General features: G+C 58.2%; 54 protein-coding genes and 1 pseudogene (2 of these 55 only partly in view). 26 read left to right on the forward strand and 29 right to left on the reverse strand.

Annotation, left to right across the window (positions count from 1 at the left end):
- The 3 genes in view from AC13Q5_RS20640 to AC13Q5_RS20650 are tightly spaced (at most 12 nt apart) and all read left to right on the forward strand, a layout consistent with a single transcriptional unit that may run on beyond the window.
- Positions 1-473 carry the 3' portion of a cytochrome c oxidase subunit 3 gene (locus tag AC13Q5_RS20640; RefSeq protein WP_075857222.1) on the forward strand. The gene continues 232 nt to the left of window position 1, outside the view, so 473 of the gene's 705 nt are visible here — the last part of the coding sequence; its start codon lies beyond the left edge, outside the window; it ends in the stop codon at positions 471-473.
- Positions 474-485: 12 nt separating this feature from the next.
- Positions 486-1,208, forward strand: a complete 723-nt coding sequence (locus AC13Q5_RS20645) for a heme-copper oxidase subunit III family protein (RefSeq protein ID WP_488502980.1) — start codon at positions 486-488, stop codon at positions 1,206-1,208.
- Positions 1,209-1,218: 10 nt separating this feature from the next.
- Positions 1,219-1,551, forward strand: a complete 333-nt coding sequence (locus AC13Q5_RS20650) for a cytochrome C oxidase subunit IV family protein (protein ID WP_075857223.1) — start codon at positions 1,219-1,221, stop codon at positions 1,549-1,551.
- A 329-nt stretch (positions 1,552-1,880) separates the two neighbouring features.
- Here AC13Q5_RS20650 and AC13Q5_RS20655 read toward each other — a convergent pair whose 3' ends face one another.
- Both AC13Q5_RS20655 and AC13Q5_RS20660 read right to left on the reverse strand, forming a co-directional pair.
- Positions 1,881-2,240, reverse strand: coding sequence for an SPW repeat protein (locus AC13Q5_RS20655; protein WP_075857224.1), 360 nt, complete (start codon positions 2,238-2,240; stop codon positions 1,881-1,883).
- 292 nt (positions 2,241-2,532) lie between these two features.
- Positions 2,533-3,228 carry an IS5 family transposase gene (locus AC13Q5_RS20660; RefSeq protein WP_488503034.1) on the reverse strand — a complete coding sequence of 232 codons (696 nt, stop codon included), beginning with the start codon at positions 3,226-3,228 and terminating at the stop codon, positions 2,533-2,535.
- A 157-nt stretch (positions 3,229-3,385) separates the two neighbouring features.
- On the opposite strand from AC13Q5_RS20660, the gene AC13Q5_RS20665 reads away from it, so the two are divergent.
- Positions 3,386-3,796, forward strand: coding sequence for a hypothetical protein (locus AC13Q5_RS20665; protein ID WP_488502981.1), 411 nt, complete (start codon positions 3,386-3,388; stop codon positions 3,794-3,796).
- 407 nt (positions 3,797-4,203) lie between these two features.
- Here the strand turns inward: AC13Q5_RS20665 and AC13Q5_RS20670 are convergent, their stop codons facing one another.
- From AC13Q5_RS20670 to AC13Q5_RS20680, 3 genes are all read right to left on the reverse strand, one after another.
- On the reverse strand, positions 4,204-4,980 hold the full coding sequence (locus AC13Q5_RS20670; protein WP_488502982.1) for a molybdopterin-dependent oxidoreductase: 777 nt from the start codon (positions 4,978-4,980) through the stop codon (positions 4,204-4,206).
- Entirely contained in the window at positions 4,977-5,837 is an 861-nt protein-coding gene (locus AC13Q5_RS20675; RefSeq protein WP_488502983.1) for a cytochrome b/b6 domain-containing protein, read from the reverse strand. Before AC13Q5_RS20675 ends, AC13Q5_RS20670 begins: the two co-directional genes overlap by 4 nt.
- 126 nt (positions 5,838-5,963) lie before the next feature.
- On the reverse strand, positions 5,964-6,575 hold the full coding sequence (locus tag AC13Q5_RS20680; protein ID WP_488502984.1) for a hypothetical protein: 612 nt from the start codon (positions 6,573-6,575) through the stop codon (positions 5,964-5,966).
- A gap of 260 nt (positions 6,576-6,835) precedes the next feature.
- Here AC13Q5_RS20680 and AC13Q5_RS20685 point away from each other — a divergent pair, with 260 nt between their 5' ends.
- From AC13Q5_RS20685 to AC13Q5_RS20695, 3 genes are all read left to right on the forward strand, one after another.
- On the forward strand, positions 6,836-7,393 hold the full coding sequence (locus tag AC13Q5_RS20685; protein ID WP_457878210.1) for a sigma-70 family RNA polymerase sigma factor: 558 nt from the start codon (positions 6,836-6,838) through the stop codon (positions 7,391-7,393).
- Positions 7,380-8,021, forward strand: coding sequence for an NrsF family protein (locus AC13Q5_RS20690; RefSeq protein WP_488502985.1), 642 nt, complete (start codon positions 7,380-7,382; stop codon positions 8,019-8,021). The genes AC13Q5_RS20685 and AC13Q5_RS20690 overlap by 14 nt, the downstream gene beginning before the upstream one ends.
- Positions 8,022-8,188: 167 nt before the next feature.
- Positions 8,189-9,169, forward strand: coding sequence for an SDR family oxidoreductase (locus AC13Q5_RS20695; RefSeq protein ID WP_488502986.1), 981 nt, complete (start codon positions 8,189-8,191; stop codon positions 9,167-9,169).
- 302 nt (positions 9,170-9,471) lie between these two features.
- Here AC13Q5_RS20695 and AC13Q5_RS20700 read toward each other — a convergent pair whose 3' ends face one another.
- Positions 9,472-9,951: a hypothetical protein gene (locus AC13Q5_RS20700; protein ID WP_488502987.1), complete on the reverse strand. Its 480-nt coding sequence runs from the start codon at positions 9,949-9,951 to the stop codon at positions 9,472-9,474.
- 833 nt (positions 9,952-10,784) lie between these two features.
- On the opposite strand from AC13Q5_RS20700, the gene AC13Q5_RS20705 reads away from it, so the two are divergent.
- The 5 genes from AC13Q5_RS20705 (at position 10,785) to AC13Q5_RS20725 (ending at position 16,156) form a co-directional block, all read left to right on the forward strand.
- Positions 10,785-11,120, forward strand: a complete 336-nt coding sequence (locus tag AC13Q5_RS20705; RefSeq protein WP_488502988.1) for a hypothetical protein — start codon at positions 10,785-10,787, stop codon at positions 11,118-11,120.
- A gap of 289 nt (positions 11,121-11,409) precedes the next feature.
- Positions 11,410-11,829: a hypothetical protein gene (locus AC13Q5_RS20710; protein WP_488502989.1), complete on the forward strand. Its 420-nt coding sequence runs from the start codon at positions 11,410-11,412 to the stop codon at positions 11,827-11,829.
- Between the two features lie 150 nt (positions 11,830-11,979).
- On the forward strand, positions 11,980-14,100 hold the full coding sequence (locus AC13Q5_RS20715; RefSeq protein ID WP_488502990.1) for a multicopper oxidase family protein: 2,121 nt from the start codon (positions 11,980-11,982) through the stop codon (positions 14,098-14,100).
- 41 nt (positions 14,101-14,141) lie between these two features.
- On the forward strand, positions 14,142-15,668 hold the full coding sequence (locus AC13Q5_RS20720; RefSeq protein WP_488502991.1) for a tyrosinase family protein: 1,527 nt from the start codon (positions 14,142-14,144) through the stop codon (positions 15,666-15,668).
- 32 nt (positions 15,669-15,700) lie between these two features.
- Positions 15,701-16,156, forward strand: a complete 456-nt coding sequence (locus AC13Q5_RS20725; RefSeq protein ID WP_488502992.1) for a hypothetical protein — start codon at positions 15,701-15,703, stop codon at positions 16,154-16,156.
- A gap of 908 nt (positions 16,157-17,064) precedes the next feature.
- Here the strand turns inward: AC13Q5_RS20725 and AC13Q5_RS20730 are convergent.
- The 4 genes from AC13Q5_RS20730 to AC13Q5_RS20745 all read right to left on the reverse strand — a co-directional run bounded on the left by AC13Q5_RS20730 (position 17,065) and on the right by AC13Q5_RS20745 (position 21,557).
- Positions 17,065-17,502, reverse strand: a complete 438-nt coding sequence (locus tag AC13Q5_RS20730) for a TadE/TadG family type IV pilus assembly protein (protein ID WP_075853841.1) — start codon at positions 17,500-17,502, stop codon at positions 17,065-17,067.
- The gene (locus AC13Q5_RS20735) at positions 17,499-18,098 is read right to left on the reverse strand and encodes a TadE/TadG family type IV pilus assembly protein (RefSeq protein ID WP_457881640.1); all 600 of its coding nucleotides are present in this window, start codon (positions 18,096-18,098) and stop codon (positions 17,499-17,501) included. The genes AC13Q5_RS20730 and AC13Q5_RS20735 overlap by 4 nt, the downstream gene beginning before the upstream one ends.
- Positions 18,095-20,044 carry a pilus assembly protein TadG-related protein gene (locus tag AC13Q5_RS20740; protein ID WP_488502993.1) on the reverse strand — a complete coding sequence of 650 codons (1,950 nt, stop codon included), beginning with the start codon at positions 20,042-20,044 and terminating at the stop codon, positions 18,095-18,097. The genes AC13Q5_RS20735 and AC13Q5_RS20740 overlap by 4 nt, the downstream gene beginning before the upstream one ends.
- A 706-nt stretch (positions 20,045-20,750) precedes the next feature.
- Entirely contained in the window at positions 20,751-21,557 is an 807-nt protein-coding gene (locus tag AC13Q5_RS20745) for an ABC transporter substrate-binding protein (protein ID WP_075853843.1), read from the reverse strand.
- A 147-nt stretch (positions 21,558-21,704) separates the two neighbouring features.
- Between AC13Q5_RS20745 and AC13Q5_RS20750 the strand changes: the two genes are divergently transcribed.
- The 6 genes from AC13Q5_RS20750 to AC13Q5_RS20775 all read left to right on the forward strand — a co-directional run bounded on the left by AC13Q5_RS20750 (position 21,705) and on the right by AC13Q5_RS20775 (position 27,686).
- Positions 21,705-24,068 (forward strand): putative bifunctional diguanylate cyclase/phosphodiesterase, encoded by a 2,364-nt coding sequence (locus AC13Q5_RS20750; RefSeq protein ID WP_075854294.1) that lies wholly within the window; start codon positions 21,705-21,707, stop codon positions 24,066-24,068.
- A gap of 370 nt (positions 24,069-24,438) precedes the next feature.
- Entirely contained in the window at positions 24,439-24,915 is a 477-nt protein-coding gene (locus AC13Q5_RS20755) for a hypothetical protein (RefSeq protein WP_488502994.1), read from the forward strand.
- A gap of 299 nt (positions 24,916-25,214) precedes the next feature.
- Positions 25,215-26,507 carry a bifunctional sulfur transferase/dioxygenase Blh gene (gene blh / locus AC13Q5_RS20760; RefSeq protein WP_488502995.1) on the forward strand — a complete coding sequence of 431 codons (1,293 nt, stop codon included), beginning with the start codon at positions 25,215-25,217 and terminating at the stop codon, positions 26,505-26,507.
- A 5-nt stretch (positions 26,508-26,512) separates the two neighbouring features.
- Positions 26,513-26,851: a sulfite-sensing transcriptional repressor BigR gene (gene bigR, locus AC13Q5_RS20765; RefSeq protein ID WP_425298685.1), complete on the forward strand. Its 339-nt coding sequence runs from the start codon at positions 26,513-26,515 to the stop codon at positions 26,849-26,851.
- On the forward strand, positions 26,848-27,258 hold the full coding sequence (locus AC13Q5_RS20770; protein WP_488502996.1) for a YeeE/YedE family protein: 411 nt from the start codon (positions 26,848-26,850) through the stop codon (positions 27,256-27,258). The genes bigR and AC13Q5_RS20770 overlap by 4 nt, the downstream gene beginning before the upstream one ends.
- The gene (locus AC13Q5_RS20775) at positions 27,255-27,686 is read left to right on the forward strand and encodes a DUF6691 family protein (RefSeq protein ID WP_488502997.1); all 432 of its coding nucleotides are present in this window, start codon (positions 27,255-27,257) and stop codon (positions 27,684-27,686) included. Before AC13Q5_RS20770 ends, AC13Q5_RS20775 begins: the two co-directional genes overlap by 4 nt.
- Positions 27,687-27,898: 212 nt before the next feature.
- On the opposite strand, the gene AC13Q5_RS20780 is transcribed toward AC13Q5_RS20775, so the two are convergent.
- The 3 genes from AC13Q5_RS20780 to AC13Q5_RS20790 form a co-directional block, all read right to left on the reverse strand.
- Entirely contained in the window at positions 27,899-28,645 is a 747-nt protein-coding gene (locus tag AC13Q5_RS20780) for a carbohydrate ABC transporter permease (RefSeq protein ID WP_488502998.1), read from the reverse strand.
- 93 nt (positions 28,646-28,738) lie between these two features.
- Positions 28,739-29,668: a carbohydrate ABC transporter permease gene (locus AC13Q5_RS20785; RefSeq protein ID WP_488502999.1), complete on the reverse strand. Its 930-nt coding sequence runs from the start codon at positions 29,666-29,668 to the stop codon at positions 28,739-28,741.
- Positions 29,669-29,804: 136 nt separating this feature from the next.
- A complete protein-coding gene (locus AC13Q5_RS20790) occupies positions 29,805-30,611 on the reverse strand; it encodes an extracellular solute-binding protein (RefSeq protein ID WP_488503000.1) in 807 nt (268 codons plus the stop codon).
- A 53-nt stretch (positions 30,612-30,664) separates the two neighbouring features.
- On the opposite strand from AC13Q5_RS20790, the gene AC13Q5_RS20795 reads away from it, so the two are divergent.
- From AC13Q5_RS20795 to AC13Q5_RS20810, 4 genes and pseudogenes are all read left to right on the forward strand, one after another.
- Positions 30,665-31,102, forward strand: coding sequence for a hypothetical protein (locus tag AC13Q5_RS20795; protein WP_488503001.1), 438 nt, complete (start codon positions 30,665-30,667; stop codon positions 31,100-31,102).
- A 199-nt stretch (positions 31,103-31,301) separates the two neighbouring features.
- Positions 31,302-32,810 carry a hypothetical protein gene (locus AC13Q5_RS20800; protein ID WP_488503002.1) on the forward strand — a complete coding sequence of 503 codons (1,509 nt, stop codon included), beginning with the start codon at positions 31,302-31,304 and terminating at the stop codon, positions 32,808-32,810.
- 36 nt (positions 32,811-32,846) lie between these two features.
- On the forward strand, positions 32,847-33,866 hold the full coding sequence (locus tag AC13Q5_RS20805; RefSeq protein ID WP_457881621.1) for a LacI family DNA-binding transcriptional regulator: 1,020 nt from the start codon (positions 32,847-32,849) through the stop codon (positions 33,864-33,866).
- 198 nt (positions 33,867-34,064) lie between these two features.
- Positions 34,065-34,394, forward strand: a pseudogene (locus AC13Q5_RS20810) (sigma 54-dependent transcriptional regulator); the annotation flags it as partial.
- Here AC13Q5_RS20810 and AC13Q5_RS20815 read toward each other — a convergent pair.
- The 10 genes from AC13Q5_RS20815 to AC13Q5_RS20860 form a co-directional block, all read right to left on the reverse strand.
- Positions 34,331-34,822, reverse strand: a complete 492-nt coding sequence (locus tag AC13Q5_RS20815; protein ID WP_488503037.1) for a hypothetical protein — start codon at positions 34,820-34,822, stop codon at positions 34,331-34,333. The pseudogene AC13Q5_RS20810 and the gene AC13Q5_RS20815 overlap by 64 nt on opposite strands.
- Positions 34,812-35,792 carry an SGNH/GDSL hydrolase family protein gene (locus AC13Q5_RS20820; protein ID WP_488503003.1) on the reverse strand — a complete coding sequence of 327 codons (981 nt, stop codon included), beginning with the start codon at positions 35,790-35,792 and terminating at the stop codon, positions 34,812-34,814. The genes AC13Q5_RS20815 and AC13Q5_RS20820 overlap by 11 nt, the downstream gene beginning before the upstream one ends.
- Positions 35,793-36,075: 283 nt before the next feature.
- The gene (locus AC13Q5_RS20825) at positions 36,076-37,521 is read right to left on the reverse strand and encodes an aldehyde dehydrogenase (protein ID WP_075857024.1); all 1,446 of its coding nucleotides are present in this window, start codon (positions 37,519-37,521) and stop codon (positions 36,076-36,078) included.
- A gap of 27 nt (positions 37,522-37,548) precedes the next feature.
- Positions 37,549-38,334 (reverse strand): coniferyl-alcohol dehydrogenase, encoded by a 786-nt coding sequence (locus tag AC13Q5_RS20830; protein WP_488503004.1) that lies wholly within the window; start codon positions 38,332-38,334, stop codon positions 37,549-37,551.
- Positions 38,335-38,373: 39 nt separating this feature from the next.
- Positions 38,374-39,393: a branched-chain amino acid ABC transporter permease gene (locus AC13Q5_RS20835; protein WP_488503005.1), complete on the reverse strand. Its 1,020-nt coding sequence runs from the start codon at positions 39,391-39,393 to the stop codon at positions 38,374-38,376.
- A complete protein-coding gene (locus tag AC13Q5_RS20840; protein WP_488503006.1) occupies positions 39,390-40,286 on the reverse strand; it encodes a branched-chain amino acid ABC transporter permease in 897 nt (298 codons plus the stop codon). Before AC13Q5_RS20840 ends, AC13Q5_RS20835 begins: the two co-directional genes overlap by 4 nt.
- Positions 40,283-41,011, reverse strand: a complete 729-nt coding sequence (locus tag AC13Q5_RS20845; RefSeq protein ID WP_488503007.1) for an ABC transporter ATP-binding protein — start codon at positions 41,009-41,011, stop codon at positions 40,283-40,285. The genes AC13Q5_RS20840 and AC13Q5_RS20845 overlap by 4 nt, the downstream gene beginning before the upstream one ends.
- The gene (locus tag AC13Q5_RS20850) at positions 41,008-41,775 is read right to left on the reverse strand and encodes an ABC transporter ATP-binding protein (RefSeq protein ID WP_083961510.1); all 768 of its coding nucleotides are present in this window, start codon (positions 41,773-41,775) and stop codon (positions 41,008-41,010) included. Before AC13Q5_RS20850 ends, AC13Q5_RS20845 begins: the two co-directional genes overlap by 4 nt.
- A complete protein-coding gene (locus AC13Q5_RS20855) occupies positions 41,768-43,084 on the reverse strand; it encodes an ABC transporter substrate-binding protein (protein WP_075857019.1) in 1,317 nt (438 codons plus the stop codon). The genes AC13Q5_RS20850 and AC13Q5_RS20855 overlap by 8 nt, the downstream gene beginning before the upstream one ends.
- An 82-nt stretch (positions 43,085-43,166) precedes the next feature.
- A complete protein-coding gene (locus AC13Q5_RS20860; RefSeq protein ID WP_488503008.1) occupies positions 43,167-44,618 on the reverse strand; it encodes an aldehyde dehydrogenase in 1,452 nt (483 codons plus the stop codon).
- Between the two features lie 245 nt (positions 44,619-44,863).
- Between AC13Q5_RS20860 and AC13Q5_RS20865 the strand changes: the two genes are divergently transcribed.
- Positions 44,864-45,763 (forward strand): helix-turn-helix transcriptional regulator, encoded by a 900-nt coding sequence (locus AC13Q5_RS20865; RefSeq protein ID WP_488503009.1) that lies wholly within the window; start codon positions 44,864-44,866, stop codon positions 45,761-45,763.
- Between the two features lie 29 nt (positions 45,764-45,792).
- On the opposite strand, the gene AC13Q5_RS20870 is transcribed toward AC13Q5_RS20865, so the two are convergent.
- Positions 45,793-47,949: an acetate--CoA ligase family protein gene (locus tag AC13Q5_RS20870; protein WP_488503010.1), complete on the reverse strand. Its 2,157-nt coding sequence runs from the start codon at positions 47,947-47,949 to the stop codon at positions 45,793-45,795.
- A 13-nt stretch (positions 47,950-47,962) separates the two neighbouring features.
- Entirely contained in the window at positions 47,963-48,802 is an 840-nt protein-coding gene (locus tag AC13Q5_RS20875) for a p-hydroxycinnamoyl CoA hydratase/lyase (protein WP_488503011.1), read from the reverse strand.
- Positions 48,803-49,192: 390 nt separating this feature from the next.
- Here AC13Q5_RS20875 and AC13Q5_RS20880 point away from each other — a divergent pair, with 390 nt between their 5' ends.
- A complete protein-coding gene (locus tag AC13Q5_RS20880; protein WP_488503012.1) occupies positions 49,193-49,597 on the forward strand; it encodes a MarR family winged helix-turn-helix transcriptional regulator in 405 nt (134 codons plus the stop codon).
- A gap of 69 nt (positions 49,598-49,666) precedes the next feature.
- Here the strand turns inward: AC13Q5_RS20880 and AC13Q5_RS20885 are convergent, their stop codons facing one another.
- From AC13Q5_RS20885 to AC13Q5_RS20900, 4 genes are all read right to left on the reverse strand, one after another.
- The gene (locus AC13Q5_RS20885; RefSeq protein ID WP_488503013.1) at positions 49,667-50,653 is read right to left on the reverse strand and encodes a PDR/VanB family oxidoreductase; all 987 of its coding nucleotides are present in this window, start codon (positions 50,651-50,653) and stop codon (positions 49,667-49,669) included.
- A 79-nt stretch (positions 50,654-50,732) separates the two neighbouring features.
- Complete coding sequence (locus tag AC13Q5_RS20890; protein WP_488503014.1) at positions 50,733-51,476, reverse strand: GntR family transcriptional regulator; 744 nt, start codon at positions 51,474-51,476, stop codon at positions 50,733-50,735.
- Positions 51,477-51,479: 3 nt separating this feature from the next.
- A complete protein-coding gene (locus AC13Q5_RS20895; RefSeq protein ID WP_488503015.1) occupies positions 51,480-52,541 on the reverse strand; it encodes an aromatic ring-hydroxylating dioxygenase subunit alpha in 1,062 nt (353 codons plus the stop codon).
- A 124-nt stretch (positions 52,542-52,665) separates the two neighbouring features.
- Positions 52,666-54,453 carry a sigma 54-interacting transcriptional regulator gene (locus AC13Q5_RS20900; RefSeq protein ID WP_488503016.1) on the reverse strand — a complete coding sequence of 596 codons (1,788 nt, stop codon included), beginning with the start codon at positions 54,451-54,453 and terminating at the stop codon, positions 52,666-52,668.
- A gap of 321 nt (positions 54,454-54,774) precedes the next feature.
- Here AC13Q5_RS20900 and AC13Q5_RS20905 point away from each other — a divergent pair, with 321 nt between their 5' ends.
- Positions 54,775-56,247 (forward strand): benzaldehyde dehydrogenase, encoded by a 1,473-nt coding sequence (locus tag AC13Q5_RS20905; protein WP_075857010.1) that lies wholly within the window; start codon positions 54,775-54,777, stop codon positions 56,245-56,247.
- An 89-nt stretch (positions 56,248-56,336) separates the two neighbouring features.
- On the forward strand, positions 56,337-56,720 hold the start of the coding sequence (locus tag AC13Q5_RS20910) for a coniferyl-alcohol dehydrogenase (RefSeq protein ID WP_075857009.1). It continues 384 nt past the right edge of the window; only the first 384 of its 768 coding nucleotides appear in the window; it begins with the start codon at positions 56,337-56,339; its stop codon lies off the right edge, out of view.

Below are 56,720 nucleotides of genomic sequence, written 5' to 3' on the forward strand. Positions count from 1 at the left end.
CCGACTGGTGGAGTATTCCAATCCCCCGACTGCTTTGGGTGAATACCGCCGCCCTTGCCGCTAGCAGCGTCGCGTTGCAATGGGCGAAAACGGAAGCCTGTCTCGACCGCAGCCAGATGCTGAATACGGCTCTTGCCGTGGCCTTTGCACTGGCTGTTCTGTTTCTGGCCGGGCAGGTTCTGGCGTGGCGGCAACTGGTGTCGGCAGGTTATGTGCTTGCCGACAACCCATCCAACAGCTTCTTCTATATGATCACCGGATTGCATGGCCTGCACATATTGGGTGGGCTTTTCGTGCTCGGGCGAACAGCAATCCGCGCTCGTATCAGCCCTGTCCTCGCAAGAGTTCGCCTAAGCGTGGATCTCTGCGCCATCTATTGGCATTTCATGCTCGTTGTCTGGCTGATCCTTTTTGCGCTCTTTGCCGGCTGGGCAAATAGTTTCGTCGATCTCTGCCGTCAATTGGTCAGTTGAGGAGCTTCGATGATGACCGAATCCATAGAAAGACCGACAAGTAATCCACATCTGCGGCCCGTGGGACTACGCGGCGTCGCGGCTGACCTGTCGTCGGACCAGCGAGCGTTCAAGAACGTCTCCTGGGGCAAGGCGATGATGTGGATCTTCCTCCTGAGCGACACCTTCATCTTTGGCTGTTTTCTGCTGGCCTACATGACGGCGCGCATGTCGACCACCGTCGCCTGGCCCAATCCCAGCGAGGTTTTCGCCCTGACGATCGGGGGCAAGGAAATTCCGTTGATCCTGATTGCCATCATGACTTTCGTCCTCATCAGCAGCAGTGGCACGATGGCCATGGCGGTCAACTTCGGATACCGCCACGATCGCCGCAAGACGGCCGCGCTGATGTTGGCGACAGCGATCCTCGGTGCGACATTCGTCGGAATGCAGGCATTCGAATGGACCAAGCTGATCAGGGAAGGAGTCCGCCCCTGGGAAAACCCATGGGGTGCGGCTCAGTTCGGTTCGTCCTTTTTCATGATTACCGGTTTTCACGGTACCCACGTCTCGATCGGCGTTCTTTTTCTTCTGATCATGGCGCGCAAGGTATGGCGGGGAGACTTCGATCAGGAAAGGCGAGGTTTTTTCACCAGCCGCAAGGGTCACTATGAGATTGTCGAGATCACTGGGCTTTACTGGCATTTCGTGGATCTGGTCTGGGTATTCATCTTTGCATTCTTCTATCTATGGTGAGGATGGCATCATGGCACAAGGGCAGGCACATTCCGGACAACAGCATCCGATAAAGCTTTACATGTTGGTCTGGGGACTACTTTTCGTCCTCAGCACCTTTTCCTACCTCGTCGACTATCTCGGCATTCAGGGCTATCTCAGATGGTCCCTGATCCTTCTGTTCATGATCCTGAAGGCCGGGCTAATCGTAGCGATTTTCATGCACATGGCCTGGGAACGGCTGGCGCTAATCTATGCCATCCTGTTCCCCCCGGTCCTGATACTTGTCTTTGTCGCTCTGATGGTGTCGGAATCGCACTACACGGTCTTGACGCGGCTGGCTTTTTTTGGGGGTGGTCCGTAAGGTTTGGCACCATCCAGCCATCCCTGAAGCGGAGTATCAAGTGCTCGCAATATGGCTTAGCCTCAACGCAAGACAAGCATAGCATCTGCGGGGCAGACAAGAAGACCAAGATTCTCTGAACGGGATGGAACTGTGGCATGAGACGGGTCATCTACTCAGCTACAATGTAGCTACCCTCCAATTCCTCACGCTCCAGCGTGTCGGACCTAACAATCGCGAAAAGCACATCACTTGATGCCAGTCGTCAATTGATGGCGATGGTTCGAACAGTCACCACATACCCGCCGCTTTAGGCGGCGGGTCCAGTCAATATCGGCACGCGTCCACAGCTAAGCGTGGGCGTGAGGATGATGAACATCCCAGACCGCCCATAGCGATGCCGCAATGACGAACACGCCGAGAACGATGTCCGTCCACATGGCGTTTACGTTGGCGGTAAAACCGAGCAGCCAGGGAGATGCAACCAACCACAGGCCGAGCACCATATTGGCCCATTCCTCCCATTCGGCGAATACCGAAAGTGCGGCGGTCGCCAATACAGCCAGCAAGACGGCAACGATCCATGCGTTCCAGCTCGGCATTGCCTCGGCTGTGAAGCCGAATACCCACGGGGAGGCAAATAAACATGCAGCCAGCAGCAGATTTGCCCAATCCTGCTTCCTTTTTCCTTTCATCAAAGTGTTTGCCATGGCAACCTCCTCACCAAGAAGCCTAACAACAATTCATCCGGCGTGAACTTCACGCTTAAGTATATAAGTAATTACTGAATCTTCTGATTCAAGATAATACGCGAACGATACTTCCGGTATCACGTCTGAAATCTCAGCTGCGCTAAGCTCAAGCTCAGATGGTGTATTCGGCTTGAGCTTATCTGAGCCTGGAGGATGGGGCACGCTGCGTTCACGGTGGCGCACGAGCACAGCTCAATGGCACGGTCGAGATTGACCATTGCCATCTCTGTTGATCTCTATCGGAAAATGACTAGGCCATAGACTCGTAATGGCGGAGTGTGATGCGAATGCAAGCTAGCTTCGCCATCTCAAGAAACGTCATTCCCAGCTTGTCGTATCGGGTTGCGATCCATCGGTAGCATTTTAGCTTGTTGAAGAAACGCTCGATGAGATTGCGCTTCTTGTAGAGCCACCGGCTGAAGACGATCTGTCCCTTTCGGTTTGATTTTGGCGGAATGTTTGCCCATGAGCGTTTCGTTCTCAGCTTTGCGCGTAGCCAGTCTGCGTCGTAGGCCTGACCGGGTGTGATGGCGATTTTTACTGGCAGCCCTATGCCATCGGTTACAGCATGGATTTTGGTTATCAGGCCGCCCCGACTTCTCCCAAGACAACGATCTGGATGATCCACCCTCAATGTTGCTGGTGAGTGATGCACGCGAACTGGAGTGCCGTCGATCATCATGATCCCATCATCTGACGCGCTTGTGATCACGTCCATCAAACTGTCCCAGATTCCGGCTTTCATCCAGCGTCTGAAGCGATTGTAGCAGGTGGCATAGGGTCCATAACGCTGTGGCACATCACGCCAAAGAGCACCTGATCGCAGTACCCGGAAAATACCGTTCACGACACGCCGATCATCAACACGCGGCTTGCCTCGGCGCTTATTCGGCAACACTGGCTTAATTGCGCGCCATTCGAGGTCGGTGAGGCCATACAGGCTCATACCCAACTGAATCAGAATTAGACGCCAGATTATAGAGTTGCCTTGAACAGTGGCCTTGCGACGGCTCTGAAAGGAATTAAGTTTCGGCTTATGGCAGTTTGTTTGTGACCTTCTTCCGTCTTCAGCCGCGAGAATAGACGGAGTGATTGCGGCGCGCATGAGCCGCGAGCAACTCGATGGTATTGAACTAGCGTTTTCCCCATCGGCCGTTAGCGCGATTTTCGAACGCGTCTGCCTGTTGTTACCGGAAAAGCAATCTTGGTATCCTGATCTTAGAATCTGGGGTGACGAGAAAACCGACGACGTGCAGATCGGCGTTCGTGAAGCGCAAATTGAAGGTGTACAGTTTCGGCTGAACGTTGCCGACCTCCGCATGCCGTTAGTAGGAGGTATCTGCTTGCTGGCACGTGACTTCGAATGTGTCTTAGCGACGCGAGGAGGCGCTATTCTACGGCCGCACAGCGAGTCTGTTGTGCGAGCAATCATGCAATCAGACGCTGCTTGCTATGTACGAAATCCGGAGGGATACCTCAGCGAGGCTATTCAGCGGGACCCAGAAACCAAATGACCGTCCGCGCGCGTCACTCGTTCATCGTTTATGAGTTCACAACCTAGTTTCATGCCTTAAGAAGAGACCGCGGATCGGTGTGAGGTTGGCCCTCGGCACGATAGGATGTTTGGATATGGCACAAAATAGCTCTTGGATAAAACAAGCCTAGATATGCTCATATCTTCATGATCTGCAACCTAGGATTTTCGTAAGAAGCGGCCAAAGATATTTGGCACCGCCGGGCGTCCTTGAGCACACGTTATCTGATATCAATATATGTTTTCAAAGAGCTATCGTCTTAAAATAGCGGGTCAGAAGTTCTATCCGTTCAAGAACGACGCTAAATATTGCGTGTTTGAGGTACGCCTATGCCACGGATATCGTCTACGGTCGCCGCGCCCATTATTGACGCCTGGCATGACATCTCAAATGCCGGCATACCATTCGTAGCCACGATCCTCCCAGAACCCGCCATTGCCGCCCCAGAGATCATCAAACCGATCGCGGATTTCGATGCGCATGACGTATTTGGCGTGTTTGTAGCCAAGATGACGCTCGACCCGCAGGCGCAAGGGGGCGCCGTGTTCGACTTCCAGATCCTTGCCGTTGAGTGAGTAGGCGAGGATCGACTGCGGATGAAAGGCGTCGATCAGGTCAATACTCTCGTAGTAGCGGCCACTGCCATCGAGTGTCTGTTCCAGTTCATCGGCACAATAGAAGACGGCATAGCGAGCCCCTGGCTTCAAGCCGGCGGTCTGCAGGATCAGCCCAAGAGGAACGCCCTGCCATTTGCCGATGGCGCTCCAGCCTTCGACGCAGTCGTGACGGGTGATCTGGGTGCGAGAAGGCAGCTTCTTCAGGTCGGTCAACGAAAATTCCATCGGCCTATTGACCATGCCGTCGATCTTGAGACGCCAGTCGGCGAACTTGGTTTCGACCATCTGGACATATTCAGCGCTGTTAGGCTGAGTTGATCCATTCGGATGGAAGCTCGGTGAAATGTCCGCGTCGGTATATTCCTGGGCAAGCGTTTGGGGAGAAACGATGAGCCTTTGCGTGCCCATGGTTAGCCGCTCAGCCAGAGCGAGCACCTTCTGCACGTGTTGGTTATGAGAAATGTCATCGCATCCGGTCAGGCCCACGGCGCCAAGGCTGGCGGCCGAGCCGATGAGAAAACGGCGGCGGGTGAAAACGGAACTCATCGATTGGCCTCCTCGTTGATGATCGCATAGCGGCCGGTCACCATCGAACGCATGTTGTTCCAAAGACCGGAGAGAAGGACCATCGCGATATGAACGACGACGAAGGCCACTAAACTCCAGGCGGTGATGAAATGAATGGAGCGGGCCGATTGGCGACCACCGAAAATATCGAGCAGGAAGGGGTAACCAGCGTCTATTGCGGGTGACATGGTCAATCCCGAACCGATCATCAGCGGCAGCAGGATGAAGATAACGATGAGATAGGTCAGCTTCTGCAACGCATTGTAGCGCCGCGCTTTTTCGCCTTTCGGAAAGCGCAGGCGGGCGTGGTCCTTGATTTCATGCCAGATATTGCCGGGAGCGATCTCCTCACCCGTCGGCTTGAGATCGCGGCGGAAGTGACCGCCGATCAGGCCGTAGACGAGATAGACGAACCCGTTGATGACGAACAGCCAGGCAAAGAAGAAATGCCAGCGCCGGCCAGCCGCAAGATCCTGGTAGCTGGGTATCGTCGCCCAGGCCGGGAATGCGCGGGGCATCATTTCGCCGTCGGCCGTGGAAGCGCCGAGTATGCCGGTGGTGGTGATCGACAGACGGCCAATGCGCAACGTCCCGGTGATGTTGTCGCCATCCTGATTGCTGGCGATCTCGAACCAGGATGGATCTTCAACGGCGCCGTAATTGCCCCAATGCAATTGCGGGTCGGCGTTGAAGATCTGCATGCCGCTCATCAGCAGCAACGTCAGACACAGCACGTTGATCCAGTGGGTCATCCGCGTGAGGGCCGAATGCCGGCGGATGAAGATCTTGGCGGGGGGAGATGGCGGCGCGGTGCCGATCTGCTCGATGCTTGCCATGGATGGTTCTCCTGACTGTCGCCGGGAAGCGGCATCTGAAATTACATGCTGCGACGATGTCGCTGTCCGTGAGGTTGCCCGGATGCCATCGGCAACCGGGCAACCCATGATGTCGGCATGGATGCGTCACATTGGCGGAATGACGCCGTTTATGCCGACCAGAACACGGTCGGATTCAACCGTGTTGTCTCCAGCGGTCGTGCCGTTGATGATGACACCGGCGCCGGGTTTGATGTCGTCCTTCGTTGCTGTGCCGAAGGTGACGACCGGTGTGCCCGGCGGGATCGAGATCTTCTTCTCGCCGCCCTTGTAGGTGAGCGACAGGGTGGGTCCGTTGACCGAGGCGACGGCGCTGGCAACAGTCGCATTGGTCATCGAGCTCTTCGGCTTCAGATCCCAGCCGTAATCGCCCTCGCCGGTGCCCTTCATGGCGGCCGGGAAGATCAGCACTTCAAGCGCGCCGTTGACGCCGCTGTCGGTCGGAACGGAAGCGATGCCGACGAAATCCCCGGGCTTGATGTCCGTCACGGAGGCGTTGACGATGCCGTTGACGGCCCATCCGGACTTCAACTTGATCGTCACATCCTTGCCTTCGCGCGATTTGACCATCAGCGTATCGCCGCTGAGGCTTTCCACGACGCCGCGAACGCGCGCCTTGTCGGCAGCATGCGCGGATAGTGTGGTCATCGCGCCGAGCGCCAGCGCCATACCCATGATCTTCAACTTCGTGAGCGACATTCTGCTCTCCATATCTTCGATCTTCTCGACATGATCCCCATCCGGCTATCTGGAGCGGGTAGGGTGATCGCTTTGGAAACGGGGCAATCCGCAAATGGCGTCGTGTCGACGACACCGGATTGTCTCTTAATTCCGCCCCCTCATTCGACGCCTTCGCGAATGCGTTACAGAGATCACGCCGTTGTGATCGCAAGAAGGGGGACAAAAAATTCGGATGAGGATGTAACAAGTAGCGCCGATCAACGAATGACTGCCCGTGGATGACTAAATCAGTGTCGGAACAGGTCCTGAAAGGTTTGATGCTTCTATCGCTTGATGGCGATGAAGCTGCATACAGGCGCTTGCTCGTCATTCTGCGGGATCTGCTTTTGACGTTTTATCGGCGGCGGCTTGGGTCCAATGCCGATCGCGATGCCGAGGATCTGGTCCAGGAGGTGCTTTTGGCAGTGCATGGCCGGCGCATTACCTACGATCGGGATCGACCGTTTACCGCATGGTTCTTCCAGATCGCGAAATACAAGCTGATTGATCATTTCCGGGCAAATGGCCGCAAGAAGGGCGTCGAAATTGCGTTGGAAGACGAGATCGCGGCTGAATTTCGAGAGGAGGCGCTGTTTGCTCACCTCGACGTCGATCGCCTTCTCGATCAATTGCCCGCCAAGCAGAGGGAGCTTTTGCGGCAGGTGAAGATCGCCGGAAAGACCACCGCCGAAGCCGCGATCGAGACCGGGCAGTCTGAAGCAATGGTTCGTGTCAGCATTCATCGCGGGATGCGTGCGATTGGCCGCAAGCTGGGTTTTGCCAATGACGAAAAATGATGAGTTCATCGAAGCTCTGGTGAGCGACCTCACCCCGGTTCACCGTCATGCGTTGCGAATGCGGCTTGCAGTTGCGATCGTTGTCGGCGTCATCGGTGCGGCTGCTGCCCTGCTCATTTCGCTTCATTTTCGCCCGCATCTGCATCAGGTGACGGTCGCAGCGTTCTGGGTGAAGTTTTTGTATACCGTCATATTGATGAGCGCGACGATCGTCGCTCTTGAGCGGGTTGCGCGGCCCGACGGTTCGACTGGCAGCATGGTTCGGGTCTTGGCTGTGGCGTTCGCTATCGTCGTGCTGCTGGCGTTCGTTCAGCTCGCACTGTCGCCGGCTTCATCCTATCCCGGTCTCATCGTCGGATACTCGGCGTCCTTTTGCCCGTTCCTGATCGTGGCTTTCGGCATTCCGGCTTTTTGCGCCAACATGTGGTTTCTCAGGCGTGCCGCCCCCACGCGTCCGGTGCTTGCCGGCTTCGTGGCGGGTGCTTGCGCCGGGGGCGTCGGCGGCTGGGTATATTCCTGGGCCTGTGTCGAAAACGGTATCCCATTCATCGCCATATGGTACACGCTCGGCATCCTGCTGAGTGGGCTGTTCGGAAGCCTGGCCGGCAAAGTCAGCCTGCGCTGGTAGCTTCGTTTTCGCCAGCCGACTGGCCCACGCACGCTGCCGATCTGAAGCCGCACCGGTTTTCTGACGGTGATGGTCGTCGCAAGAGCGATCAAGGGGAGACGATAAGGCTTTTTCGCGTTATGAATGGTAGTCATTGATCCTACCAATTAGACGCCGAGATCCTTCACATGGCTTTGAACGTGCTTTTCATTGGCGGTACCGGCCAAATCTCATATCCCTGCGTCGAGCGTGCTGTTGGCGAGGGACATCGCGTCAGTGTCTACAACCGCGGCCTGAGGGGCGACCCGTTGCCTGCAGGTGTGATTTCAATCACCGGCGAACTCGGATCGGCTGCCTATGCCGATCTCGCCAGGGCCAACTATGACGTCATATGCCAGTTTATCGCGTTCACGCCGGATCAGATTGCGCGAGACATCGAGGTGTTTGCGGGCAATTGCGGCCAGTACATTTTCATCTCTTCGGCTTCGGTCTACGAGAAGCCGGCACGCCACTATGTCATCACCGAGAAGACGCCGGCGATCAATCCCTACTGGCCCTACAGTCAGGCCAAGATCGCCTGCGAGGAGCTGCTCATGGCGTCAAAGGGGCTGGCCTGGACGATCGTCCGTCCCAGTCACACCGTACGCACCGGCCTGCCCATCATGATGGGTGACAGCGACATAATGGCGAGGCGCATGCTGGATGGTGAGCCCACGATTGTCGCGGGTGATGGACACACGCCGTGGACACTGACGCGCTCGGTCGATTTCGCAGTGCCTTTCGTCGCGCTTTTCGGCAAGCAGGCAGCCCTCAATGAAATCTTCCACATCACCTCCGATCGCGCCCATATATGGGATGATATTCAGAAGGCGGTCGCCAGATTGCTGGGTGTCGAGGCGAAAATCGTCCACGTGCCGACGGATACGCTGATCAAGTATAATCCGGATTGGATAGGCCCCTTGGTCGGCGACAAGGCCTGGACCGCGATCTTTGATAATTCGAAGGTCAAGCGCGTTGCCGGCGACTTCACCTGCGCCGAGAACTTGGAAGAAATCCTCGCCGAACCGATCATGCATTTGAAGCGCCGCCTTTCCAAAAATCGTCCCCCAAAGGGTGAGCTCGATGCTCTGATCGACAGAATTTGCGCAGCGCAAGGCGCTTTGGGATAGGAGAGGCATCTTTCGAGTGCTGCTTAGGGCTCTGCCTGCTGATTACCAGCTGAGAATGATCCACTTGCGCATTTTACGACTACCTGCTGCGCGCTCATAATTTATTGAAAGAGTTGGTTTTGTTTGCTTCTGTAAGATCGGATTGAAATCCTCACATCCTGGCAGCAATTCGACCGCCTTCTGGAACGGCTCCCATGTCGTAACGGAATGATGCAACGGACATTCCCGGGCTGGTGACAACGAACTTGTCGATATTCTGGCGCGCAATGCGGCACGCTCTGTAATGACTCAGCCCGCGGCTCTCAGTCGCAGCGCTTCAGTGCCTCAAGCGTCTTCACCATCCTGTCAACCAACGGCCCGAACCGCTTCTGTTGCGCAGCGGGGTACTCGAATGTGAAGTTCCCCATTGCGTCATCGCAGAGCGCGATTTGCCGCATGTAGATGATCCGGTCGCCCTTGGTTCCCGAAAAGCTCGCCCATGATGAACCCCGTTTCTCGTAGGTGAACTTCCATCCGTCCTCGATCTCGAACTTCTTCCGAAGGTCACTCTCCTGGCTGAAGCCGCCTTCCGTCAGATAGTTGCCCCAGACCGATAGCTTCGCCGTTCCGTCGGCGCTGTGGAGACCAATTCCGTCGCCGTTGTCGGGCGTCTGAACCGTTTTGAAGTCTGCTGGAAGGTCGATCGCGTACTCGAAGCGGCCGTTTTCGTACAGTTTGAAGTCCGCGGCAACAACCGACGTGGCGAATACACATGCGGCCAAGATGATGGAGAAGCGATACATGGCAGCCCTCTGACGTGTCTCGTGTCAGAGGAAGTCACGAACACCGATCGGAGGTCAACAGATATCATGCCATCTCAAGGGCATTGTCCCGGAATCACACGAGATCTTCGTCGGCACGGACGAAGCAGCCTGGCGTAAACGAGCTGCATAGCTTCACTGGGATCCCGTGATCGAATATATCGGCCGTGATTTGCTGGGATGGGCAACAGTCTGTTATCGCGACGTTGAATGGCTACGGCGCGAACCGGAGCCAGTCTTGTATCGTGTCGTGAAGTAGATCTTGGCACTAAATATTGTAACAGGTATTTGATATAATTAGAGGATTTTGCTCAGAAGTCGATATGGCTGATTCGATCTTCGTGGGTGCTTATCTCTTCAAGAGCTTTATTCCTGGTGGCTTCAGCCCCGACATGTGTACGCCATTGCTTATGCGCCGTCACCAACACGCGTGATGACACAAGATCGTTTGCAATTGATGGTATTGTATTTGCTGTTAATGCACCTTTTGCATGCGCAACGCTAATGCAACGCGCGTCATTGATCGAAATATGCCAAGCTCACTTCATAAACCAATAAGACTGGGCTGGCTCGCGAGAAAAGCGAGCGTAGCCGATTTAGGCATGCGCCGTGAGGTGACCTCGATCATGCCTGCAAGGCAGCCGTTTATCGGTGTCGAGGACCCGTGTTGTTTCGCGCTGCCGAGCAGGCTGGCCCATGTTGCACCGCTATGGGTACAGTCAAGCAGCGGAAGTGCTTGGCTTGGGCGGCATATGGCAATCTCAGTCGTGGCAAGCCTACGTGGCGTTGTCGGCAGTCTCGCGATGGAACCGATCATGGAAAGATTGAAACGTCTCGCACAGAAAGGTTTGTCGCAGGACGAGCTCGAAGTCACCAAGCGGGTATTTGACCTAGCTACGGCGCAGAGCTGGTTCGATGATACTCAATACAGCCGAGACGGCTTTGCTGTCGCACTGGTCGGCCTGTTTCGATGCGGAATAACCAATCCGGCTCAGTTGGAAAGGATCGCCATGTTTTGGGCACTGAGCGACTTTTCCCGGAACATGTCAGGTGTTCAACGGGCTAAACTTCGATCACTCTACGGCCGATATGCGCCAAGTGATATGGATACGGCGCTGGCTGATCACTTTCCCGCTGACAAGCTTGTTTAAGCAGGTCTCTTATAGCCGTCGACAATTGGCGTTATCCGTCGGTGCTGGTGGAAAGGTGCTTGGAATTGGCTCGCTCCTGCTGCGCCTTCGGTTCATCGCGATGCAAATAAAGCATATTATTTTAATATGACGTATTGCTAATGTAGTCGCTTTTATATACCCTCTGAAATTGTAAGTTTCACACGCACTCTCCTTTATCGTGCTGCCTCATGGCAGCAGAAAGGACATGCGAGAGCGTGTCTTAATACAACTGGCGGGAACGTCATTAGAGGCTATTTGGGGGTGCGACATGTCTTTTTCGTTGCAGGGCCGCTGGACTTACAGAAGCTATCGAAACGATCCTGCGCTCATTGGGGACGATGCGCAGAAAGCGCTTCAAAATATCTTCGGCGAAGGCGTGTTCACGCTTGCTGTTTCGGGCGGCAATGTGACTGGCACGCTCGATATGGGTTCGGGCTACTTTCTTGACCTCACTGGAACCGTGGTGCCGGTCGAGGGCGGAGAGGCTCGAATCAAGATGGTGGGTGTCGGGCGATCGGGGACGCCAACCGCGGGCTGGCAATACGACTATCACGGCACCGATGCCTTTACCTGGCCGAACGGCGTGAACCAGGTTCCGGCCTTCGTCGGTTCGGTTATTCGCGCGAAGCCGCATAACGGCTCTCCGGCCGGTTATGTCGCTTCGTTCATCGCCGTCAGGCAGGCCTGATCGCGAAGCTATTTCATTTCAGCATTGAAGTTGCCGGCTCGTTCGCCGCGCTCTCTGCACCGAGAGGCCGAACGTGTGGGGTGAAGACGTTGTCGCGGCGACTTGATGCCGCGAATCTCGGGGATTCGGCCGATATAGGGGAGATATGCGATGTCGGTGAACAGGATGGCAATGGGGACTATCTGGCGAAATGGCTTAGCGATATCTGCGACCCTTGCGGCATGCGGCCTGTCGATGCCGGCTTTCGGGCAGCAGGCGGAACCGCTCTTTTCCAATCCACCGGTTCTGGAAGAAACCCATCCTGGTGCCGCACCGATGAGCCGGTTACCGACTAGCGGGTTGAAGAAGTCTCAGGCGGCGGTGACGACCTCAGGCCGCAGGCAGCTCGACCTGACGGTGAAATTCATCGAGAACGGCATCTACAATCCGGTGACCGGCCGCGTCGACAAGGTCAGGCTTCGTGGCTATACGGGTGCCGGCGTCAATCCAAATGCACCCTATGTCGCTCCGGTCATCGAGGCCGCGCCCGGCGAGAGGATCACGGTCGCGCTCCACAACGAGCTTCCCGATGACGGCACTTGCGCCGGGCATGGCGATGCCAATCAGCCGCATTGCTTCAACGGCACGAACCTGCATTCCCACGGTCTTTGGGTGAGCCCGACCGGCAACAGCGACAACGTCCTGATCTCGATCAATCCCGGCAAGAGCTTCACCTATTTCTACGATCTGCCGGACGAGCATCCCGCCGGCACCTTCTGGTATCACTCGCACCGGCACGGCTCGACCGCGCTTCAGGTATCCAGCGGCATGGCCGGCGCTTTGGTCGTGCGCGGCAATCGCCTGCCGACACAGAATGCCAATGGCGATCTCGATACCCTGCTGAAGAATGCCGACGGCAAGCCAATGCAAGAGCAGTTGCTCGTTTTCCAGCAGATCCAATATGCCTGCTTCGATGCGAAGGGCCAGATCAAGACGCGGGTGGTGGATGGCAAGGTCGTTGCCTGGGTCTGCGATCCCGGAGATGTGGGCGAGATCCGCAACTATGACCAGTTCGGACCTGGAACCTGGGGAGAATCGGGGCGCTATACGACCATCAACGGGCTGGTCCAGCCGCGCTTTCAGTCGAAGGCGGGCCAAGTCGAACGCTGGCGGATGATACATGGCGGCGTGCGTGAAACCATCACCGTTGCTTTCCGTCCGCGCCGTCAGGGCGCTCCCGAATATAGGGCGACTACGCCTGAAGCGGCAGCCGACTACATCAGACAGAACTGCGCCGGGGAGGCTATCCCATATCATATCGTCGCGGCGGACGGGCTGACGACCGCGGTTGCCCGTTCCACACAAACCGCAACGCTGCAGCCGGGTTATCGCTTCGACGCGCTCGTCATGTTCCCAACGACCGGCGACTACTGTGTGGTCAACGAGCCGTTGCCCGGCACTGCAAGCGTGACGCGCGCCGATCAGGACCGGCAATTGCTTGCTACCGTGTCGGTCGCGGCCGGAACGCCGGTCAGCAATATCGACACGGCGCTCACGGACACGCTCGTTGCGGCTGCGCAGCGGACAATGCCCACCGATGTCCGAGCCGCCGTCATCGCCGATCTCAGAAATGGCCTCAAGCTGACCCGCTTCGTGCCGCATCCTGATGTCACCGACGACGAAATCACCGGGACGCAGGAACTGGTCTTCTTCATCGACCTGAGCGGCAATGTCGCGAAGTTCGAGGTCGGCAACAAATCCTTCGACCCGAAGAACTTCGATCCGGCGACATTCAAGCCGCGTTCTTATGATCCCAATTATGTCGATCGTGCCCTGCCGCTGGGGGGCGTTGAGGAATGGACGTTGCAATCGGCTTTCGTCGGCCATCCGTTCCACATTCACGTCAATCCTTTCCAGATCGTGGAAATCCTCGACCCGAACGGCGTCGACGTCAGCGCGCCTGGAGCGATCGATCGGGGTGGTGGGGTCGTCGATCCGCAATATCCAGGCCTTAAGGGCGTCTGGAAGGATACGCTCTGGGTGAAGAGCCTGATCAGCAATCCCGCCGACTTTCCGGCCAAGCTCGCCACGTCGACCTACAAGATCAAGATCCGCACCCGATATGAACGCTTCATCGGCGAATACGTCCTGCATTGCCACATCCTCGATCATGAGGATCAGGGGATGATGCAGAATGTCTGCATCGACCTGCCGAACGGCGGCGGCGGAGCGAATTGTGCACGGCTGCTGCGCCCGGCCGACGGTCAGCAGCCGGCCACCATGCAGCACTGATCTCAGCCAGAAACAGCTTTTTGAACCCAAGGGAGAGTAAGATGAACATCACACGCAGATCTGTCATCGTTCAGGGCGGCGTTATCGGGGCGGGCCTGCTCGCCAGCGGATTGCCGGGCATGAAGGCATTCGCGCAGATACCGCCGGTTCCCTGGCGGCGTTCTCTTCAGGGATTGGCCTGGAACGATCCGATCGTTGCGACGTATCGTGACGCGGTGCGCATTCTCCAAGCGCTGCCCACCACCGAGAAATTCAACTGGGTTAATCTGTCGGAAATCCATGGAAGTGATGCCGGCGTCAAATATTGCCCGCATGGCAACTGGTATTTCCTGCCGTGGCACAGGGCCTATACGGCGATGTACGAGCGCATCGTCCGGCATGTGACCAAGAACAACGATTTCGCCATGCCATTCTGGGACTGGACCGCCAATCCGTACCTGCCCGAAGTATTCACCATGCAAAAGACGCCTGACGGCAAGGACAATCCCCTTTACGTATCGTCGCGCACCTGGCCGATCAAGCAACCGATGCCGGACAATATCGTCGGGCCGGGGGTTCTCAATACCATCCTGACGGCGACGCCATACGAGGTTTTCGGCACTACTCGCCCCGCCGGGCAGAACTCGCTCGATCCCTCCTGGGTTATCACCAGTACCGGCACGCAGGGGACGTTGGAATCCACTCCGCATAACCAGGTACACAACAACATAGGCGGCTTCATGCCGACATGGTCGTCGCCACGCGACCCGATCTTCTTCATGCATCACGGCAATATCGACCGCATCTGGGCGACCTGGAATCTGCGCCACATCAACAGTGCGGATCGGCTCTGGACCGACATGCAGTTCACCGACAATTTCTACAATGTCGACGGTCAGTTCTGGTCCCCGAAAGTCTCCGAACTCTATGTTCCGGAGGAACTCGGATACACCTATGGTTTCCGAAACTATTTCAAGGTGGCGGCGGCGAGCGCCAAGACCCTGGCTCTCAACGACAAGCTCACCTCCGTGATCGCGGCGACGGCAACCGATGCTGCAATCGCCGGCGTAACGACTGTCTCGACGGACAACAGCAAGGCGGCGACGGCAAGCGCACCGCTGTCGTTGCCGATCAAGATCCCGGCAGGCGCCTTGCAGGATATCGTCAGCCAGCCGCCTTTGCCCTCCGGCATGGACACGATGGATTTCGGCGCAGCCCAGGAGCAGGCGGCTTCCGCCCCCCGAGTCCTGGCGTTTCTTCGGGATGTCGAAATCACCAGCGCGAGCACGACAAGCGTTCATGTTTTTCTCGGCAAGAACGAACTGAAGGCCGATACGCCGGTCACCGATCCGCATTATGTCGGCTCTTTCGCCGTGCTTGGACACAAGGGCGATCATCACGGTGGCGGCCATCACCCGTTGCCATCCTTCGTCCTCGACCTCACGGACGCCATTCAGCGGGTCTATGGCGCAAGAGGGCAAACGGATGGCGAGGCCATCGATCTGCAACTGGTTCCCGTTGGAGCAGGGGCGGGCAAACCCGGCACCGTGAAGCCCGCGAAACTGGAAATAGCCATAGTGTCCGCTTAAAATTGGGATCAGGATCGATTATGGAGAGATCGATGCGCTATCATCGTTGGATGCTGATCGCTATTTGTGTGGTGGCGTTCACGATGCTGCGCATCGGTAGCCCGATCCAAGCCAGTGGGAGCGACATGCAGGCGACGGTCGACAAGCCGGTAACGATAGCCATCGATGGCGTGGCCGAGCGCGCACCGGGCAATGGCGGCAAACGGATTGTCGTAACAGTCAACGCATACGAACCGTCGAAATCGGGGTCCGTCACGATAGTTGTTTCTGTGCGCTGCGGCGAGGCGCTGCGGGAAATCGGCCGTTTTGGCATTTTTCCGAACGAAGCGTTTTCCGTGTCGCGCGGAAGCAACCCTCAGCGGTTCGGCTTTCCGCTGCCCGACGAGCCGAGTTGCCGGCAACCGCAAACAGTCGAGATTGGTCTCGAGCCTCAAACGGGCGACGGGACAGGTGCTAGTATCACGATCGGTAGCGCAGGCATCGAATAGCGGGGCTTGCTGCCACTCGGCGCTTGGTGGGGATCTTCCTCACTTTGAGTGGTTCCCTGATCACTAACGGTCAAGCTGCTATGGGTCGGCATGCGAACGAAATCGAATGATGAGACCATGGCAAGAAGCGGAGCCGTCACGATTGCAGTATTCCTGGGCTGGTGCGAGCCGTAGTAAGGCAGATGCAAATCATTGCGTAAAGTGGATATTCGGTTCGCAAGATGAACGTCTCATGCGTCCCGGCGCGAGCCACGCGCAAGGTCTGAACCATAGCTCAGGATCTATCTTCGCAATGTAGCGGATCGACCAAAAATGTTTAGAAGCCATGCTATTCGTACAGGTACATTTACGAACAGAGAGAGCATCGATCTCTGTCAGCGTGTCTTCTATCATGCCTGCGCCCAGAATCGAGTTATGACGAAGCAGGAACGCCAGGCTCTAGCCGTCTCCATTATTCACGACTTTTGCGAAGGCTTGACTGATGAGCTTGATCTGCGACGCGCATATGTCGATCTTCGCAGTAGGGACGTCGCTGCTTCCCTGATGGGTGACCAAGCGCTCCTGCGCGTATGAGCCCATTTTGCATCACGTTGGCTGATCACATTTTTGCCTGTCGCAAGTTATCCCGCATTCCTTCAACCAATATTCTATGAGCAAATTAAATGACGGAAGATCGGGACTATCTGCTTAAAGCGGCGGCAAACCTATCGAAGATAATGAATTTCCCGTTCACCGTATCGGACTGGAGTGTCAAGCCCTCCAGAAAGGCAGGCGGCATTCGGAACGGTACGGCCGCGAGATCAAGCAGCGCGTCAAACGTGGATGACAAGGCGGTGAAGCTTTCCGACCGATAATCTTAATGGATAAGGGCTGTCGCTATCTCAGGCAATTTGACGTGCCTCTTTTGCTCATTGATTTGCGTAGCATGCCTGGGTGGTCAAATCCGTACCTCCTGCCAGTGACGTTAAAAGCTCCGGCAGCAAGGTTGCAAACTTGTAGGTAAGCGTAACCTGCGAAAAACCATCCAGACCATAGCAGCTGGCGGCATTGTTCAAAGAAATCGACGTCTCATCAAGGGCGACCGCCCAACCAGCCGCCTTCGTCTGAGCGAAGGTAATCGTTTTGGAAGCGCTGTAGGCACTTCCATCCTCGCATTCGACTTGTGGAATACCCATGCAACGGGCTGTCGCAATTGCTGTTTCGTGAAGGGCATGGCTTGTCCAGAACAGCCGGCCGAATTCCATGATACCAAACAGCATCAGCAGGAACAGCGGCATGACCATGGCAAATTCCACGGCGCTGGCTCCCTCGTGTGAGCGCCAGAATTTTCTCAAGCGGCGGATCATTTGAGCTGCACCACAGCGCTTGCGTAAATATAGCCGTCGTTGACAATATTGTAGCCAGAAAACAATGGTGCATAGGTCTGCTTGGCAGAGATCACCAGATATTTGCCCGCGTTTGCTCCATCGGGGCATGACGAGCTACAGGTCTGCTGAGATCCCCAAACGAAAGAGGCCGCCGATCCGCTCGGGCAATAGCAGGCGCCCGTGGAAGCAGGAGTGCCATCGATCCTGATTGTGGCTCCGTCGAAATTGGCTTGCACGCCGTCATTGATTGCGATTGAGGCGCTGGCACCGGTCGATGGGTACTGTCCGGCGATCATCAGAGCGACGCTCTTGGCCAGCAGGCTGTCGTTTAGACCATCGACCTGATCAGCATGAACCAGTGCGTAGCTGGCAGTGTTCGAGATCGTGGCCTCCAACTGGAAGCGTGCGAAAATCAGGCTGCCCATGTCAAAACTGACTGCCATGATGAAGAGGAAGACCGGGGCAAGCACAGCGAATTCGACGGCTGCATTACCACGGTCATCCCGACCCAAGGCGTCGGCGTGGTGGGAAAGTGTTCGTTTGAATTTTCGAGGAGAAAATGGAAGCAATTTCATTGGACCAAGGCCACCTTTCCGCCGCCCGTCGACAGGGTGCATTCGGACATGGCCTGAGAACCGCCAGACAATGAAATACTAGCGCCAATCAGTTGAAGACATCCGCCCGGCGCGTTACTGAGCGAGCCGCCGCCTCCGAAATCGATCTTGCCGTACGGAAAATAGAAAGCTCCCGAGATGGTACCGATGCCACCGGACGTTATTTCTGCCCCGGCTGTATTGCCTGAAGATTGAGGGCCGATGACGGCGAGGTTCGCATTGCTTCCGGATTGCGGTGCGGTGAGGCTGATCGCGTTTCCGCCGGTCAGACAGAAGGCCTTTCCACCGCATTCCCAGTCGGATGGCGTGGCAACGCCGGAAACAACGAGCGTCACATCCTTTCCGGAAATCGCGATCGGATCGCCGCAGCTTGCGCCGCCCGTATTTGCGGAGAAATATCCGTCGACCGTATAGATGCCGGCTCCCAACCTTGCCCCGCCTGCAAGGTTGACATTGCCGGATATGTCATGCTGAGCGCTGGCGGGAATTGTGATGCAACTGCCGCCGCCACCGCCGTTGATGTTGCCGTTGACGCGGAAGCTACCCGTTCCAGTGGTTGCGTCCGCAAGATAGGTGATTGATCCCCCGTCGAGCCCGATGCCGTTGTTGCTGCTGGATTTACCGATCGTGTAGCTGTTGGATGTTCCGGCGCCTAGTTTCAAGGTCGCACCGGCGCCCGTATAAAAGCCAGCATTCAAGATAAACGTGCTGGGGCCGCCGATCAGAACTTTCCCGGAGCTGCATAGGCTGTAGCGGCCGTCGCCACAAACCTGGTCGCCCATTCCAAAATGGAATGTTCCGGCACCGAAGGTCAGGTCGGCTCCATAGACCCCCTTGGCAACCTTGAAGATGCCATTGCCGAAGACGAGTTTCGTGCCGAAGTCGTTCTGGACCTTGCCGGAGAAGCTGTAGACGATATTCTTGTTGCCGCCGATGTTGAAGTTGACTTGGACGTTACCGTGCACAAGCAGGGAGCCAATGCTGATCTTCGAGCCTGAACAGGTAATATCCCACTTGGTGGTCCAGTACTGATTATAGTTACCTGGATCATAGGTGCATCCTATCGCCTGAATGGCGGATGCGGTGTCTACCGGAGAGGAGTTGCCGCCAAATTCGACATCTGGGCTGTTGCCGACCATCGCCTTGCTCGGCCATGAAGCGCTACGGATGGTGTCGAAGCGACTGGTCAGTGCACCTATGCCGGCATTACCGCTTAAGGGATCGCTGGTATATTGCTGTGTGACAGGCGCCTGACTCCCGTCCGTGCGTACGATGTTGGCAGACCAAGGGCAGGGCTGGGAAGAGCCTTCGTCATATGTGGCGCTTTTGGCGGTGATCTTCGTTCCACAGGGAGCCACCAGATTACTGTTGGAGGCAACGTAACAGTTGCCGGCATTGACCTGAACGCCTCCGGATAGGGTTACGCCACCGGATGATTTATCGAGCGCTATAATGCAGCCGTTTTCGGCTGCGCCCAAAGAGGAATAGGCTTCAGCTGCGATGTCCAGCTTGGGGGAGGCGCCCAGAATAGGCGCCAGGAAAAGAGTGTTCGTTGTGGTAATTCCCACATGAACTGCCTGATTGCGCGCATCTTTCGGTGAAGTTGTCAGCGAGACCGTAGCGTTTGTCGTGTCGATGCCATTGAGCTTGACCACGCGAAGGGCCGCTTCTCTCATCTGATCTTCGGAATTCGTGCCGCTATAGGCAAGAGCTCCGGCATAGGAGGCAAGGTCTGCCGTTCGCTGATTTTCGTCCCGCACAAGCAGCCCGTATCCGTACTCGATAGACAGAGCGGCAAATCCCAGGACGAGGGGCAGGCAAAGGGCGCTCATGATGGCAATGCTGCCGCGCCGGTCCGTGCCGAGCGAACGCCCATGCCAGAGGGCCAATCGGATGAATTGGATCAAAGCTATTCCTCTAAAAATCAAATTTCAAATATTGCGCTTGTGGCTGAGACTTCTCTCATCGGTCGACATCGTCCGCGAAGGAGCCTCGCAAAGAGTATGGATTGATATCCATCCGCTCAGTTCCTTTGAGGACGTGCGATCGGTTTACGGAATCAGGCGTTTTGGAAGCCGGAAGCGAGGTCATCTCACGGACACGCAAAAAGGTCGCCAATGCCCACGCGAAATGAAGGGATGACCCTGCTGCGGCGCGAAGCTCATCTTCGCGCACGCAATAGGCTGGCGGGATCCTCAACGGATTCTTAATGCCTAAAAGTATGACTTATTATTGTGCTGGAATTGGATAGGCTCTACGAAATTCGGATAGAGACTATTTGAATAGCTGATCGTTTTAGAGTTGAGGCAGATAGCTCTGCTACGCCACGAAAACTAAATTTCGCCATGGGGCAACGCTTGTCGCGAAGGTGATTGTCGCTTCGCGGCACTTCTGCGCTGGCTTCCGGTTGGGCTGCGCGCGGCAGTGCCCTCACCAATCTGAGATGGCTGTTTGAAAATTGATTTTGAGGCCACCTGCGTCATCAGTCCGCCTGCCGCCGGGCACCCTTTGCCCTCGGATGATGCGCGCAAAAGCTTGCAGGTTCACGCTTCTGGTTACGTGGCTTTTGACAAAAGCGACAATGATAACAGTGGCTTGACTTTCCTTGCAGGACTACTCGATGCTGAATGGAAAATACTTTGCGTTGATCATGTCATAGGTCCCGTCCGCCTTGATGGACTTCAATGCTGCATTCAGGCGCGCAAGGCGTTCGCTGTCATCCAACCGCACCGCAATTCCGGAACCATCGCCAAAATATGTTGCGTCAACCAGATCCGGTCCTCGGAACTCGCAGCAGCTTCCCGCCTTTGTGTTCGCGATCCAGTCATAGATGGCAAGCTTATCTTCCAAAATGATGTCAACACTTCCGTCCGATAGTCCCTTGTACAATTCAGGTGAAGACCGAAAGACCGTCTCATGCGTCTGCGGATAGAGATGTTTGGCAAAGGATTGCTGCGCTGTCGAAGATGTCACTCCGAGGTTCTTGCCGGTAAGGGCGGCAGGGCTCACATCTTTGATCGGTGAATCTTTTCGGACGATGAACACCGACGGGCTATTGTAATAGCGTTCCGTGAAGGCGACCTTCTGGCGCCGCTCGTCGCTCATCGACATGGATGAGATGATCGCGTCATATTTCCTGGCGACGAGATCTGGAATCATATCATCCCACTTCTCGACGATGAACTGGCATTCAAACTCGCCGACCTTGCAGATCGCATTGGCGATATCAATATCAAAACCCTGCAGCTTGTTGTTTGCATCGAGGTAGTTAAACGGTGGAAATGCGCCCTCGACGGCAATTCTCATTGGCATATGCTCTTGCGCCGTTGTCGGAAATGGTAAGGTTGCAGCCAAAACGAAGCCGATACCAATACCTGCCGATGCCCTGCGCAATATTGTCTGAACAGATAGGTGCAGCATCGTGGAGTATCCTTAATAGGTAACCGATCCCGGTATAATGCGCAGTTGCTTTTAATTCTACGTGAACGCTTCTTTGTTACCACTCATGTAACCGTAGTTTTGTTTTGATGATGACATCCTAATACAGCGTTGTTCGGGGATCTGCGCTTGCACATTATCCGTTCTTCCAGTCCGAAGTCCTTTCAACAATCCTGGATAGCTTCGGGAAGAATTCTCTTCCTGATTGCGGCTAGTGCTCTGGGAGTAATTGGCCTTGTCGTGCTGTCTGCATTGTGGGCGGGAACTGAAAGTGACTCTGCGGCACTTGATAGACAGCGTCAGCTCGTAACCGCGCGCCTGAGAGAGCAAGTTGATCAAGTGGCGCGTGTCATTGGACAAGTCGGCAATGGTTATCTTGCTGCAAATGGAGCCTACCCGACCTCGGGCACATCCTCGATTTCGCCTGCCTTCAGCACGGTTTTGACGACAGCAGCCGGGAGTGCGATTAGCCAGGCTGCGACATCTGTCTTTGGCTATGATCAGGCATTTGTCGTAGACGAACATGGCGACCTGGTCATGATGGCGGACGGCCAGATGGAAAAGCGCTATCGTTGGATGAAGCCTCTTCTTTTGCCGCTCCTTCGAAAGGCGGGCATCGCCGTCCACCAGCGTGCTATGTTGACTGAGCACTTGTCCGGGTCATTGGATAATCCCGCTGGAAGCGCAGTTCTCGCTCATCGCGGGTTGGCCAGTTTGCTACGCCTGGAGGGTCGGCCGACGATTGTCGGCATCGCGGCTGTTAGGGAGCTGCGCGAAGGACAAGGGCAGCCGTCATGGCAATTTGTGATCGTCTTACGGTTCCTGGATGGAGCGGCGTTGGATGAATTGAGTCGGGAACAGGGGCTCAACGGCGCACGCTTCGCGCGCACTGCCGATGCTGGTGATGACGAAGTTGCATTTCAGATTGACGATACTACGAATGGTGAACCGATCGGATTCATCGTATGGCGGCCTGACCTTCCGGGATCAAGGGTCATCGGTCGATTGATGCCGGCGCTTTCGATCGCTGCCCTGATGATGGCGTTTCTCCTGACAATCTTACTTGTGCGGCTGCGAAAAAGCCTCGGCGAGTTGAAGAGAAGCGAGTTCCATGCAAGACAGCTTGCGCTCCACGATGTGCTGACAGATCTCCCCAATCGCGCATTGTTTGCGATGAGGTTTGACGAGTGCTTGGCCGAATTGGAAAACTCTACGAAGCGGTCGGCAATCGCGCTTCTTGACCTCGACCGGTTCAAGGCCGTGAACGATACCTTTGGCCACGCTGCCGGCGACGAACTCATCAGGTTGGCTGCCGATCGGGTCCGTTTACTTCTTCGGTCGCAAGATACGCTCGCTCGGCTCGGAGGAGACGAATTTGCCCTGCTTCTCCGTGATATCGAAGATCACGATCAAGCTCTGCCAGCAATCTGCGAAGCAATCGTCACGGAGCTTAGCATACCCTTCCCATTGTTGAATGGGGAAGCCGTAGCGCGTGTTGGCTGCTCGATCGGCGTTGCGCTTGTGCCTGATACGGGGCGAAATGCCGACGATATCATGCGTTATGCCGATGTCGCGCTCTACGAAGCAAAAGTAGGCGGCAGGGGTCGGTGGAGTGTCTATTCGCCGTCCATGGACGGAGGCAGGAATGCGCGCGATATCCTCAAAAACGAATTGCGGGAGGTCCTATCCAAAATCCGGGTTTCACCTGATGACGATGAGCGAGATGAGCCGGCTGCGGACAGGCCAGACTTCGGAGCGTTAGAAGTCTACTACCAGCCTGTACATCAAGCAGGGAAGGGATATTCCGTGACGGGAGCCGAGGCGCTCGTGCGGTGGCGGCATAGCCAGCGTGGACTGTTGATGCCAGCGAGCTTCATCCCCGCAGCGGAAGAAGGCGGCCTTATTGACGCACTAGGATTCTGGGTATTGCGTGAAGCCTGCACCGCGGCCTGCAACTGGCCCGAAAACACATTCATCGCGGTGAACGTGTCTCCCTCTCAACTGAGGAGGCCAAATTTTGTCGAAGAAGTGCGCGCGGTACTGCAGGAGACCCGGTTATCGCCGTCCCGGCTTGAGCTCGAACTCACCGAATCCTCGCTCATAGAGGATTATGCAGACATCTATTCGATACTGAAGTCGTTGCGCAGCGAGGGTATTCAAATTTCGCTGGATGATTTTGGAACCGGCTATTCGTGCCTCAGTCATTTAACGCGCTTCGATGTTGATCGGATCAAGATTGATCGATCATTCGTCTCGCTCCTCGGCACGAAAGCCAACGGTACTGCGATCGTCAGTGCTATTATCTCGTTGAGCAATAGTCTTGGTATTGCGACAACAGCCGAAGGGGTCGAAACTGAATATCAGCGTGACTTTCTCGCTGCGATGGGCTGCACTGATCTCCAGGGCTACTTCTTCTCCAAACCTGTTCCTCTCGACGAACTCGATTGCTTCCGCATTCCTCAGCGCATGGACAAACTGCTCAAGACCAGTTGAGAACCCAACATATGGTCCGGCAGCATTTGACGCCAAGGTAACAGACACACCGAATAATATTCGTCACAAAGGCAAGTGAGCATCTTCCGACCATAGCTACAAGTGGGGAGGGAACAGCAAACATTAGACGCAAGATCGGTCTTCAGCATCTCAGCTGAAAAAGCGGCTCGAGCCTTCTCATGCGACCATAGAACAAGTGCTACATCGAACCGGGAAAGTGGATCCGTCGGATGTCAGTGGAATTAGCCAAATGCGAAGTAGCGCATTGGTTGCATGTTATGGGCTTGTCATTGCAATGCATGATGGATTGTCGTACGCCCAGAGTTGAGACTGCCCGCTCGAGATTCTCGACATTATGGAGCATATGTGTATGACAAATTTTATTGAGAAGTGGTCTGCCAAGAAGGCTAATAAGCCGAAGGCCGGCACGCGAAATGCGATTGATTCCTTTCGTTTGAGGGTCGCAGAACAAAAGAATTATCTCGAAGAATACGAGCGTGACGCAGCGGGTTTCAAGAAATGGCGTTCGACGTGGTTTCAGCGCGTTCCGGGTGGGTTTGGCGTCAGCATTAGTCGTGACGCGATTAGTGCAGGGGAGGGGCTGACCTACGTTGTTGTCGAGACAGTCAAGGAAGTTGGCGAATTTCTTGATGATCTTGCCCTGCATGCGGAACGGGATACCGGCTTTCAAAAAGCACTCGAGGATAACCGCTCGCGCCGTGCTGCGCTACTGAGTGCAGCAAAATCGCGGCCTAATTCAATCAAGTCTGCTTCAGTAAAAGCCCCCACCAGGGCATCGCGGACAAAGCGGGTTGCAAAGGCTGGCAAGCCCCAAACAGAGAAGTAGGGCAAGGTCTGAAAATATCAGGCAATGAAACGCTGAGCCCGCTTCGTGCGGGCTTTGCGCGTTAGGGCGCTGGGTATATCGATTTCGATTTGCTTCAAGAACGGCGTTTCCGACAAGTGACCTGCGACTAACTTCTATCTGGCCGCTTTCGTATTGCCTGCGCGGTGGCTTCAAAAGTCACCGGCTCAGAGTGTTCCAGCTCCAAAGGCGTTGGTGGAGACAACAAGCAGACAGCTACTTGACACCGAACATTATACATTATTATATATTATATAATATAATTTTTTGGAGGGATTTCGATGGTCATCAAAGTCACCGACCGCATCTGGATCGGCCCACAGTTGGACTTAAGCGAATTTGACGAGCTCAAGCGAGATGGCTTCGATACGATCATCAACCTGCGACGTGACAATGAAGATGCTATGCAGCCGGGTAGCCAAGCGGAAGGGGAGGCGGCAAGGCGTGCGGGCCTCGACTATCACTTCATTCCTATCGGCATGGATACAATTACTGTGGCCGACGTCGAAGCCTTCGCCACCGCTACGACAAAGTCGGGCGGCAAAGTATTTGCCCATTGCAAGTCCGGCATTCGCGCGATGCTGCTCCACGCTCTTGCACTGGTCGGAGCAGGACAGATGCAGGCCTTCGAGCTGGCCGCCTTCGGCGCGAAATACGGTTATGATCTTTCTGCCGGCGAGGCGTGGCTTGCCCGGCACAATGCGCAGCGGCCGCAGGTAAAGGGCTTCTTCGATCCGCGCAGCTCGAGCGTGCAATATGTCGTCTCCGACCCTGCGACCCGCTACTGTGCGATCATCGATCCGGTTCTGGATTTCGATGAGAAATCCGGTGCGACCGCGACGACGAATGCCGATACCATCCTCAAATATATCGAGGACAACAAGCTGATCGTGGAATGGATACTCGATACCCACCCCCATGCAGATCATTTCTCTGGCGCGCATTATCTGAAATCAAAAACCGGTGCCCCAATAGCGATCGGCGAAAAGGTGGTCGACGTCCAAAACCTATGGAAGGGTATCTACAACTGGCCCGCGCTGCCGGCCGACGGCTCGCAATGGGATAGGCTTTTTGCCGACGGCGAGACGTTTTCTATCGGTTCGATCGAGGGTAAGGCGATGTTTTCGCCGGGTCATACGCTCGCCTCGGTCACCTATGTGATTGGTGATGCCGCCTTTATGCATGACACGCTCTTTCAGCCGGACAGCGGCACGGCGCGCGCTGATTTTCCAGGCGGCGATGCGCATATGCTGTGGCGCTCGATCCAGGCGATCCTGTCGCTGCCCGACGATGTCAGGCTGTTCACCGGCCATGATTATCAGCCAGGCGGCCGGGCGCCGAGATGGGAAAGCACAGTTGCCGAGCAGAAACGCCTCAATGCCCATGTCGTCGATACAGACGAGGAGAAATTCGTCGCGTTGCGCACCAGGCGTGATAGGACGCTGCCCATGCCAAAGCTGATCCTGCATGCGTTACAGGTCAATGTCCGCGGCGGGCGGTTACCGGAGCCCGAGGACAATGGCAAGCGCTATCTCAAGATCCCGCTCGATGCATTGGATGGCGCGACATGGTGAAGAGCATGGACATGCCGGATTTGGTACAGATTGACACTGATCCTGCGGCCTTGCACGAAAAGGCGGCCGAAGTTTCGGATCTCTTGAAAACGCTTGCACATCCGATACGGCTGATGCTCGTCTGTACGCTGGTCAAGGGCGAATATTCCGTGAGCGAGCTCGAGGAGACGCTCGATATCCACCAGCCCAGCCTGTCGCAGCAATTGAGCGTGCTGCGGGAGGCGCAGATCGTCGAGACCCGCCGTGACGGCAAGCAGATCTATTACCGCCTGACGGAGGAGAAGGCGGCCAAACTGGTCGGCGCCCTTTACACCATCTTTTGTGCCGAGGAAGAGGTGAAATGATTGCCTATCTTCCATCGCTGCTAGGCGGCCTGCTCATCGGGCTCTCGGCAACCATGCTATTGCTTCTCAACGGGCGGATTGCCGGCATCGCGGGCATTGTCGGGCGGCTCACGCAAGGCACCGGCGTGGCTACCAATGCGGCTTTCGTCGCTGGCCTCGTGCTTGGCCCGCTTGCCTATCGGGTCGCCGCCGGCCACCCGCCCGTCTCGACCATCACCGTGTCCTGGCCTCTGCTGGCGGTCGCAGGCCTGCTCGTCGGTTTCGGTGCACGCATGGGCTCGGGTTGCACCAGCGGTCACGGTATACTCGGTCTTGCGCGTCTGTCGCCGCGATCTGTAGTGGCTGTCGCCAGCTTTCTGGCGGCGGGCATCCTGACGGTAATGGTAATGCGATGGATCAGCGCATGAACCGGGAATTGCCAAGGGTGCTTGTCGCGCTCGCATCGGGCCTGATCTTTGGTTTCGGTCTGTCGCTGTCCGGCATGGTCGATCCGGTGCGCGTCCAGGGGTTCCTCGATCTTTTCGGCCATTGGGACCCGAGTCTGATCTTCGTGCTCGTAGGCGCGGTGATCGTCGCCTTCGTCGGTGTGAGCATCATGCGGCGGTGGCGACGACCTGTCTTCGACGCCGTGTTCCACCTTCCAGAAACAAAGCCCATCGACCGCCGGCTGATGATAGGTTCAGCCGTATTTGGTATCGGTTGGGGCATGGCCGGTCTGTGTCCAGGACCCGCGCTTGCCGCGCTCTCGCTTGGGCTGCCGCAGGTGCCGCTGTTCGTCGCCGCCATGCTCATCGGCATGGTTGCTCACGATCGCTGGGCGAAGAAGGTATCGTAGATGGAGGTGCAGCGGCCGTCGGTTCGGGCCTGGCGCTACCACTTTCAGAAATCCCTCGCCGAGCTGCCGCCAAGCGTTGGGCGGAGATGCAAGCTTGGGTGACGTGTATGCGGCTGCGAATTCGTTTGAATGCGCATAATGATTGGCCGCCCAGTCCAAACTTTCACCGTTTGGACGGAAGCTTAGCGGATGGCTTCAGAGCCGCTGTGCGCTCAGCCTTTGACGGCGCCCATGGTCATCACATTGGTAATTTGCTTGTGCAGCATCAGAACGAGAAGAAGTGGCGGCGCAAGATAAACCGTTGCCATCGCCATGACGCCACCCCATGCGACCCCGTCTTCATTGCTCATGGCAATAGCGATGATGACCGGCGCCGTACGCGCATCGTTCGAAGTGAATACCAGTGGGAACAAGTATTCGTTCCAGGAGCCAATCGCCACGACCAGCGACACCGCAGCGATTGCTGGCCTCAGGAGAGGCAAGGTGATCCGGGCAAAGGCGCCGGCGCGAGAGCACCCGTCAATCATGGCGGCTTCTTCCAATTCAACCGGAATGTCGTCGACGAATGTTTTGATCAGAAGCGTTGCCATACTGACGGCGAATGCTGCCCCACACAGAACGAGCGGAGTGATCGTATCGAGCCATCCGAGCTCGTTGAAAACCGGATATAGCGGGATGACGACGACGATCGACGGGAACATCCTGACGAAAATCATCAGGAATGCCGGTATTTTCAGCCATGGCTGCCGCAACCTGGAAAAGACGAATGCCGAGGTGATCGCCATCGTCAGCGTCAATACCGTCGCAAGTATCGTAACGATGATACTGTTGAAGAGGCTTCCCCAAAAACGCGGAAAGAGGTTGGCGATATTCTGGTAGTTGCTTACCGTCGGCTCGGCGATCAGTTTCGGCGGATAGGCCCAGATCAATCCACCAGGCTTGAACGAGCTGCTGATCATGAAGACGATTGGAAAAAAAGCCCAGATCACAGCAATGCAAAGCAACACAAAGAGAATTATACGACCGGCAATATTTCCATGTCCGCTCATTGGTCAGGCCTTGGCTCCGGGAAACATATCGCGATAAGCACGCCAGATGATCAGCGCTGCCATCAGCATGGTCAAAGCCAGCATGACCCAGCCGACGGATGCGCCCATACCGAACCGGAACGTGCCGAATGCCGTGCGATAAAGGTAGTGGGAAAGCAGTGATGTGGATGTACCCGGCCCACCACCTGTCATGGTCTGGATGGTATCAAATTCCCGGACGGCGAAGATGGTCTCGAACAGCGCCATGATCGACAATGCCGGCATGATGAACGGGAGACGGACATACCAGAATATCTGGAAAGCATTCGCACCGTCGATTTTGGCTGCCTCTTTTACCTCTATCGGAATTCCCCTCAGCGCTGCAAAGAGGATGATCGCGATGAAGGGAAATCCTCGCCATACGGCCACGATGACGACAGCAACCATGGATGTCCACGGATTTGACATCCATGGGATCGTAGGAAGTCCCAACGAGGAAATAATATAGTTGACGAGGCCATAGGATGGATCGAGCAGATTTTTCCAGATGACGACACCGACGACGGGACTGATTGCAAAGGGTGCAATCAGCAGCGCCATCCAGACACGGCGATACGGCAACTCATTGTCGAGCAAGAGCGCGATGCTAAGTGCGACGACCAGCTGCAGGCTGACAACCCCGATCACATAGGCAATATTTCTAAGAAGGATCGAATAGAACACGGAGCTGTTGAACAGCGTGACAAAATTCTTCCAGCCTATGAACTTGGTTGGAATGCCCGGCGAATAATCGGTGAACGCGGTCGCAAGAAGCACAATTGCAGGTATGGCAATGAACAGTAGAAGGAGGAGGAGCGGGGGCGCCACTGCGGTAATTGCCAGAATATCTTCCGACGTTCTGCTGCGCTTGCGTTGCCGAGGGGCATTTGCGGCGACTGTGCCATTCCTAACCATGCGGATCTTCCGATATTGACCTGGCGGATTGGAGAGCCAATCCGCCATAATACCCACCTGTGGGCAAAGACTGCACATGCCGCGAGCCGATTGGAAACTGCTCCAACCGAGGGCGCGGAGAGCCGGGTGCCGATCGCTACTCGTAGATCGACTTGAGATCATCGGCCAAGGTGTCCAGCGTCTCCTTGGCATGGGCGCCGTTCACCACGATATTCTGGACGGCAACGGCAATGGCATCGCTAGCCTCGCCAAGTCGCGGATTGCCCGGAAGCGGCGGCCGCGAGATCGCAAGCGTATCGATCCCGACCTTGTTCGCCGCGATCTTCTCACCAAGCTTTGCCAGCGGCTCGGCCCGACAAGGTTGATTGCCGTTGGACATCATCATCGCTTCGGGTTTGGATCCGGCCAGATACTTGATCAGCTCATAGGCCTGCTGTTTGTTCTGCGATCCCTTCAAAATGCCGGCACCCCAATAGAAGGACTGACTGCCGGCATAGTCGACACCGCTCTTTCGCAAGGCATCGAGGATCGGAACGTGGAAAGCAATCGTTCCGCCTGGTCCGAGAGCGTCCGGAGACTCGAAGCGCGATGTGAAATTATCGTTGCTGACGACCATGGAGAGCCGCCCGGAGGTAAACATCTGGTCGGCGTCCACGCTGGTCCAGTTTGGAGGCATTATGCCCTCTGCATACAGTCGACGGAGGAATTCAGCCGCCTGGATCATCGCAGGGCTGTTGACGACAACCTCGCCCTTCTCGTCGATGATCGACCCGCCAAACATTGCACCGATGGTGGCCAAGCCGGATGGGACCTGGTCGCTGATACCGCGCACCGCAAAACCATAGACTTTTTCGCCGCTCGGCTTGGTGAAGGTCGCGCTCTTGGCTGCATCGTACAGCTGCTCCGGCGTGCGCGGCGGCTCGGCGACGCCGTGGTCAGACATATACTTCTTGTTACCCAGAAGATCCAAACGCCGCAGCGCAGCGGCACGAGATAATGCTGATTATCGATCGTCCCTGCATCGACCGGTGCCTTGACCCAGTCCTGTGGGAAGCCGCCGATCGCATCGGCGCCCATGTATTTGTCGAGTGGCTCGAGGAATGCGGCGATACGCGGATTGGCCATCAGCTGCGAGACCATGATGATATCTTCGGCGGACTTGTTGAGTGTGCCGAGGCGCGGGAGGGCTTCAAGGATGCCGGGACCCGTCTCGACGTTGACAGCGACCTTCGTATCCTTCTCCTTCTCGAAATCCGCCAGAGCATCCACGCCTTTCGACACGCCGACACCACGCATCGAGGATTCGTGAATGTTCACGCCGACGACCGTCAGCTTCTTTTCTTGAGCAAGCGCCGTCGAAGACAGCGCCGTCAACATGGCCACTGCCAAAATTTGGATTTTACGCTTCACTGCACCCTCCCAGTTGCCGTCTGAAATCACTCCCCGATCGGCATCGAACCCCGCCGGACCGCAGCGACGAGCCGCAAGTTAGAGATTCACATTTAGACCGATCTAATTGCTTCAGAAAGTTGTTAGATCGGTCTAAATTTGTCAACTAGTTTCTCAAAACGGCATTTATTGACACTTAGATCGGTCTAAAATATGCAATGTAGCGTATTGAGGAGAAGCCGGAATGAACGCCATTGATGTGCCTGTGACGCTTCGAGCCGGTCGGCAGCTGCTGTTTGACGATTATCTTATCGCGACATCCGAGCTCCAGCGGATATTCCACCGTCCCAAGCTTCATCCGGCAACTCCGGTCCTCAAACCGGAAACGCCGATCGAGATGAATGGTGGCTATTGCCCGGTGGCCTGTACATTTCAGGACGGTGTTTTCTTCGATCCGGCCGACCAGCTGTTCAAGATGACCTATCATGCCGGCTGGTTTGCCGCGACGGCACTGGCAACAAGTCGGGATGGTATCCATTGGGAGCGCCCGCGCCTCGATGTGGACGGCGTCACCAATCGTATTCTGCCGATCGGCTATCCACGGATGCGCGATGGGGCGGGATTCTGGCTCGATACGTTTGCCACGGACCCTGCCGAACGCTTCAAGATGATGGTCTATTATCGCCGCGGCTCCCATCCGAGCATGCCCTATGTGGACTATGATTTTGATGGCGTGAAGGAACAATACGCTGAGATTTATACATCGCCGGACGCCATTCATTGGACGGCGCGCGGCCGGACCGGAGAATGCGGCGATAACAGCAATTTCTACTACAACCCCTTTGATCGCAAATGGTATTACTCACTGCGCGTTCATGCCGAGCGCGGGCGCCAACGCAGCTATGTGGCCCACCCCGATTTCGTCGAAGGCAGGAACTGGACCAGGGAAGACCGAAAGCCGCTGGTCGTTCCCGATGACATCGATCATGCCAACCTAACCGGCGAAGTTCCCTCGGAAATCTATAATTTCGATGCCGTCGCCTATGAAAGCGTGATGCTCGGGATCTATGGCATGTTCCGTGGCCCGCAAAATCCGGACAGCTTCTATCGCGGTCTTCCCAAAATTACGGATCTGGAAATAGGGTTCAGCCGCGACGGGCTGGACTGGATCCGCCCGAACCGGCAAGAGCCTTTCCTTGCTCCGTCCCAAATTCCGGGCCAGTGGGACAGAGGCTATCTGCATGCGACGGGTGGGGTTTGCCTGGTGGTCGGGGATGAACTTTATTTCTACGTCTCCGGCTTTTCCGGGCACTCTCCCATTCTCGGCACCCACGCTTATGCCGGCGGCTCGGTCGGACTGGTCACCTTGCGTCGTGACGGGTTCGTCTCGCTTTACAGCGGTCAATCCGGCGAAATGACGACAAGGCCGCTTCAGATCTCCGGCAGCCATGTCTTCGTCAACACCGACTGCAGTGCCGGACGGCTACGTGTTGCCGTTCTCGACGAGCACGGCAAAGACATCCCCGGTTTTGGACTGGATGATTGCGAAGCGATCACCGTCGACAAGGTGACATGTCCGGTCCGCTGGAGGGGAGGCGATCTTGCCGCACTCCCAAGTCGGCGCCTTCGCCTCCGGTTTGCCCTGGAAAATGCGCACCTGTACTCATTTTGGGTCAGCAACTCAGCAAACGGTCAAAGCGGCGGCTATCTTGGTGCGGGCGGTCCGGGTTACGCCGGCATCATCGACCAATGATTGCTGCGATCGGCTTTGCGAAGCGAGGATGCGAATTTGACTGACGAGATCGAACGCCGGCTTACCATAGATGACGTTGCCAAAGCGGCCGGCGTCTCGCGCTCGACAGTATCGCTCGTGCTCAGGAACAGCGAACTGGTCGCCGAACACACCAAGACAACGGTTCGCGACGTCGCTGCCCGCCTCGGCTATGTCTACAATCGCAAGGCTGCCATCCGATCGAGATTCAGCTACCTCGTCGGCATCATCATCCCCGATCTGACCAACCCGTTCTTCTCGGAGCTGACCGCTGGCGTCGACCAGGTGCTGAACGATGCCGGCTGGACATCCCTCCTCGGCAATTCCTGGGAATCCGTTTCCAATCAGGAGAGGATTTTCCAAAGGATGCATGAGCAAAATGTGGACGCGCTCATCGTCTGCCCCGTGACCGATGGGAAAGGCTCGGCGACGGAAAGCTTTACCAGATCGGGCTTCCGAACTCTGCAGGTTCTCAGAAGGGCCGATCAGGATACGAGTTATCTGGGCATAGACTATGCCCATGGTGTGTCGCTCGCCGTCAATCACCTGTACGAACTGGGGCATACGAACATCGTCTTTCTGGGCGGCGAGCGTGCTCACTCGGCGGCAACCGAGCGCTATGATGGATATGTGACATCCATGCGCTCCCATGGGCTGATCCCGAGGCATGTCCCCTGTTCCCTGAAGAGATCGGCTGCCGCGGAGACGGTGGGTGAGCTCTTTCGGATGGACAATCCGCCAAGCGCATTCGTCTGTTTCAATGATGTCGTGGCGATAGGCGCAATGGCTGGGCTTGAACGCATCGGCCGCAAAGTGGGACACGACGTTTCGGTCGTCGGTTTCGATAATGTCGCCGATGCCGAGTTTGTCCAACCACCGCTGACGACGGTCGATACCCATGCACGCCAGCTCGGTGAACAGGCAGCCAGGCTCGTTCTGGACGCCATCCGCAAGGGCCTTGCAATCGACGCGACCACCATCACGAAGACCAGTCTGGTCGTGCGCAGCTCCACGGGCAAGGCACCCGGCCTCCTTTAGACACGTCATTTCCTCAATGACAAGCCGCCATGATGCGAGACTGGCAATACGCATCGACCGGCAGAACACGGACTGAATCGAGGGTTGCACAGTGAAAGCCGATATCCTTTTGTCGCGTGGCATGTCACTTCTTCCCGGAAGAGAAATCCGATGTTCGATCAAACTCCCGATCCCGCTCTTGCCGCCGAGACCTGTTGCAACCTCGACTGCGAGCTTAGGCGCTATCTGGAGAGGGAGGGCGAGGACGCTGCTTTCAACAGGGAGGCGCGTGACGCTACCTTTCCTTCGCAACCAGTCTACAAGCCGTCCGGAGTGCCAATTTCCGCGATCTGTCGGCGTCGGTGACATGCATGGCGCCGCCCGACCGATGATAGTGGAACCGATACCATCATTGAAGATGTGCTGGGCGCAGAAGCTGCCGCCAGTCTCGATCGTTTCGACGCGGTGCAGCTCGCGACAGTTCTTCAGACCTGCCGCGACCACACAACGGCCAGTTCTGCAGGCAGAGCCTTGTTTACGATCTCGCGATGAGTCTTGCCATGCTTCCCGGTTGCTGACCGGTGGTGCGGTTCATCCGAATGCCTCTGGTTGTCCGCTATCAGCATGTCGTCATCATCCAACCGCTCGACGACCAGGTAAACATGGTCGGGTCCGGGAGGGTCTGGATCCAGATCGTAAGTTACTCCGACGTCGCCGTCTTGCTGAGAGTGGATCTCAATGCGCTGCCAACCCCGCTTTTCAAGCAGTCGCGCCAGATTGCCTGCTCCGATAGTCATCTGAATGTCGATCCCGGACTCTTGCAGGAGCGCGCTTAGGTGGGCGGCGCATCCGTTGTGCGGGAATTCCGGCAAAGCTTTCGAAGCGGTTTTCCAAGCTTTTGCAAGTCCCTGCGCCGATTTTCCATTGTCGATCAGTTCGGGGATGTGGACTATGTCATTAGAGGGGCTAGCCCCCATCGATCGATGCGGCTTCTTCCACGATTACGACGTCGTAAGGTTTGAATTCTTTCCGAAAATCCCGAACGTGCCGGTCGGCCAGCTTGGATCCCGAATCCGCATAGCTTTTGAGCTTTTGGTAGAAGATCTTCGTTACCTTGCGGAAGCCGAGGTATACCGGATGAAGTTCGTTTGCCCACTCGTCTCTGGCAAGTGTCCCTTGTGTATTGATGAGGTGATAATTGTTCCCCTCGACTGCCTCAAGGCTTAGGAGCATTTTTCGAAATTGCTGTAGAGCATCCTTGGCTATACGCTCTCCGTCGGTTTGCGACCAGTTATTGAGATCGAGAGCGGGCTTCAGCCATGGCCCGGCACATAAGGGATGCACGTAGCTTGGAATCGGAAAATCGTAATCGTGACCGAATATCGGGACTCCCGGAGCGTATCGGTCTCTAAGTTCGAAGAGCGACAGGTAGGATTCCTTCACAATGCCAAGGGTCTTCGCAAATCGATCATCATTCAGACCGGAATTCTCGCCGTTGTTGAATTCAAGGAACATTCCAAATCTGCCAACGACGTCGTTTCCTCCGGCCGACACTAAGATGCCATGCGGCTTGCCTCCGATCCAGTTGGCCCCGTCCCTAAGTTGTGCAATCATCCTCTCTTGTTTCGGCCCTGACATCATATCGGTGGACGCATCGCCCCAGTGGGCAAGGTTCAACACCGTTACCGGATGTGTCCCATAGGTTTGAAGTTGGAAAATTACGTCGGTCTGTTGGAGGGCGGGACCGTTGTTCAACAGCGGATAGTCGAACCAGGAATCTCCCACGGACATCATGATGAAGGGCGGTGCTATCGCCTTCGCGGAAAGTCGCGCGGCAGCCTGTCTTCCGGCTGAAATTCGCGCGATTGTCTTTTGGTGCTCCTTGATGCGCTCACTAATGTCTGCATCGATCCGATCTTGCAGATTGTCGATCGGTAACTTATCCATTGGCATCGCCGCTCCTCCGATGCTTTGGGCACAGCCTGACCGGATACTGCGTCCAGGGGATTAACAGATCAATTCCCTCTTAAGTGGTAGATCAGTTGGCGCTCGATCCTCTTAAGATTGTTGGACGTTAATAAATCCGATCTGAAACGATTGACGTCGCCTGAAGGGCGCGAACGTGCCTCCAGGCACTGAACCATTTCATTAATCGTCACGTTCCTACGATCCTAGACCGTCTTGACGACGAACTCCTCATGTGTCGCGATCGTGGGCGCTGCCGTGACCCTCAGAAGGGATAGTGCTGGGCGGGATCCTCGATCGTGATCCACCGAAGATCGGTAAATTCGGCGATCGCCGCCTTGCCGCCAAAGCGGCCGTAGCCGCTGCCCTTGACGCCGCCGAAGGGCATTTGTGCCTCGTCATGCAGGGTTGGGCCGTTGATGTGGCAAATGCCGGACTGGATGCGGCCAGCCACGGCAAGCGCGCGCTGCACATCGCGGCTGAAGACGGCGGACGACAGGCCATATTCCGTATCGTTGGCGACACGCACCGCCTCGTCCTCATCCGCCACGCGGATGATCGGCTTCACCGGACCGAAGGATTCTTCCGAATAGACGCGCATGTCAGGCGAGACGAAATCGAGCAATGTGGCTTCGACCACTGTGCCGCTGCGCTTGCCGCCGGCTACCAGCTTGGCGCCCTTGGCCTGCGCATCGGCAATCAGCTCTTCCATCTTCTTGGCTGCGTCCAGGCTGATCAGGGATCCGAGAACCACATGGCCGCGCGGATCGCCGGCAGGCAGGGCGGCCGCTCGTGCCGCAAGCTTGGCGACGAAAGTGTCCGCGATCGCCTGATGCACGATGATGCGCTCAGTCGACATGCAGATCTGGCCCTGATGCATGAAGGCGCCGAAGATAGCCGCGTTGACCGCGCCGTCGATATCCGCATCCTCAAGTACGACGAGCGGCGCCTTGCCGCCGAGTTCCAGAAGAGCGGGCTTCAGATGCTTGCCGCTGAGCTCCGCGATGATCTTGCCGACCTTCGTCGAACCGGTGAAATTGACACGGCGGATGGCTGGATGGGCGATCAGCGCTTCCACGATGCCAGGCGCATCTTCTGGGGCATTGGTAATCACGTTGATGACGCCAGCCGGTAGGCCTGCCTCACTCAGAGCAGTCGCGATCAGCCGCTGTGTGCCGGGGCATTGCTCGGAAGCCTTGAGAATCACGGTATTGCCGCAGGCAATCGGCATGGCAATGGCGCGTGTCGCCAGGATCACAGGCGCATTCCAGGGCGCGATAGCAAGGCAAACGCCGGCTGCCTGACGCACGCCCATGGCGAGCGTGCCGGGCTTGTCGGACGGGATGATCTCGCCGCCAATCTGCGTCGTCATGGCGGCTGCTTCACGCAGGATATTTGCAGCGAGCATAACGTTGAAGCCCGCCCAGGGCGCCGTTGCCCCCGTCTCCTCCATCATCAGCTTGGTAAACTCGCTGACCTTGGCGTCCATGATGTCTGCTGCCTTGGCCAGGATCGTGCGGCGCTGCCCAGGGCCTGTGCTCGACCATGCGGAAAAGGCGCTGGAGGCCGCCTCGATCGCGGCGGCGACATCCTCAGGTCCTGCCGCCGGCGCCGTGCTGGCGATCTCTCCCGTAAAGGGATCGCGGCGATCGTAGGTGCGGCCGCTCGCCGCCGGCTTGTCGACGCCGTTGATGAGAAGGGAAATGTTCATCTCTTGTCTCCTGATGAGGATGGTATTTCAAAAGCCGAGCACGTCGGCATTGATGGAGGCTTCCAACCCGCCATCAACCGGCAGGTTGGCGCCGTTGATCCAGCGCGCGCCGTCCGAGCACAGGAACAGGATGGCGGGCGCGATATCAGCCGATGTGCCGGCCCGGCCGACGCGCATGATATCGCTATCGACGCGGGCATCGCCGAGTACGGCACGGAATTGTTTCAGGATCGGCGTCTCGACCGGACCGGGGCTGACGGCATTGACACGAATGCCACGATCTCTGAAGAGGTGCTGATGTGCTGCGCGCATCGTCCAAAGCAACAGCAGTTCCTTGGAAAGCGGATACCCCTCTTCGTTCTTCAGTCCGTGCTCGCTGACCAGAGAGGCCACATCCGGAAAACCTTCGATTGTCGTCAAGCTCTTGGCCCGCTCCAGATTGGCGCGCCAGCCATAGCCAGCGATCGAGGCGACGTTGACGATCGCCCCACCCTCGCGCAGCCGCGGTGCAACGGCTTCCGAAAGGGCACGCAGGCCGTAGAAATTGACCGCCAGTGTCGCCGTGACGCCGGTGTTTCCCGAGAGGCCGGCGACGTTGGCCAGCGCATCGATGCGGTTGGGCAGTTGCTTGACGATGTCCTCGACGCCGGCGGCGGTCGAAAGATCACCTTTGATAAAGGAACTGATGCCCGGGGACGGTTCCCGGACATCGATGCCGATGACGTCAGCCCCCATTTGCCCCGCAAGCTCCGTGGCACGCGCGCCGATGCCCGAGGCAACGCCGGTAATGAGGATGGTCTTGCCAAAAAGCATGATTTCACCTTTCTCATGAAATGCAGCGAACGCTCGCCGCTACTGTTTATCCTTGACGAGATCAGAAAACGTCAGCCGGTAGCCCACGGGCAGGAGCTGTAGATCGAGGCGCCGTTCAATTTCGCCCCAGAGGCCGCGCGGTAAATAGAGGGAAAAGAGCACCGCCGTCGCGCCGAGGCCGACCAGATACCAGACCCCCGTTCCGCCGAAGACAGTCTCGATGACGAAGAAGAGAATGGCGCCGAGGATCGCGCCCTCGAACTTGCCGATGCCGCCGACCAGCACCATGAAAATCATGTAGGCGGTCCACTGCACGCTGAAATAGGTCTTGGGCTGGAAGGTGACCGCCGTTGCCAGCCACAGGCCACCGGCAACAGCAATGCCGAAGGCGGCGAGAACAAAGAGCAAGCGTTTCGTCGCCGCGACGCGGACGCCCACGGAGGTTGCCGCATCCTCATTATCGCGGATTGCCTGCATGGCCGCCCCTGCGCGGCTGCGCATGACTGCAAAGAGCGCTCCGAGAAGAGCAATCATAGCTGCCAGCGCCAGCCAATAGATCGCCAAGCGCCTTGTGCCGCTGTCATAGGCGTTCAAGGAAATTAGCGAAGTTCCGGTTTCTCCCTGAATGAGCCGATCGAGATTGACGAGCAGATGGGCAAGCTCGGCCAGCACCCACATGCCGATGGCAAATTCGCCTCCTTTCAGCCGCAGCATCAGCCAAGAAAGCGGTAGTGATATCGCGCCGGTGACGACTGCGGCAACGATGAGCGAGACGAAGGGATCGAGCCCCGCATCTGCCAGACGAATCGTAAAGTAGGCGCCAAGGCCGAAGAAGACCTGCTGGCCGACAGAGACGAGACCGCCGAAACCCGCCAGCGCATTCCACATGGCCGCCAGGATCACGTAGATGAAGAGGGCCGTCATGCGATCGGTGACGCCGGCGCTGGCGATGGTGGGCACAGCGGCGAGAAGGCCGATGGCCACCATTATTGCAGCCAGGGTCATTCGCGAGGACGCAGTCCAGCGCTCGACGGAAATTCCAGGCGCGATCGTACTCATGATGGGCTCCGAAGACGCGTGCGGATTTTACTGAGGCTCAAGAAGCCGAACTGGTGCAGCCGCACGAAAAGAACGAGAAGGAAGGCGATATGGCCGCCGATCAGAAAGCCCTGCGGATGGATCTGGGCGCCGACCGACTGCGCCAGCCCGAGCACGATGCCGCCGAGCAAAGTTCCCCAGAGCGAACCGGCACCGCCGATAACGGCTGCCTCGAAGGCAAACAGCAGCTGCGGTCCGCCCGAATAAGGATTGAAGGTCGCCCGCATGGCCAGAAACGCGCCAGCGATGCCGACCGTGACCATTGTGATCGCGGTCGCGACAGCGTTGACGCGGCGTGCATCGATGCCGACGAGACCGGCTGTATCCGCATCCTCCGCCGTGGCGCGGATGGAGCGGCCGATGGCGAAACGGCTCAAGAAGAACTGCAGCCCGCCGATGATGACGATTGCCGTCACCATCATCAGGACGGCAAGCTTGCCAACGAAAACGTGACCCGGCAGTTGCCAGGACGCATAGGAGAGATTGCCGATGAAGGGGGCGAGCGAGCGCGTATCCGCGCCGAATTGTTCGAACAACAGATTGTCGACGACGATCGACAAGCCAAAGGTCGTCAGGATCGGCAAAAGCGTACCGCCACGCGCGCTGCGCTCGAGGACGAAGCGCTGCAGAAGCCAGCCGATGATTGCCATGACAGGCAACACGATCAGCAGGCCGATGAAGGGCGGAATGCCGAGTTTCGCCGCCAGCAGCCAGAGCCCATAGGCGGCAGCAACGGCAAGGCTGCCATGCGCGAGATTGATGATGCGCATGACGGAGAACATGAAGGACAGGCCGCAGGCGATGACGGCATAGTAACCGCCGAGCAAAATGCCTTGAATGAGGGTGTTGCTCACGAGGCGCTCCTCTCGGTTGTCGCCCGATGCAGGCCGAAATAGGCCCGTGTCACCTCCTCGCGCGTCACGCCACTCGCCGGCCTGTCGAGCACGATACTGCCCTCCAGCATGCAAATGACACGGGTTGCGACGCTTATGGCACGCGCCAGATCCTGTTCGACGAGCACGATGGTCGTGCCCGAAGACAAGAGCCCTTGCAGTTGCTGATAGACGCGATCGACGACAAGCGGCGACAGGCCGAGGGAGACTTCGTCGAGCAGGAGAATGTCGGGATTGCTCATCAGCGCCCGCCCGATCGCCGTTGCCTGCTGCTCACCACCCGACAGATGGCTGGTCTTAGCATGCCGCCGCGGCTTCAGGTTTGGAAAGGCATCGAAGACGCGCTCGACCGTCCACTCACCCTTGCGGCCGGCGCTGGTGCCGAGCAACAGATTTTCCTCGACCGTCATCTGTGAGAATAGCCGTCTCCCCTCTGGAACGAGCGCAATGCCCCTGGCGATACGTTTATGCGAGGGAACGGCCGTGACATCTTCGCCGTCGAGCAGGATCTGGCCGGCATCGGGCAGATGCGCACCGGCGATAGAACGCAGCAGCGTCGTCTTGCCCGCGCCGTTCGCGCCGACGAGTGCCAGCACCTCTCCCTTGGCAAGATCGAAACTGGTGCCGCGCACCGCCTGCAGCAGGCCATGTCGGACATCGAGATTGCGAACGGAAAGAATGCTCATGTGGGCGTTCCCCCAAGATAGGCGCGCACCACTTCGGCATCGCTCATGACCGCGTTCGGATCGCCATCGGCGATGATCTTGCCCGCATCCATGCAGATCAGCCGTTCTACGACCTGTAACAGGATGTGCACGATATGCTCGATCCAGACGATGCCGATGCCGCGCCGCCGCAGTTCGAGAATGGTGCCGACGAGTTCGCTTGCCTCGCCATCCGTCAGCCCGCCACCGATCTCGTCGAGCAGCAGCAGGCGCGGACCGGTCGCAAGCGCGCGGGCCAGCTCCAGCCGCTTGCGATCGAGCAGGCCGAGCGTGTCGGCGCGGCGATTGGCGACGCCGAGCATGCCGCAGAGCCGTAGGGAATCGACAACGCGTTCATAGGCCTCGTCACGGCTCGATGTCTTGCCATGCGAGGCGGCGACGAAAACGTTCTCGAATGTCGTCATGCCGCTAAAGGGTTTGGGAATCTGATGCGTCCTGACCAGGCCCGAGCGGCAGCGGTCGGCGGCTGTCAGCGCAGTCACGTTGCGGCCGTTAAAGGTGATCGTTCCGGCATTTAGCGGAAAGGCGCCGGCCAGTGCGCTCAGCAAGGTCGTCTTGCCGGCTCCGTTGGGGCCGACGATGCCGACGGCATCGCCGTCTCCCATGGAAAAATCGAGGTTTTCTAGGACCACAAGCGCCCCGAAGTGCTTTTGGATCCCCTTGGCCGAGAGAAATTCCCCTCCCGGCCGATGTCCTTCTTGTCCCTGCACGATCGCTTTACCCATTGTACGCGATGAGTTTGGCGTCGACCGGAACATTCGGATCGGTGGCGTGTTCGGTCACGACATAGTCGAGCGCGAATTTCGAGCCGGCCGGTGCCTTGACCCATTGCGTGCCGATGATCGGTCCGGGGGAGACATTGGCGACAGGACCGCTGGTAAAGTCCACCTTGCCGGCAATCGTCGTCGTCTTCAGCGTGCTCAGAGCTTTGGCAACGGCCTCCTTGCTCTTCGCATCCGAGGCGGCTTTGAGCGCATCGAACCCGGCATCGATAAGCGACAGGCTCGCGCCAAGCTGCTGCGTCCATTGCTTGCCGCTTGCCGCCTCGTAGCCGTCAGCAAGCTCAGGTCCGGAAACGCCCGTCAGCGACGACTTGTAGGGGAAAGCCTTATGCCAATAGGCGGCGCTGGCGAGATTTACGCCGAGGTCGCCGAGCGCCTCGATATCGGACGGAAACAGCCCGGTCTTGGCGACCTGGCAGATCTTGATCTGCTGGATGAGGCCTTGCTGCGCCGCTTGCCGCCAGAAGGCTGCAAAATCCGGCGGGATGGGAAACGAGTTGAAGATCTCGACGCCTTCCTGACGGAAGAGCGCGATCTGGGACGAAAAATCAGTGGTCCCAGTCTCATAGGCGCCGGGATCGACGATGGTGAAGCCGGCCTTGGAAAGCGCTGGCGCCAGGTTGGCGCGGATCGCATTGCCATCGGCATCGTTCGGATACATGACACCGACCTTCTTGTTGGTCTCGATCAGGTTCCATTGCGAAATATAGGTTTTCAGGAATTCGCCGACGCCGAAGCCGAAGTGATAGGTCCACTTGAACGGTGATGGCGCACCGGGCTTGGCGCCGCGCCCGAAATACCAGGCCTCCCATGGCATGACCGTCGACAGGCACGGCACGCCCGCCGCCTCGCAGGCATCGGCGACAGGATTGATGGTTTCAGGCGTCGAGACCGCAAGCATCAGGTCGATCGCCTGGTTGTTGATCAGATCCTTTGCCAACTGGCCGGCCCGCGATGGATCGGACTGCGTGTCGCGGTCGAGGATCTCCACCTTCCACGTCTTGCCGCCCGCCTTCAGCCCGGCCGCCAGCGCCTTGCGCGCCAATTCCAGCACATAGCCGTCCGTCTCGCCGAAGCCGCCGAGCGGGCCGGTGCGCGGGCTGATAAAGCCGATCTTGAGCGTATCGTCGGCTGCAAATGCTGCCCGCCCGCCAAGAGCCAGTGCTGCACTACCTGCAGCCGTAGCCGCCATGAACGAACGTCGCGTCAGCGATGCAGCGTTGATATTCGTTTCGATAAGATTGTTGGTCATGCAGTCGTTCCTCCCCTTTTGCGAGGCCCTCTCGCCCCGATGCTTCTTCTTCAGCCTTGCCAGTTGAGTGCGGTAATGCGGCTCAGATCGGATAGTGACGCGTGCTGGATGCCAGCGTGATCCAGCGCAGCTCGGTGAATTCGTCGATCGCGGCCCTGCCGCCGAAACGGCCATAGCCGCTGGACTTGACCCCGCCGAAGGGCATTTGCGGTTCGTCGGAAACCGTCGCCTCGTTGATGTGGCAGATGCCGGTCTCTATACGTTTGGCAACGGCCAGCGCCTGGTTGATGTCGCGGCTGAACACTGCCGAGGACAGTCCGTATTCGTTGTCGTTGGCGATAGTGATGGCCTCCTCGACACTGTCGACACGGATGATCGCCGCCAGCGGTCCAAAGCTTTCCTCTCTGTAGAGGCGCATGGCGGGCATCACGTGATCGACAACGGTCGCATCCACCAGCATGCCGTTCGCATGCCCACCGCAGACGACGACCGCTCCCTTCTGCAGGGCATCGTCAACGAGCGCCCTGATACGTCGCACCGCTTCTGCGTTGATCATGGTTCCGAGCGGCGTGTTTCCTTGACTTGGATCTCCGGCCACGAGCGTTGCGGCCTTCGCCTTGAATTTCTCGACGAATTCGTCAGCGATCTCCTCGAGCAGGATGATGCGTTCCGTCGACATGCAGATCTGGCCCTGGTTCATGAAGGCGCCGAAGGCGGCGGCGCGGACCGCCTCGTCGATATCGGCATCGGCAAGCACGATGAAGGGCGCCTTTCCGCCGAGTTCGAGCAGGCAGCGCTTCAGATGCCTTGCCGACGTCTCGGCAATGATCCGCCCGACGCGCGTCGAGCCGGTGAAGTTGATCCGCCGCACCGCTGGATGGGCGATCAGGGCCTCGACGACGGTGGCGGCATCCTTAGGAGCATTGGTGATGACATTGACCACACCCGGCGGAAAGCCCGCCTCGCGCATGACCTCGCCGATCAGGCAATGGGTCTTCGGGCAGAGTTCGGAAGCCTTGAGCACGACCGTGTTGCCGCAGGCAAGCGGCATGGCGATGGCCCGCGTACCAAGGATGATCGGTGCGTTCCAGGGCGCGATGCCGACGCAGACGCCGGCGGGCTGGCGCACCGCCATGGAGACGTTGCCGGGAATGCCTGAGGGGATGATCTCGCCGGCGATCTGCGTGGTCATCGAGGCCGCCTCGCGCAATATGTCGGCGGCAAGATCGCAATTGATCCTGGCCCAGAGGGCGGTTGCCCCGGTCTCTGCGATCATCGCCGCCACGAAATCCGCCGATCGCGCAAGAAGAACGTCTGCCGTCCGATTGAGCATGGCGCGGCGTTCACCCGGTCCCAGTTCTGACCATGCGGGAAAGGCAGCTGCCGCGGCGTTGGCCGCCCGCGCTGCGTCCAATGTCGAGGCCGCCGGCGCGATGGTCGCGACATCGCCGGTCGCCGGATCAAGGCACTCGAAAGTGGATGCATCTGACGCATCCACCGTCTCGTCATTGATCAGAAGCTTTGCCACAAACATCGCGATCGTCCAATCCTCCGCAGGTCTTTCCCTCAAACGCATCAACGGGAGAAGGCGTGCACAGACACGCGCGGCCAGGATAGGGCCTCGCAATCGGCATCTGTTGTGTGGAGTCCTCCTCCCAGAGGCTCATGAGATGAGATTACGCCATTGCAATTGGGAAGGAATGTGTTTTTCTGGGTTAATATTGTAATTATCTGGCATTCCCGGCAACGGCATCGCGGTGCCGGCAGGAGGGGAGCTTCATGGTTTCTGACGGTGGCATCCATCACCATGCACACGGCGAGTGGCGGGAACCATCGCTGTCGCACCGGACGCTTCGTTTCCAGAAAGGCATCTATGCCGATTTCCACCATCTGTTTCTGCTTCAGGCTGGAACGGCTGCCTTGTTGTTCGAGCCGGAGGAGCAACGATCGCTGCAAGGCCCGGCGCTTGCTTATCTGCCACCGCAGGCACGGTGCGAGCTGCGCATGGCTGCGGGTGCCGCAGGCTTCCTGATCGGCGCGTCGCCACAGATCATGGTGGACGCGATCGGCGACCAGGCGGAATCCTATGCGCTGCGGACTTTCAGCGAGCGGCCCTGGCTGACGGATGAGCCGAGGCCGCATGCCGTCGAAGAGACGCAGCCGCTGGTGGCGGGCTTCGTGCGAGAGCTTGGCGATCCCTCTCGCGCCTCTTGGATGGTCATCTCCGCCTATTTGCGGCTGATTCTCATGACGCTGTGGCGCACTGGCGGCAGTGAGGCGGCAGAGCAGCGTGGCCGCGGCGGCGGCGCCTCGACCCTGCAGCGATACCGGCAATTGGTGGAGATCTGGTTCCGGCAGCACCGGCCGATCAGCGATTATGCGCGAGAGCTCGGCGTCACCACCGACCGCCTGCATTCCATCTGCAGCAGTGCGCTCGCGCGCTCTCCCGTACAGCTCCTGCATGAGCGCGTCGTCCAGGAGGCGAAGCTGAGGCTGGAACGCTCCGCCAGGACCGTCCAGGAGATTTCGGATAGTCTTGGATTTCGGGATCCCACCTATTTCAGTCATTTCTTCAAGAAAAAGACCGGATTTTCACCCGCCACCTATCGCGATTTCGCCAGGAAGGCGGAAGTCGCCCGCAGCGACATGCTTTCGTCGAGCTATTCGGACTGGCCGTGATCAGATTTCGGCCAGACAGGCTTTGCAACTCAGGCATGGGTGGGTTCGGCTGCGGCCAGCATCAAGGCATCCAGTGCCACCGCACCTTCGCCGTCGGGATAGATCACGACAGGATTGAGGTCTATTTCCCGGATCGCCGGTTCGGCCAGCAGCAGCTGGCCGAGTGTGGCGATGATGCGGGCGGCGGCATTCACGTCGAGCGGCGGCGAGCCGCGGAAACCCCGCAGCAAAGGCGCGTTCTTCAGCCGATGTAGCTCGCGGATGATAGCGTCATCGGGCAGATCGGGCGTCAGAATGCGGACGTCCCCGAGAATCTCCGCCGTAATGCCGCCGAAGCCTGCGAGGATTACAGGTCCCCAATCCGGATCGTTGCGGGCGCCGATGATCAGCTCGATACCGCGTTTGCCCATGGCTTCGATCAGCACGCCGTCCAGGGTGAGACCCGGGCGATGGCGCGCGATATCGGCATGCAGCTTGACCCAGCCCTCCGTGAGGCTGGTTGCGTCCACCAATCCGATAACGACGCCACCCGCATCGCTCTTGTGGCTGAGATCGGGCGATTGCGCCTTCAGCACCACCGGATACCCGATCGCGGCAGCTGCCGCGAGGGCTTGCTCAAGGGTTGTTGCCAGGCCGCCTTCAGGAAAGGGAATTCCGAGTGGCGCCAGGATTTGCTTGGCTTGATATTCGGGAATGACACCTCCCTGCGAGGGGAGGCCGGCAATCACGACCGGAGCTGCGGTGCGGGTGGCAATGTCGCGAGCCGTGAATGCGTCAATGCGTTTCAGCGCTCGGAAGGCCCGTTCGGTCGACGGGAAATAGACGATGCCGAGCGCCCGTAACTGCGCGATATAGTCCACCGGGATGGGGGCGCCCTCATCGAGCCCGGCAAAGATCAGCGGTTTTGCCGGCTTGCGCTCTCGCACCGCTTTCAGGATCGGCGGCAGTTTGATGGCCGAGGTGACAGGGTCGGTCTGGATGATGCAGGCGACAATGCTGGCGAAACGGGTATCGTCGAAGAGGGCGGTGAGCGTTCTATCGTAAAGGTCCGGCTCCACGAGGCCCTGTGCCGTCAGATCCAGCGGATTGCTGACGCCGACGAAGGGCGGCAGGACAGCGCGCAGCGCTGGCGCGGTCTCATCGTTAATCGGAAGAAGATCCAGCCCAAGCTCCTCACACAGATCGAGGGTCAGCGCCTTGAACGCGCCGGATTCTCCGAGCACTGCGGGGCCTCCAGCCGGGAGCGCCGGGCATCGCAGGGCGATCTCGGCGACGTCACCAAGTTCTTCGAGCGTCTCGACCAGAATGACGCCGGCACTTGCGACCTTGGTGCGCATGACCTGATAGTCACCGGCCATGGCGCCGGTGTGAGTTGCGGCGGATTCACGCGCCGCACTGCTGCGTCCGGGATGAAGAAGGACGATCCGCTTTCCTTTCGCATATGCTTTGCGCGCCGCGGCAAGGAAACGGGCGGGCTTGCGGAACTGTTCGACGATCATCGCGATGACCCTCGTGGAGGTGTCCTGCACCAGAAATTCCACATAGTCTTCGACGCCACTTGCGGCTTCGTTGCCGGTCGAAATGGAATAGGAGAGGCCCATATCGCGGCTGGCGAAGGTCACGCCGAGGACGGCAGCCATGGCGCCGCTCTGCGACACGATCGCAATGCCCGCCCTGGCGCCTAGTTCCTCTGACGCGGTTTCGATGAAGGTCAGGGGGATACGGTCAACATGGTTGACCATGCCCAGGCAGTTCGGCCCCTCGATCACCATTCCCACCTCGGTCGCTATGCGCGTGATCTCGCGTTGATCGGCCAACCCTTCCTCACCGCCCTCGGCAAAGCCCGCAGAAAAGATCACCGCCGCACCAACACGACGACGGGCAAGCGCCTCGATAGAAGGAAGCACGGCTGCGCGCGGCACGGCAAGAACGGCCGCATCCACCCCGTCCGGCAGGTCATCGATCGAGGCGAGGCAGGGCCGGTCGCCGATCCTGGTCCGTTTGGGGTTGATCAGATGAATGGCACCGGCATAGCCGCTCCGGTCGAGATTGGACAATACCGAAGCGCCAAGCGCGCCGGGCTTGTCGGAGGCGCCAACGATCGCCACCGATCTTGGACGCAGCAGCCGTTCCATCGAACCGCTGGAAAGGGCCAATGGGCGCGCGCTAGTGGTCTCGACCGTCATGATAGGGCGCTCCTCAGGCCTGGTGCTTGGATTTGTCATAGGCACCAAGCCCGGGCTTGTAGGTCTTGTCGTCGATGAACTGCTTGATACCTTCCTTGCGTCCCTCGTTATCATAACTGTTGGCCGCTTCCTGGGCGCGGACGAGGTAATCCTCCGCATTGTCGTAGGTCATCTCCCGCACGCGGCGAATGGCATCCTTGGTGGCTTTGAGCGCGATGGGGTTCTTCTGCAGCAGTATGTTGGCGACATCGGTCACACGCGCCTTCAACTGCGCAAGCGGCAGGGACTCGTTGACGAAGCCCCATTCGGCCGCCTTCCTGCCGCCGATGTTCTCGCCGGTTAGCGCGTGGTACATGGCGTTCCGGAAGGATGTGAGTTCGGTCGCCACCTTGGCGGCGCCACCGCCGGGCAGAATGCCCCAGTTGATCTCGCTCAGCCCGAATTTGGCTTCATCGGCAGCAAAGGCGAGGTCGCAGGCGAAAAGAGGTCCGTAACCCCCGCCGAAGCACCATCCGTTCACCATGGCGATGGTCGGTTTCTGATACCAGCGCAACCGGCGCCACCAGCCATAGCTCTCACGCTGTGCCTTTCGCGTACCCTGTAGACCGTGAGCCTCGGTCTCGCGGAAATATTCCTTGAGATCCATACCTGCTGACCAGGCCGTACCCTCACCGGACAGAACCAGTACACCGACATCGGCCCGAAACTCGAGTTCGTCCAGCACCTCCATCATGCGCCGATTGAGTGTGGGGCTCATGGCATTGCGTTTCTCCGGGCGGTTGAAGCTGACCCAGGCGATACCGGCTTCAACGACAAAGGCGACGGTATCTTTTTCGGGATGTTCTGTTGTCATGATACTGTCCTTCTTGCCGTTCGGGCCTGCACATCAAAAGGGAACCGGCCGCAAAGTCGCGACCTGTGTTGAATACAGTAAGTTTCGCCAGAGCCTGGCGAGCCGCAGTGAAATCCAAAATGAGACGCCTCACGCCAGCTGGTGCGAATGTGCGGAAAGCTGTTTTGTCGTTGATCGACGGATCGCGGCGCATCTGCAGATATCTAAAAGGAACTCCTCCAATACCGGCATACGACCTCCCTACCGATAATGTTATGTCTCATAGCATTGTTTGATTGTTATGCGCAATAGCATTATAGCCGGATTATGGATATCGACGCCCGTACATCGAAATTGAGCGACCCGCTCGAGACCTTGCTTGGTTATCAGCTGAGGAGGGCGTCCAATGTGATGATGGCCGACCTGGGCTCAAGGCTTCAGGCAATCGAACTCAGGCCGGTTGAAGCTTCCATTCTGACGCTGATCGATGCCAATCCCGGCTGTACCCAGAGCGATCTCGGACGTAGCCTCGGCATCCAGCGCGCCAACATGGTTCCGTTGATGCTCGGGCTGACCAAAGCCGGGCTTGTCGACCGGGCTCCGGTCGGTGGCCGATCGCAGGCTCTTCGCCTCACGAGGACCGGTATGGAGAGGGTGGAGACGGTGCATGCCATCATCGGCGCACACGAGGCGCGGTTTCTGCGCCTTTTCGCGCCCGAGCTGCGGGAGGCAGCGCTGGAAGTCCTTAGAAGTATCCGGCAAGAGGGCGAAGAGGCCTCGCGCGAGGATAAGCTGGAGCTCCCGACCGGCGGTTGATCCGCCAAAACCATAACAGCCGGTTGTCGCAGCACTATTTATACTACTCATCTTCCGGAGGTGCTTGGATCATTCTGCCGCGGGGAGGTCGGGGCGATAGCCGGTGTCGATGACGATCCGTCCGCCGCAGGCCCGCGAAACGCAGGCGCACATGCGTGAATTTTCCTGCCGCTCGGCTTCAGAAAAGAAAACATCGCGGTGGTCGATCACGCCATCGGCTTTCACGATGTTGACGGCACAGAGTCCGCATTCGCCGCGGCGGCAATCGAAAACCATGTCGACGCCGGCCTCCACCAAGACGTCGAGCATGGATTGGTCGGCCCGAACCCGAACATGGGCACCGAGCTTAGCGACTTCGACATCGAAGGCCTGCTCGACAAAGCGGCCGTTATCGCCAAAGACCTCATAACGCAGGCGGCTCATCGATCGTCCGCTTTTCTGCCAAGCCTGCCGCGCTGCCTCCAGAAGGCCGAGCGGGCCGCAGATATACGCCTCGCCATCCGGCGGCAGGGCTGCAAATTCGGAGTCGAGATCGAGAGCCTCGCCGTCATCCTGGGCAAAGACCTGCAACCCGTCGCCGAGCAGCGCGGCAAGTTCGTCGAGGAAGGCCATCTGCCGACGGCTCTTCGCGGCATAGGCCAGCCGGAGCTTCTGCCCGCGCGAGGCAAGTGTTTTCGCCATGCCATAGATCGGGGTAATGCCGATGCCGCCGGCAATCAGGAGATAGCGGGAGGCGCGCCAGGAAAGCTCGAAGCGGTTCTCGGGCTCGGTCAGTTCCGTGTCATCACCCGGCTGTAGCTGCCAGATGAACACCGAGCCCCCGCGGCTGTTTGGGTGACGCTTGGCAGCGATCGAGAGCGTGCCCGGCGGTCCAGGCAGAACGGTATAGGTTCGGATCACTGGTTCGCCGTTGATCCGAACCTTGATATTGGTGTGCGAACCAGGATCAAAACCAGCAGGCAAGCCTTCGACGGCAAAGGTCACCGCCCGTACATCCTCGGCTATCGTCCGGGTCTCAACGACCCGCGCCTTGCGCCACTCCAGTCTGGACCGCATATTTCCCTCCCTTTGACGGATCTCGATGATCTGCCGGTTATCCGCTACAAAGGCCTGTCCCCAATGGGCCTCTTCCGCTTCAGCCGGACATCAGTGCCAGCGCCAGCACCTTGCTGCGCAGGTCTGGTTGTTCTTCCATGACGAAATCCAGGTTTTGACGCGCCAGCCGTGCATGTTCCCGCGCGAGCGCTTCGGCGCGCGCGCCTTCGCGCAGTTCGATCGCGGCAATGATCGCCCTGTGCTGCGTCTGGGCGACCACCAGCGTGCGTTGAAAGGCCGGCACGTCCGCTTCCGTGTTGACGAATGCATTGGGGCTGGCAAATGGCAGGCTGGTGATCCGCTCGATCTCTCGGCTGAGGACATCGCTGCCGCATAGGGCGGCGAGTTGGCGGTGAAAACGTTCGTTCAGCATTTCATAGCGCCCGAAATCCATAGCACCCGGTCCAGGCTCGGCGACACCGTCGAGATTGGCGACCACGTCCGAAATCGCCTTCAGCTTTGCCGGTGGCACGCCGCGCTCTGCTGCCAGTCGTGCGGCTGTACCTTCGAGAACACCGCGAAGTTCTATGGCGTCGATTACGTCTTGGCGGCTGAAGCTGCGGACCGCATAGCCGCCCGAGGGGATCATGACGACCAGCCCTTCCTGTTCAAGCTTCTGCAGGGCGGCACGTAACGGCGTACGAGACACCTTCAGCCGGGCGGCGAGCGCCACTTCTGAAAGCCGCTCTCCAGGCAGCACCTCGCCTTTGAGCACGAGATCACGAAGGCCGGTCAGGGCCTTTGCCGTCTGCTGTTTGGGGGCGCCGTCCTGTTCTGCCGTCATGCTCTACTCCGCTGCCACCGCTTTGGTGTTTTCTTCTGGGTCGATTTCCCGGTCGATCATCCGGTCGATAAGCTTGCGAGCCCACATCGTGCCGGCGTCAATATTGAGGTTGTAGAATTGATGATCGGGATTGGCTTCGATTGCGATCTGCTGTGCTTGAAGTACCGCTTCATCCTCGCGGAAGACGCCGGCGACCCCCTCGCGCAGTTCGTGCGTCCGTGCCTGATTGTGCAGGTCGTAGTTCCGGGCGAAGGCCCAGAAATACAGACAGCTATTGTCCTTCGATGGCGTGATCGTGTTCAGGACGTAGCCGTTCACGCCTTGCGAGCGGTCGCCTTGCGGTGCGCCGGTGCCAGCCGCCGCGACACCGACATCGATGGTAACCGTGCAGGGAGCCTCGAAACGAATGATCTGCCAACGGTCCACCTTGCCGGGCTTGCCATATTGTTTGCGCCAGAAGGGTGGCGGGTCGATGTCATGCATCCACCGGGTCACAAAGGCAAAGCGATCGGAATGGCTGGCTTCGAAGGGCGATTCCGCCACGGCGCGGTCGCCGATTGAGGAGCCGTGCACGAAGGTTTCATGGGTGAGATCCATCAGGTTGTCGACGACCAGGCGGTAATCGCATTTCACCTCGATCAGCTTGCCGTCAGCGGCCCAATCGGGATCGTCGTTCCAATGCATGTCCGGGATCAGCGCCGGGTCAGCGAGTGCCGGATCGCCCGGCCAGATCCAGACGAAGCGGTGCTTTTCGGCGACCGGATAGGATTTGACGCAGGCCGATGGATTAATGGTGTCCTGTGACGGCATGTATACACAGCGGCCGGTCTCGTCATATTCGAGACCGTGATAGCCGCACACGACTTTGTCGCCATCGAGCCGACCGAATGAGAGCGGCACCAGCCGGTGCCAACAGGCATCCGCCAAGGCTGCGGGCGTACCATTTTCCTTGCGATACAGCACGATTGGCTTGTTGCAGATGGTGCGCGGCAGCAGCGCATGCTTCAGCTCCACATCGTAGGCGGCAGCATACCAGGTATTCAGGGGAAAGGTTGGTCGCTTCATCTCATCTGTCCTCCTCAGATAGTTTAAGAAGTGCATGATGTATACATTATGTCAAGATGAGGAGTAAAAATCCGAAAATATGACGTATATGGCGGGATTTTTTCGATCACTGTATACAGTCACTTCAATTGATAAGACCAAGTTTCTTCAACCTGTATTCCAGCTTGGCGCGGGTAAGGCCAAGGCCGCGGGCGGCGGCCGAGACATTGCCGGCGGCGGCCCGCAGCGCGTCCCGGTAGAGCCTGTCTTCGGCGGCGGCAAGGTCGCCGGGCGAGGTGATAAGGCCAGGATGCGAGGCGGCGACGGGTATATCCTTCGGCTTTATCCGCCCATCCCGGTTCAGCGCCAGCGGAAACTTCGGGGAGGCTTCGCCGCTCGTGAAGAGATGCTGGATATCGATGAGGCCCCCAGGCTCGGCAAAAATCACGCCGCGTTCGATCAGATTCTGCAGTTCGCGGATATTGCCCGGGAAGTCATAGGCCAAAAGCGCATCGATCGCTCGTCGCGACAGGCCCATGACATCGCGGCGGTGGCGTTCGCGGAAAATGTGCAGGAAATGATCGATCAGCATGGGAATGTCATCGCGTCTGTCGCGCAGCGGGGGGATGACGATCGGGAACACACAGAGGCGGAAATAGAGGTCCTGCCGAAACCGTCCGGCGCGCACTTCGCCTTCAAGGTTGACATTGGATGCCGCCACTACCCGCACGTCGACCGGAATGGTGCGGCTGCCGCCGACCCGCTCGATCTGCCGCTCCTGGATGGCGCGAAGCAGCTTTCCCTGTGCGGCATAGGCGAGCGAGGCGATCTCGTCCAGAAATATGGTGCCGCCCGCTGCCCGCTCGAAATATCCCGGCCGGGATGCGATTGCGCCGGTATAAGCTCCCTTTTCGACGCCGAACAGCTCCGATTCCACCAGGTTTTCGGGGATCGCAGCGCAGTTGATCGGCACGAACGGGCCACTAGCCCGGCCGCTCAGCTGGTGAAGCTGCTGCGAGAACAGCTCCTTGCCAACGCCGGATTCGCCGATCAGCAGCACAGTGGCCTCGGTATCGGCGACCTTTTCCACCATCAGCCGGGCACGCAGGAAGCTTGCCGATACGCCGATGACTTGGCTAGAACCAGCGTCTTCGGGCAGACCGGCTTTGGCCGGCGGCTCAGCTGCCCGCAATGCCGGCTCCGCGCCTCGGTGAGCGTTGCGGCGGGACCTCGGCCATTCAAGCCCGAGGTAAGCGCGTTCCGGTGCGTCATCGCCCCATTCCTCCGCATTCTGGCCCACCACGCGGCAACAGGGTGACCCCATGCCGGCGCACTCGACTTCGCGAAAGATGACGGGGCGTCCGAAGAGCGCGCTGGTATAGCCACTGGGATAGCCCGTCTGCATCCAGCAGACCGGCGCGCTTGAAAGGCCATGATGGGCGATGTGTTCGGCGGCTTCGGAGGAATCGTGCCAGTCGAACTCGCCGAAGTAGGTGCCCCTGGCGCTGTCGAATTCGAAATGTCGGGTGGTGACCTTGACGAAACCCTCGAGCGTGTGGACCCGCGGCCCGGCCGCCAGCGCGTGGGTCAGATCCTCGTTCGGAAACCGCTTTTGGATCAACTCCGCATCGCGCACACCCTGCATGTAGCCGACCCGCATGAACATGGCCGCGGCGGTTTCGACCCCGAAGGCTTCGATGATCTCCTGCCTGAGCCGGCCCAGAACCTGCGACTGCATCAACACCATGCGTTGATCGTTCAGCCAGATGCGGCCATCCCCGAGCGCGAAGTGAAGGGCCTCGGTCAATTCGGTCAATGTCGGGGATGCGCCGGTATCGAGCTCGCTGTATGCGCCGCGCGACAGCATCTTGCCGGTTCGTTTGGATGCATCAGCCAGGGAGATCAGGTGTGGCGGGACTATGCGCTTTGGCATGATCATCTTTCATCAAATTCATAAAATAATGAAATTCTTTATTATTTTATGAATTTTGGCAAGCCGATTTCCGAAGCGGTTTTGATCCGCCGATCCCCGGAAAATCAAGTTGGTGGAAGCGTTTATCTGCCGCCATCATCCTCCGGCTCGGCAGAAATGAAAACTGGCACGCGCCTTGCTGCGGAGGATGTGGCCGCTTGAGGAGCAGCGGCCGGGAGGATTGCAGCGCTATCATAGCCGACGTCGGTTGATCCGTACGGACCGTGCAATGGTGAAGTGATGCCTTTCTCTCGTGACAGCGGATCTGAGGAGGCCCATAGCATGAATATCCAAACCCACAGTTTCATCGATGCCGAGCGCTGGACCGGCCGTGCCTTCTTCGGCGGCTGGGATCGGACCGAAGCGGGGACGATCAATGTCATTGATCCAGCCAACGGAACGGTTCTCACCTCCGTCGGGCTTGGCGGGCCAGCAGATATCGTTCGCGCCGCTGCAAAGGCCCGGGCTGCCCAGAAAGCCTGGACAAAAATGCTTGGTGCGGAGCGTGCGCGTATCCTCAACAAGGCCGCGGACTTGCTGGAGGCAAACGGTAAGGAACTCGCCCAGTGGATCATGAAGGAGTCCGGCTCGATCCATCAGAAGGCGATGATCGAGATCGAGCACGGAGCGCTTTTCATTCGCCATGCGGCAACACTCGCCACGGCTCCCTCCGGCATGTTCCTTCCCGGCATGGATGATCGTGAAAACTATGCCCGGCGGGTGCCGCATGGCGTTGTCGGTGTCATCTCGCCGTTCAATTTTCCACTTGTCCTTTCGGTTCGCTCCATTGCCGCCGCACTGGCGGTCGGCAATGTCGTGGTGCACAAGCCCGATCCACGCACGCCGATCTCCGGCGGTATCATCATTGCCCGCATTTTCGAGGAGGCCGGCTTGCCGGCGGGCATTCTGCACATCGTGCCCGGCGGGGCAGATGCCGGCGAAGCCCTTTGCAGCGATCCGAACGTGGCGATGATCTCTTTCACGGGCTCCGCACGAGGCGGTGCCAAGGTTGGCGAGATAGCCGGCAGGAACCTGAAGCGTGTCCAGCTCGAACTCGGCGGCAAGAACGCGCTGATCATTCTTGACGATGCCGATCCTGGCGTCGCGGCCTCCAATGCCGCCTGGGGCGCGTTCCTTCACCAGGGTCAGATTTGCATGGCAACCGGCCTGGTTCTTATCGACGAGAAGATCGAACAGGCGGTGACTGAGCGGCTGGTCGCAAAGGCCGCGCAGCTGCCAGTTGGCGATCCCTCGAGCAACCAGGTGGCGCTCGGGCCGATCATTTCGGATGCCCAGGTGACGGCGATCCAGGCGATCGTCGATGACGCCGTGACAAAGGGCGCCCAACTGCTCACCGGTGGCCGCAGCAAAGGGCGCTTCTATCCGGCAACCGTCCTATCCGGCGTGAGGCCCGGCATGCTCGCCTTCGAAGAGGAGATCTTCGGTCCTGTCGCCTGCATCGTTTCTTTCCGTAGTGACGAAGAGGCGATAGCGCTTGCCAATCGATCCGACTACGGCCTCGCTGCCGGAGTCATTTCCACTGACATCGGCCGGGCGATGGCGGTCGGACAAGAGCTTGAGGTCGGCCAACTGCACATCAACGACCAGACGGTCAATGGCGGGCCATATGCCCCCTTCGGCGGACGCGGCAAATCGGGTAACGGCACGCGGGTGGGTGGCCCGGCGGATATCGAGGAATTCACCCAGTGGCAGTGGGTTTCGGTCAAGAGCGCCGCCACGCCCTATCCGTTCTGATCTGCGTGCTTTTTGCTCACTCTCCCTGATCCAGCCCGGACCGCTTTGCGGCATGTGGCTCGATGCCTTTTAGAACAAGGATGATTCCCATGAACTTTCACGGAAAAACAATCGTCGTCACCGGTGCGTCCTCCGGCATTGGGGGCGAAGTTGCCCGCCTGGCACGCTTTCATGGCGCACATGTTATCGGCCTTGATCGGAACGATCCGATGCAGACGCTTGACGGTTTCGTCAAGGCCGACCTGAGTGATCCCTCCGCAATCGACATCGCGGTGCACTCACTGCCCGGGCAAGTCGATGCGCTGATCAATGCGGCGGGCGTGCCTGGAACCGCCGATCGGGGTCTCGTTGCGAAAGTCAATTACCTCGGGCTTCGCCATCTCACCGAAGCGCTGGTGGCGCAGATGCCCAAGGGGGCATCGATCGTCAACTTCGCCTCCATTCTTGGCGCCGAGTGGCCCAAACGTGTCGAG

The sequence above is a fragment of the Martinezella sp. CNPSo 3964 genome, assembly GCF_057784375.1.

Bases quoted from the DNA above. Each gene is read 5' to 3' on its own strand.
- AC13Q5_RS20645 (WP_488502980.1), top strand. From the start codon at position 486: ATGACCGAATCCATAGAAAGACCGACAAGTAATCCACATCTGCGGCCC.
- AC13Q5_RS20650 (WP_075857223.1), top strand. From the start codon at position 1,219: ATGGCACAAGGGCAGGCACATTCCGGACAACAGCATCCGATAAAGCTT.
- AC13Q5_RS20655 (WP_075857224.1), bottom strand. From the start codon at position 2,240: ATGGCAAACACTTTGATGAAAGGAAAAAGGAAGCAGGATTGGGCAAAT.
- AC13Q5_RS20660 (WP_488503034.1), bottom strand. From the start codon at position 3,228: ATGAGCCTGTATGGCCTCACCGACCTCGAATGGCGCGCAATTAAGCCA.
- AC13Q5_RS20665 (WP_488502981.1), top strand. From the start codon at position 3,386: ATGAGCCGCGAGCAACTCGATGGTATTGAACTAGCGTTTTCCCCATCG.
- AC13Q5_RS20670 (WP_488502982.1), bottom strand. From the start codon at position 4,980: ATGAGTTCCGTTTTCACCCGCCGCCGTTTTCTCATCGGCTCGGCCGCC.
- AC13Q5_RS20675 (WP_488502983.1), bottom strand. From the start codon at position 5,837: ATGGCAAGCATCGAGCAGATCGGCACCGCGCCGCCATCTCCCCCCGCC.
- AC13Q5_RS20680 (WP_488502984.1), bottom strand. From the start codon at position 6,575: ATGTCGCTCACGAAGTTGAAGATCATGGGTATGGCGCTGGCGCTCGGC.
- AC13Q5_RS20685 (WP_457878210.1), top strand. From the start codon at position 6,836: ATGACTAAATCAGTGTCGGAACAGGTCCTGAAAGGTTTGATGCTTCTA.
- AC13Q5_RS20690 (WP_488502985.1), top strand. From the start codon at position 7,380: ATGACGAAAAATGATGAGTTCATCGAAGCTCTGGTGAGCGACCTCACC.
- AC13Q5_RS20695 (WP_488502986.1), top strand. From the start codon at position 8,189: ATGGCTTTGAACGTGCTTTTCATTGGCGGTACCGGCCAAATCTCATAT.
- AC13Q5_RS20700 (WP_488502987.1), bottom strand. From the start codon at position 9,951: ATGTATCGCTTCTCCATCATCTTGGCCGCATGTGTATTCGCCACGTCG.
- AC13Q5_RS20705 (WP_488502988.1), top strand. From the start codon at position 10,785: ATGGAAAGATTGAAACGTCTCGCACAGAAAGGTTTGTCGCAGGACGAG.
- AC13Q5_RS20710 (WP_488502989.1), top strand. From the start codon at position 11,410: ATGTCTTTTTCGTTGCAGGGCCGCTGGACTTACAGAAGCTATCGAAAC.
- AC13Q5_RS20715 (WP_488502990.1), top strand. From the start codon at position 11,980: ATGTCGGTGAACAGGATGGCAATGGGGACTATCTGGCGAAATGGCTTA.
- AC13Q5_RS20720 (WP_488502991.1), top strand. From the start codon at position 14,142: ATGAACATCACACGCAGATCTGTCATCGTTCAGGGCGGCGTTATCGGG.
- AC13Q5_RS20725 (WP_488502992.1), top strand. From the start codon at position 15,701: ATGCGCTATCATCGTTGGATGCTGATCGCTATTTGTGTGGTGGCGTTC.
- AC13Q5_RS20730 (WP_075853841.1), bottom strand. From the start codon at position 17,502: ATGATCCGCCGCTTGAGAAAATTCTGGCGCTCACACGAGGGAGCCAGC.
- AC13Q5_RS20735 (WP_457881640.1), bottom strand. From the start codon at position 18,098: ATGAAATTGCTTCCATTTTCTCCTCGAAAATTCAAACGAACACTTTCC.
- AC13Q5_RS20745 (WP_075853843.1), bottom strand. From the start codon at position 21,557: ATGCTGCACCTATCTGTTCAGACAATATTGCGCAGGGCATCGGCAGGT.
- AC13Q5_RS20755 (WP_488502994.1), top strand. From the start codon at position 24,439: ATGACAAATTTTATTGAGAAGTGGTCTGCCAAGAAGGCTAATAAGCCG.
- blh (WP_488502995.1), top strand. From the start codon at position 25,215: ATGGTCATCAAAGTCACCGACCGCATCTGGATCGGCCCACAGTTGGAC.
- bigR (WP_425298685.1), top strand. From the start codon at position 26,513: ATGGACATGCCGGATTTGGTACAGATTGACACTGATCCTGCGGCCTTG.
- AC13Q5_RS20770 (WP_488502996.1), top strand. From the start codon at position 26,848: ATGATTGCCTATCTTCCATCGCTGCTAGGCGGCCTGCTCATCGGGCTC.
- AC13Q5_RS20775 (WP_488502997.1), top strand. From the start codon at position 27,255: ATGAACCGGGAATTGCCAAGGGTGCTTGTCGCGCTCGCATCGGGCCTG.
- AC13Q5_RS20780 (WP_488502998.1), bottom strand. From the start codon at position 28,645: ATGATCAGCAGCTCGTTCAAGCCTGGTGGATTGATCTGGGCCTATCCG.
- AC13Q5_RS20785 (WP_488502999.1), bottom strand. From the start codon at position 29,668: ATGGTTAGGAATGGCACAGTCGCCGCAAATGCCCCTCGGCAACGCAAG.
- AC13Q5_RS20790 (WP_488503000.1), bottom strand. From the start codon at position 30,611: ATGTCTGACCACGGCGTCGCCGAGCCGCCGCGCACGCCGGAGCAGCTG.
- AC13Q5_RS20795 (WP_488503001.1), top strand. From the start codon at position 30,665: ATGCTGATTATCGATCGTCCCTGCATCGACCGGTGCCTTGACCCAGTC.
- AC13Q5_RS20800 (WP_488503002.1), top strand. From the start codon at position 31,302: ATGAACGCCATTGATGTGCCTGTGACGCTTCGAGCCGGTCGGCAGCTG.
- AC13Q5_RS20815 (WP_488503037.1), bottom strand. From the start codon at position 34,822: ATGGGGGCTAGCCCCTCTAATGACATAGTCCACATCCCCGAACTGATC.
- AC13Q5_RS20820 (WP_488503003.1), bottom strand. From the start codon at position 35,792: ATGGATAAGTTACCGATCGACAATCTGCAAGATCGGATCGATGCAGAC.
- AC13Q5_RS20825 (WP_075857024.1), bottom strand. From the start codon at position 37,521: ATGAACATTTCCCTTCTCATCAACGGCGTCGACAAGCCGGCGGCGAGC.
- AC13Q5_RS20830 (WP_488503004.1), bottom strand. From the start codon at position 38,334: ATGCTTTTTGGCAAGACCATCCTCATTACCGGCGTTGCCTCGGGCATC.
- AC13Q5_RS20835 (WP_488503005.1), bottom strand. From the start codon at position 39,393: ATGAGTACGATCGCGCCTGGAATTTCCGTCGAGCGCTGGACTGCGTCC.
- AC13Q5_RS20845 (WP_488503007.1), bottom strand. From the start codon at position 41,011: ATGAGCATTCTTTCCGTTCGCAATCTCGATGTCCGACATGGCCTGCTG.
- AC13Q5_RS20850 (WP_083961510.1), bottom strand. From the start codon at position 41,775: ATGGGTAAAGCGATCGTGCAGGGACAAGAAGGACATCGGCCGGGAGGG.
- AC13Q5_RS20855 (WP_075857019.1), bottom strand. From the start codon at position 43,084: ATGACCAACAATCTTATCGAAACGAATATCAACGCTGCATCGCTGACG.
- AC13Q5_RS20860 (WP_488503008.1), bottom strand. From the start codon at position 44,618: ATGTTTGTGGCAAAGCTTCTGATCAATGACGAGACGGTGGATGCGTCA.
- AC13Q5_RS20865 (WP_488503009.1), top strand. From the start codon at position 44,864: ATGGTTTCTGACGGTGGCATCCATCACCATGCACACGGCGAGTGGCGG.
- AC13Q5_RS20870 (WP_488503010.1), bottom strand. From the start codon at position 47,949: ATGACGGTCGAGACCACTAGCGCGCGCCCATTGGCCCTTTCCAGCGGT.
- AC13Q5_RS20875 (WP_488503011.1), bottom strand. From the start codon at position 48,802: ATGACAACAGAACATCCCGAAAAAGATACCGTCGCCTTTGTCGTTGAA.
- AC13Q5_RS20880 (WP_488503012.1), top strand. From the start codon at position 49,193: ATGATGGCCGACCTGGGCTCAAGGCTTCAGGCAATCGAACTCAGGCCG.
- AC13Q5_RS20885 (WP_488503013.1), bottom strand. From the start codon at position 50,653: ATGCGGTCCAGACTGGAGTGGCGCAAGGCGCGGGTCGTTGAGACCCGG.
- AC13Q5_RS20890 (WP_488503014.1), bottom strand. From the start codon at position 51,476: ATGACGGCAGAACAGGACGGCGCCCCCAAACAGCAGACGGCAAAGGCC.
- AC13Q5_RS20895 (WP_488503015.1), bottom strand. From the start codon at position 52,541: ATGAAGCGACCAACCTTTCCCCTGAATACCTGGTATGCTGCCGCCTAC.
- AC13Q5_RS20900 (WP_488503016.1), bottom strand. From the start codon at position 54,453: ATGCCAAAGCGCATAGTCCCGCCACACCTGATCTCCCTGGCTGATGCA.
- AC13Q5_RS20905 (WP_075857010.1), top strand. From the start codon at position 54,775: ATGAATATCCAAACCCACAGTTTCATCGATGCCGAGCGCTGGACCGGC.